Origin of the sequence: Pseudarthrobacter phenanthrenivorans, assembly GCF_000813845.1 — a bacterium.
GTDB classification, from domain to species: domain Bacteria; phylum Actinomycetota; class Actinomycetes; order Actinomycetales; family Micrococcaceae; genus Arthrobacter; species Arthrobacter phenanthrenivorans_B.
Map to the genome: position 1 here is coordinate 1 of NZ_JWTB01000008.1, position 53,528 is coordinate 53,528.

Consider the following 53,528-nt stretch of genomic DNA (forward strand, 5'->3'; position numbering starts at 1 on the left):
GAACTGCACAGTCGGCCCCACCTGAAGAAGGCCCAGCTGGCAGTCGTGGAGCGGGCTCACCGGGCAGATGCCGCAGAGGATTCTATGTCCCCCACAACGGCGGACGATCCGGCGGTCGCACTGCTCTCCGGCAAGCCCTGGGTCAGCACCGCCGAGGTGGGGCAGCTCCTGGGTGTGGCGCCGGCCGTCGTGAACGCCCACCACGCTGCAGGGAAGCTGCCTTTCACCCTGGAACCCGATCCGGAATCGAAGCGCGGAGGCCGCCGGGCACCATCCCTGGAGGTTGCACGCTACCTGGCTGCACAGCAGCCTTCCTGGCCAACGGCAGAAGAGTTCTCGGCAGTGCCCTCGCTGGGCCTGGGAGAGGTCAAACAGGCCTTGGGCGACGAGAGCCCGGCCGGCGCAAACGACGGCGTTACAGAGGCGTTCCTGGCCTCCAGGGAGACCATTTCCCTGGCCGACTATGCGCTCATGCTCGGCATCGCACCGGACACCCTCAAGCGCCGCGTCCAGCGAGGACAGGTCGAGACGGTTGAGGCTCCTGAAGCCACCGGGACGCAGCGGAAGCTCAAGCGGATCCGGTCCGACTACGCACGAGCCCAGCTGCACTCCGGCGGATAGGCACTGCACTGCCGGGCACGGTTTCCTCGTCCCCTCAAGCGCTTCGCCTGGAGTAGACACCAACACGTATATGTGGGAGAATTATTAATGTAAGCAAGGAACACAAATCGAGTTCTAGGCCAGCATTTCACTCGCCAGAGAGTGCGGGGCACCTGCCCTGATTGCCGCCCGACAGGCGTCCCGCATTCTCCCCAGCCAGCCAGTACGAACAACCGCAGGAGACCGGCATGAACCAGACATGGCACGAAAAGCCCAACTTCATACTGCAGCAGGCCCTGATCACTCCTGGCTCAGGCGTCACCGGAACGGTCCACTTCCGTAACGGGTCCAGCATGGACCTGAACCGGTTCGACCTGCGCGACGCGAACTTCAACGCACTTACGGATGAAGCCCGGGCGGCGTTCCGCGCGGAGAAGCTTCAGGAGGCGCTTGCCAGCGTGCCGGCCGACGACACCCGCCAGGTCACTGTCGGGCTTGACATCCACGACGATGACTTCCGAGAGCTTGAGACGATCAGCATCCAGGAGGCCGCGGCGCTGACCTACTTCCTGGAATACCACCGCGACTACGACTACGCCCGGGCCGCCGGCGTCCGGGTGGAGGACTTCGGCCCATTGAGCTTCGACCAGATGAACGAATGCGACATAAACACTGCGCCTCACGACGGGCTTTCTACCGCGGCAGCGGGGATCCTGGATGAACTGCGGTACTTCCTGGATTGCTACCGGGATAACGACAAGTGCTTCATCCAGTACCGCATCCACTGACCCCACCATCGTGAGAGTGCGGGATCCTGCCTTGATTGGAGCCTGGCAGGCGCCCGCACCCTCCTCCCCAGTGACCCAGAGAGAAGCACCATGATCCCGCCTCTCGGTGAGGCCGTTTCCGCGTCCCTCATACTCGCCCGCGCAGAAGCCGGCCGCCACGGCCACCCATCCGCCGCGACCGAACACCTGCTACTCGCCCTGGCCACTATTGCCGGGCCTGAACTTTCCGACATCCTGGGAGCCCTGGGAACCAGCTGTGAGGCTCTCCGAGCTGCGGTCCGGACCGTCATCACCCCGGGAAAGCCGTCACGCGAACCGGTGCAGCGCCTCACCCCCCGGACAAAAGTTGCACTGGACCTGGCCGTGAGCTTCGCCGACCGACGCAGGGCCCACCGAATCGGTGCTGAGCATCTGCTCTACGGACTTACCGCCGAACGTGAAGGCCTGGCCGCCCAGGTCCTGCTAAGCCTGGGCATCACCGCAGCGACGGTCGACCGGCTGCTTCCTGCATTGGAGCCCGCGGCGTAGGGCGCATGCCCCCTGGCAACAGCGCACCTGACACACTGGTTTTATGAGCACCAGCCCCTCAACGCCGAACCGGCAGGCCCTGTGTTTCACTGAGGCGCTCAGTTCCTTCAAGGACATTCTGGACACCGCCGACCGTGGCGGCCTGACCGTCGTGCAGCGGGGCACCGGGTCTGCCTCGATAGTGAACACCGAGCGGCTCCTGCAGCACCTGGTCCGCAACACCCCGGCCAATGTGCAGGTGGTGAACGAGGGCGGAGCCTGGGCCATGTTCATTCCCAGCCTGCCGATCGCCGGCGAGGGCACAACCCTGAGCGAAGCAACAGCCGACCTGCTCGAGGCCCTTCGTGAGTACGCAGAGGACTGGGAAGACCATCTTCACGCCGCCTCGAACCACGCAGGGAACTGGGCGTTGGTCCAGATCATCGACGCTTCCACTGACGAGCAGCTGACCCTCTGGCTGACTGAAGGACGCCCAACCACATATGAGTGTCCCCCTAGTCCGAGAATCTCCCAGGCATAGAAAGGGCCCAGTCCGCTAAGGCAGACCGGGCCCTTGGTGGTGGTGAGTCAGGCAGCAGACTCTGCGGGAGGAGGGTTCTTGCGCGGCCGGCCGACACTGCCTGCCGACGCTTCGACGGCGGGGCGCATCTTCTCGATGTCGCTCACCCGCCAAACGGGGCCGCCATGGAGATAGCCGACTGGGTCAGGCATCGCTGCAAGGATCCCCGTGGGGCTCTTGCCAGCGCGCAGTACGCCGAGAAGTTTTGCCAGCCAGGTGGAGAGCCGCTTACCAAGCAGCCGGTAGTCCGGCTCGCCATCCTCAGAGTCCTGCGCCTCGTTCGGCGGCACGCTCCTCAGGCCCAGCAGCTTTGCGGCGCCGGCGGTGTCCACCAGCCCGCCGACCGGGGCCGTTGAGTCCCGCAGGGCTTCGATTTTTGCAAGTCTGTCCATACCTAAATTGTAGCAGTTGGCTACTTAAGGAGCACAACGAATAGGTAGCCAAGTGTTACCTTACTGTTATCAATTGACGCCTCACAAGGTAGCGATCGGCTACCTTTATTGTTAGAATTAAGGGGTACCGCAGGAACAGCAGGAAGAGGATCGAACATGTCAGCAGTAACCGCCGCCAAGGCCACCCCCTCCTTCGCCGCCGTGGACGACCTGGGCTGGAACCGCCTCCACGACCTGGCCTTTGAGTCAAAGAACCGCCGACTCCTGGGCCACGTTGTCCTTGCTGAGAACGCCGACAGCCGCGTCGTCGCTGAGGTCGTGAGTCGGGCCATCTCCAACGGCTGGGACGACGTCCTGGAATCAGCCGTCACGTCGCGGCACACGATCCTGCGTGACCACGCGGCCATCCTGCGTTGCGGCAAGACCTTCACGGAAGAGGTCTACCAGGGCATCCTGCGCGCAACTGACAGCCCGGCGATCCTGGCCATGCTACGCGATGCTCCCTACGACTCCGTGAAGGAGGGCGTCGTGGCCAAGCGGATCGGCATCGTTAAAGACACCATCAAAGCTGCGGGTGACAACCCTGACGCCTACCCCTTTAATGACGGCGACGAGCACGAGGTCATCTCCCAGGCCGTCACCATCGCCCTCGCACTGGACCGCCACGACCTGCTGGCCGGACTGGTCGCCACCGGCTGCACCGGTGAACTCACCGCTGACCGCATCGCAATGAACAACATCACTCTCCCGCAGCCTGCCTGACCATCACCACCCGTGCTGCCCGGGATCGTCCCGGGCAGCATACAGACCCAGTGACACCGACTTCTAACAATCAGCAGGACAACAGAGAGCGAGACCCCCATGAACATCGTCACCGAAGCCCGCGTCGCCCAGGTCGTCGAGCAGATCGAGATCGTGTACACCCAGTCGGGCACAAACTGGGACTACCTTTGGGCTGCCGCCGAGCGCGAGCAGGACGCCTACGGCATCAACCGCGGAGCCGGCGACGATGAGGAAGGCACCTACGAGAAGCGCCAGGTGTGGGTCGACGCGCACGCTAATCTCGCAGAAGACATCGCACTGGCCATGGAGGTCTTTGGCATCGAGGCCGGCGGGTGCCGCGACTACGGCGTCTACTCCATCGGCAACGAAGACATCTACGCCGACAACGAGCACTCCGGAATCCGCAGCATGCGCTCAATCCTGGGTCAGTGCGAGTACGCAATCCGTGAAGCATTGGAGGCCGCCGCCGCAGAGTAGCCAACCCAAAACTTCCCCGCCCATGCAGGGTAAAGCCCGCCCAGGAAAGCCCGGGCGGGCTTTTCTATGTCCCTCACTCCAAGCGAGAACTTTCCATAAAAGGGTAGCGCTAAGCTACCTTTATTGATAGACTTACGGTGTACCGGAAGAACAAACGAAGGAGCACACCATGGCCGTAGTAGTCGAAATCCCCGCCCGGGCAGCAATCCGCCGGGCACAGGTCCTGCGGGTTCGCGCACAGGTTGCCGGCACCTCGATCCTGGCGCACACCGCGACGAATGACATCGCCGAAGCCATCGAAACCCTCGCCGGCAGCACTGACGAAATCAGCATCAAGGCAGCAGCAGACCAGCTCTGGGAAATGACCGAAGCAGAGCGCATCGAAGCGCTCAGCATGGAGGAAGACGACCCGAAGTCTTACCTGGCAGCCCTGTACAGCCCGGCTGCAGCCTAGCCGCAACGGAGGACGGTCGCTGCAGCCCCAAACGGAGTGCTGTGGCGGCCGTCTTTCATTTGCCGTCCGCGACAATGGGGATGTGAATTCGATGAGGGGACGGCCTTCTGAAATCCTCGCCGAGCACCGCCAAGAGGTCATTGAGACAGCTCGCCGCCACAGGGCGCACAACGTCCGTGTCTTCGGATCGGCCGCACGCGGCGAAGATACCGGGGATTCAGACCTGGACCTGCTTATTGACCTAGAACCCGGGGCGACCCTGTTCGACCTCTCGGAGCTCCGGCTCGACCTGGTTGAGCTCCTCGGGGTAGAGGTGGACGTCATCCCGGCAGGCGCCGAAGGGTCTGTCATGGCCCGCATCCTGAGCGAAGCAATCCCTCTCTAAGGGCCGGGACCTCCCAGGAACCGGGAGGCCCGTACCGGCGAGCGGTACGGGGCCTCCCGTTTTAGTGTCCCTCTAGTGCTCCTCACCCTTCCTGCCGCTGGCCGTCGCCAGGACGCCCAGTACGAAGGCCCGCATGTGCAGGTCTTTCTTGTGGCCATGAAGCCCGATCTGGCCGCCGAGGGCGCCACCGAAGAGCGACTGGACGCCGGTAGCGAGGACCTCGGTCGCACCGGTGACGTATGGATCGCGGCCCGTGTACGGGGAGGCAAAGTGGTCCGGACGCACCATGGATCCGGACCACTCAACGAGCTGTTCCCGAGTTCCATCGAAAAGCCGCGTCCGCGCCTCGAGGAACTCATTCTCCATGTCCGTAATGGATGCCACCTGCTCCTCGTACCGGTGGGCCAGCTCGTGGATCGCGACGTCATCCATCGCTCCCGCACCTTCGATCGCCGGCGGCCTGTAGTTACCGATCGCGATGCCGGAGGCGGCCTTGTACACCTTGCGTGCTACCAGCTCTGGCCGGCGCATGTGGCGCTCCCCGGTGACCGGGTGGATCCACTCCTGGTACTCCCCGGCAAGTGCCGGAGGGATCTGCGTCCCGGGCTGGGCAACTTCCCAGCGTTCTGACCGGTACCTGACAAGGCCGCCTTCCGTGACCTCACCTGTTGGCACCCACTCTCCATACGGGTTCGGCTCAGGGGTACGCTCCGGCGGCCAGTCCATCGTCATCACCTTGTGGGAGAGAACAGTCGTAACCCCTTCACCGAAGGCCCTGTACCGCCCCCGGCCCTCGACGACGTACGCGTAGATCTTCAGCCCTTCGTTGGAGGTCTGCGTCCACTCCGTGGGGTAGTACTGGGCTCCCCTCTGAACGGCCGCGGCGGCCTCCGGCCGGCTGTCCCCATCCAGTTCTAGCGTCCCTCCCATGGGTCGGATTTCTGCAAGGGCGGCCTGATAGCCGTCGCGGAGCTTGCGCAGATCGCTCCGGCTCGCAGCGTCGGTGCCGTTCCAGGCTGAGTTCAAGGTCTGACGGAGACGCTCGTGCTCGGCGTACTGTGCCTCCGGGCTCTCACCGAGCTTGATCCGCGCTACCAGGATCGCCGGGAATGCGTCGTATGCGGCCTGTGCCTGTTCAACGCGCTTCTCCCAGGCTTCACAAACCTCGGCCGCAGTAATACCGGCGAGCTCTTCGCTCCGCTCGGCAACGGCGTAGCCGGCTGCCACTGCAGCCAGCATGTCCGAGCCGTAGAGCTCCCGCAGGGTAGCCCTGGCCTGCTCCCTGCATTCCCTGCCCTTTTCGTACTCCACGACCGCCCAGGTGTCTTCCGGATCCGGTTGGGGAGCCCCCCAGTTGGCTGTGCGCAGGATGCCCCTGAGCTCGCTGTTGCTGGGCAGGGTTATTTCCTTGTCCCCCTCGGTCAGGTTCATCTCGACCTGGTCCACTTCGGGCGGGGAGTCGTGGCCAATGCCACGGGCTCGCCGGATGCCACCCCAGGCGCGCTGGGATCCGGAGCGGTGGACCGGATTGTTGCACTTGCCGTTGCAACGCCCCGGTTTCGGCTCTGACAATGAGTTACACATCGTGCACCTCCGGCTCCTCGGAACTCAGGCCCGACTCGGGGAACTGAAGTACCGCACGAACCCCGTCCGGCGCCTCGATCAGCTGCGTCCGCCCGGGATTCCCCTGGCACAGTGCCGCTGTCGCACCGACTGGCGTGCTGAGGTCGCACTTCACCCAGACGCCCATGAGGCAGTACTCCTGACCGCGCTCTGCAGCCGCATGCGCGTTCCTCGCTATGTGGGAATCAACAGGGCGGATCAGTCCGAAGCACCACGAACCAATTTCGCCGCTATCGAGGTCTCTGACGGTCACCACCGGACCGGTGGGGTGCTTGAGGGGTCTTGCCATGCAGGGGCTCTCCGTTCTGCGGGCCGTTTTCACTCCGGCCCGCGGCGGTGTCGGACGGTTTATCAAATGCGTTTCTAGTGTACCGTATATACATTTTGAGTAATAGCGTCCCTTGGGGCGCCCACCGAGAACGAGGGCCCCGTCGTCTACCCCAAGGACGCCGGCCAGATCGTCACCATGCCAGACATCTTTTCCGAAGGACGCGTGATGGAGGCCGGCCTCGACCTCGGTAGCCCCTCCATCTCCCCTGCTGCGCTGCCGACATCGCATGCGGAGCGTGAAGCCAACCCCTGCGCACCTGAAAAGGCTTTGGAGGGCAACTCCGTCGTGGTGTTCTTCGATGAAGGGACTCGCGTCCTTATAGGCAGGCGAGTAGCACTTGCTGCCCAGTGGTCCCGACAGGTGCTACCCAAACTGGCCAGGCGCACTCCTGAAAAACAGGCGTCGCGCAGACGTAGTGTCCCCTTCTCGGCAAGATGCCCGGCTCCCCTGGATTTGGTGGACATCTTGAGCGTGGACGCCCGGGAGTGCCCCATACCTGCCCACGTGCCCTTGACCACGGCCAAGACCACCATGGCGTGGACCAATCACCCCCGGAACACAGGGGATCGGACCACCCCGAGGTTACGAACTAGTCCACTTTTCGGGAGTCTCCATCCCTACCCGCCATCTTGGGTCTAACGTCGTAAGTAGAAGGTGGCCAGCAAAAAAAATGGCCCGCGGTGTTCGAGCACCGCGGGCCGTTGCACCTTCGAATCGATAACAGGGTGAACCGTCACGAGGAAGGGCTACAACACTATGACTGTACAACGGGCACAACCACCGAGCGCCACGGCTCGGAAAGAAATCCTGTACTACGTCATGACACTGGGGGCGATCTCGGCAGTCGGGATCGCCTCCGGGTTCCTGTTCACACCGATGGTGGGCGTGGCGGTGTTCGTCGCACTCGGCAATCTGCTGCTGCCTAAGCCGGCGCCGTTCTGGCGGCGGTACCGTCGTTGATCCACGACAGGAGGTAGCCCCGCCGACTGGTAGCCGGCGGGGCTACCTCCTTACCGAGCTCCGAGCGTACTGCACTTCCGCAGGAGTGGCGTCCCCTTGGGTCGTGTGTCCTGACTGCATGCAGGGCTTCGCGGGAAGCGCTCCGCCATCCACTTTGGGCAACAAAAAGGCCGCCAGGACAAGGCGGCCCTGGCGGCCTTTTGTGGGCACATCTTCTGCAAAAGAGCGGTGCCCGTTTCTACCAGCTCGCCAGGTTCAAACAGATGCCTGGCCTTTGTGGGCACATCTTTCGCGACAAGAGCGGTGCCCGGTTTGCCTTGCTCAATAACTCCTCAGAAGAAAGGACTCATTGTTTTGACGGCACGTAGACCGCCGTCGAAAGCATACGACACTTTTGGTGTCCCCTTGGGCCGCCCGGAACTGGCATGTTCAATGGGCTTAAACAGAGCTGGTGCCGCAGCCACCATCAGGCAGCCACAGCACCAGCATCGTGTTGTGCGAGATTGGTGTCCCCTTATGCCGCTAGGGCGACGTCCTTGAGGATCAGGGCAGCCATTTGGCCGGCCTTGTCCCTCTCGTAACCGCGGCTCCGGAAGCGCGCCTTCAGCTCCGCTTCGAAGGCATTCCGCTCACCGACCTGCATCGCCTTGCCCTGCATTGCGCCGGTGACGCCCCTCAGCCACGCGGTCTTTACTGCCGGGTCGTCGGTCGCCAGCGGCACGGTCTCGGCCGCACCGAGCAGCGGCCGGGCATTGGCCATAACCTTCTCGGCTACCAGGGTTATAGCGTCCCCCTGGTAGCTCCGCTTCTTGAGCCGCTTCTTGAGCTCGCGGGTCAGTGCATTCCGGCGGTCCTTTGTCATCGGCGGCACCTTGGCTATAGCGTTCGAGGCACCTGCGACCCACGTGTTCAACCGGTCCGCCGAGCTGCCCGCAGCCGGGATGGAAGCCACCTCACCGAAGAGCCGGTCCATCGCAGGCCCGGCATCAACACGCAGCTTGCGGACCCTGGCGATCTCGTCTGTACGGGCCTTGGCGTTGTCCTTGTAGGCGGCGCTGGCGGCGGCCGCAGCCTCATACGCCCCGGTCGCTTTTGCCCAGGTCTTCAAGACCTCGGCGAGCTGACCTGGGAGGTCACTTTCTGCAGCACTGGTGTCCCCTTGTGCTGACCCGATCAGACGGTCCAAACCAGCCTCGGCCATGAGCCGGTTCAGGGCCGGAATGGACCGCTTCGGGAGACCCAGCTGGACCGGGTCAACGCCGGCCGCCCGAGCCAGGGTCAAGAGCCAGGTTTTGGCCCCCAGGGGCGCCTCGCCGTAGGTCCACGCCGGGTGGTTCACGGACCGGGTCACAGCGGCCCCCAGGAGATCCCTTTGACTCGCTTCATTCTCCTGTTCGGCCAGGGCACCAATGGCCTCGTAGAGACCCGGTTCAACAACCCCCTCGCCATTGTCTTTGAGCCTCTGAACGAGAGCCCTCTGGTCAGGGTTCAAGTAGCCGCTGATCTTGAACCGGCGGGGCTGGCCCGGGCGCAGGCCGGCACTGGGTTCATGGATCCAGCCAAGCTCCAACAAATCGTTCAGCGCAGCCTTTGCCGTCGGCCATGAAGAACCGAGCCGGAGCGCGAGCCAAGGGTATGAAACGCGGATGGTGTTCCACCCCTTCTCACCGTTGATCGACTTGAGCTGCTCCACGCAGACAATCGCGAGTGCCGTCCGCGCCCGGATCTGCCGGGCCGGCGACAGGGCCACACCGTCAGCGCCGGCCACTACCGGAGCGAGGATCCGGCCCAGGGTGAGCCGTGCCGTTTTGCCGGCGTTTTTCCGCCGCCCCGCAGGGGAGGAAGAAAGAGCCGCACGGCGGCAGGAAGCGAGGAGCTGACGGAATGCGAGGCGGTCAGTAAGCACGGAGGAAAGACCGGGCCGCTTAGCAGTCTGCCTTTTCAGGAAGCCGATCAGTTCGCTGTCGCTCAGTCCAAGCGAGTAGGCACGCACGGCGATTCTCCGGGCGAAATCCCGAGGGCCGACGGTCGAGACGGGAAGAGACGCAGCAAGCATGCGCAGCTCTTCGATCGAGGCTGGAGTCATGGTAAGTATCGCAGGCATGACAATATCTTATACCCACTATGCGCTGGAGCGTAGCGACAAGCGCTATAGGTGAGGCTATAAAGATTGCGCATTGGAGATGCCGAGGCTTTTGCTTATCCAGGCGAGACGGCAAGCCGCAGAGGGAGAAGACGTTGCCAGGGCAAGGCGGGCAAGGATCTTCAACGGAGTCGAGGCCCGAAGGACCGAGGGTGCTTTTGAGCCAAGGGCAGCAGCAGGGCAGGGCAACGGATCGGTTGCATTCGTTTAGCAGTCTTTGCGTTTACTGGCCGGTGGCCTGGGTGTTGGCGTTACGGCGAACGCCGTCTCCGGGCTTCGCCCTACGAAGGCTTATCGGAACGCCGAGCAGGCTGGAAGTAGCCAGAGCGATGACCTATCCGTTGTGGAAGGCTGCTTGATGACCATTTAGCTTCTCTTCTTGTTGACCTCTTAGGTTCCCTGTTCGTTGACCTGTTCGTTTCTCTTCTTGGTTCCCGTTCTGTTCTCTTCCGCCGCCCCTCGATTTTTCGGCCACTCCCCCGCCTAGACTCATTCGGGTACCCACCGAGAGGACCATCCAATGCATCCCTGCGTCGCCGTCGTCCAGAAGAACGAGCAGCCCGAGGACGAAGCGCTCTACTCTCAGGAGCTCGTGATCCTCGAGGGCAAAGAGCTGCACGTCGTGAAGTACACCCCCGATTCCATTGCCTTCGATTTTCCTCAACTGACCGCCGTGGCCCGGTCCATCGGGTGGCAGGTCATCACCGACTGGGAGGTCTTGGACGGACGGGCATTCGCAGTCGTGGAGAGGGCCATTTCTGACCCTGCTGAACCGGCTCATTCTGAACCTGTCTAACCGGCTCATCCGGGCCGGTTCTGACCCTGCTCGGACCGGCTCACCGAAGCTCGATTGGACCGGCTCAGGTCGGCTCTTCTGGACCGTTCGCGAACCGGTCCAGAGCGGTTCTTTCTGACCCTGCTGGGACCGGCTCAGAACGGGGTCATCGGGACTGGCTCAAGCAGGCTCATACTGGCCTGACCGGGCATCCCTGGACCGGCTCAGAACGGGGCCCGAATAGGATCTAGGAGCGGGTCATCCCGGGCCGCGGAAAGGGGCAAAACGATGACCCGTACGTTCGTGATTCTCGACCTGGACGGCAGCGTCTTCCCGCTGCCACACCGCAAGGTCACTCCGACACCTGACCGGGTCACCACGACTGTGGCCGTTCCGCCGCGGGCCCCGGTGACTGTGACGTTCCGGCCGGCAGTGGTCGAGGCCATCACCCGGTGGGCTGCATCCGCCGACGTTCAGTGGCTGACCTCGTGGGGTCGTAAGACCCAGTGGCTCGACCAGGTCGGCCTGCCCACCCTGCCCGTCCTGTACGACCCTGAGCCAGGCGAGGTCTTCTTCTGGGGACGCTCACGTCTCTCCTGGAAGAAGCCGCAGGTGGCGGAGCTCATGGGGCGGCAGTCGGCGCCGTTCAGGGTGGTCTGGATCGACGATGACTCCTTCTCGCCGGCCTACGGGGACGAGCTGCGGGCGGCCCATCCCCTGCTGGAGGATCTCCTGCTGATTCAGCCGGATTGCTACGAAGGCCTTACTGATGAGGACCTTCTGCGGGTTGAGAAGTCCCTCGCAGGATAGTCATTACAGTTCCTGCGGCTCATCCGTCGTAGGACTCTTCCAGCAGTGCTTTTGCCGCTGCCGCTGTCTCCTGGAAACGGTCCTCACGGATGGCCTTGAGTGGCGAATCGTAGCCAAGGCGGGGGTTGATAGAGGTGGCCCAGGCCTGGGTCACCTTCGTTCCCATGGCGCTTTCAATTTCATGCAGGACGTCATGGGCAAAGCGAAGTCTCTGCTGGACTGCCTGGCTAGGGCCAGGCTCGAGTTCAGCGCGGGCCCACTTATGGACCTGTCCGGACTCCTTCAAACCGGCCAAGGATGCCACAAGCTTTGAGGTGAGGACATCGCAGAGTTCAGCGACCACCGCGGAGGTCTCCATGAAGACGGATAGGGCCTGCGGCCCGTCTGGTGCACTCGACACTTCCATCGCCCTCCTTCAAAGTCCCAGCATAGATCTCTGTGGAGATCGGCTCCTTGCTACCACACCGCCTCAAAAGTGATCCCGGCAGCGGCGAGCAGCTGGTCGGGGTCTTCGAGATGATCCATTGGACGGTCCTGGGCTGCGAACATGCTGCTGGCGCCGATCATCCAGTAGCAGACGTCCCAAGACGGAATCCCGTTGCGCCTCGCCAGTGCCAGGAGCGCGGGGATGGCCGCGGACGGCCGCCCCGTTGAACCGGTATCTGGGGAACTTGGTTATACCCTCGTGCTGCACTGCAAGCAGCTCTCCGGATTCGACCAGCTGCTCGACGTGTGCGGGGTCCGGGTGCTGCGGATCAAGGAGCTCTGCCACCTCTTGGAGTCCCAGTGTGTCCCTGGCGACTTCGGACCGCCAACGCTCCTGGGCAGCGACCGAGCGTTCATGGACAGCATCATGGTCAAACACCGCAGGATCCTTTCCGTCGTCGCTTCAGGTGCCACCCAGCCTACGACCAGCGAGGGCTGTGTGAGCCGCTCTAAGCCCCTTTCCCAGCCTCGGACGGCGGAGAGTGCCCGGGAGGCCCTGATAGGCGCTCAGCGGGGCATGCACCCCCTCTTGGAGGGAACTCCCTGAGATCTGGAGTGCTACCAACGCAGCATTTACCCTGCGAGAATTCCCCCTATGGCAACCTCTCCAGAGAGCGACGCGGTCGACCGCAGACGTGAGACCGCGGCGTTGCTTTCCGACCACGATCTCTTGGCGTCGGTCAAGGAGGGACTCGACCAGCTGAAGGGCGGCGAAGCCTTCTGGGCAGAAGAAGTTCGCCTTGCCATGCGAGAGGCCAGGACATGAGTGAAAATTCGGCGATCGTTCGGTCGTTTCAGGCCGCCGAGCGGGAATTTTGGGACAGGAATGCCGGAATCAAGGCCAACCAGTCGAGCATTTCCCAGGCCGCTGTGGGCGACAGGACAGCACGGGCTCTGATGGAAGACCAGGCGCTCGGGACCGAAGCGGTGGCAGAGCTTCTCGGGCGGCAGGAATCAAGCGTCCGCCAGGACATGACCGACCTAAAGCTTTATGCCTACGAGCAGGGCGGCAGAGCGCAGCTCCCGGCATGGCAATTCACCCAGGGCGGGGCGCCCATCCCCGGACTCGACAGGGTCCTTGCTGTCCTGCCCGCGGATCTGCATCCGCAGTCGGTTGCCGGATTCTTCCTAACCCCGCAGCCGGATCTCGTCCTGAAGGGCATACCCCGCTCAGCTAAAGAGTGGCTGGAAAGCGGTGGTCCAGTCGAACCAGTCCTGCAACTCGCCAGCGGACTCCGAGCTGGAATCTGATTAGCCGTGCGGGAATTCCGGGCAGTCGAGCACTCGACCCAATACACCCGCGCCCTGCAAGCCACCGAAAATGCCTGGCAGGAGATGGCGGCAGAGTTTGGGCTGCTCACAGACACCGAGGTCGCCGCAGCAGTTTCGGACGCGTCTGCCAGCGCCCACTTCGCTTCAGATGAGCGGGCCGCCGGCAGACTCCTGGCCGTCGAGCGACCCGAAGGCCTCCGGTACCCGGGCTTCCAGATAGACCGCAGCCGACGCATAATCCGCCCCGTCATCGAAGAGCTGCTGGCCATCGCAGGGGCTGCCGGCCGCAGTGAGGCCAGCCTCGCTCTGTGGTTGGCGGCAGCGGCAACTGGCTATCTGGATGGCGCCAGGCCAGTCGATCGGCTCGACAACCCGGTAGCTGTGGTGGAGGCAGCGTCCCAGGCATTCAACGTCGCGTGGTGAAGCGAGACGAGGTCGAGGGCCGCGTCAGTTGTCCTTCAGGCGGCGGCCGCCGGGCAAGTTCTCGCCCCAGGCGGGGTACATTTCGCCGCCATTGTGCTCTGCCTCGCGCCTGGCAGTTTCCGCCTCGATTGCCTTGGCGACGAAGTGGCTCCAGGTGTTGTCCCCCTCGGCGTAGCTCGTGGCACGGTATGCGGCACGGGCCCGGTTCCGAAGCTCCTCGGGCAGGGAGACAGTCATGCTCGCAAGCTTTGGCGACGCCTTGGGCTTGGCCTTCTTCGGCTCCTCGGGCCGCTTCCCTGGCAGCATACGAGCCAAGGGCGCTTCCTGGGCCGGTGCTGCAGCACGACGAGGGGGTAGACCGAGTGAGGGTCGGCCTGGTGTGGGTTCGGCGCTCACGCGTTGACCTCCTGAGATTCAGACAAAGCAATTCGGCGGGTAACTTCCATGGCGACGGCGTGCAGGTCCTCGGCGACACTCGAAGCGGACCTGGGGCCGACATGGCCGGCTTTCGCCTCTCCGCGGAGGACTTCCCACCACTTCGGGCCCTTGCTGAGCTCGCGCTCGAGTTCATGGGCGAGCAGACCACGCTCCCTGCAGGCCTGGGCGGTCGCCTCAGCGTGCCGCACGGTCATCGGGAAGAGCACTTCATCCGTGCCGAAATCGGCCGTCAGATGATCACGGGTGACCTTGTGGACCTGCTTGGAGTTCGTGCCGGTACCGACCAGGACGACACCGAGCAGCTCCAGCGTCGGGTTCAGCCCCACGACGCTGTCCATGCGAGCCGCGACGGCCGCGACACCCTTGCGGCTTGAGAGGTCGGTTTTCAGGGGAACCAGGGCGTAGCGGGCGGCGGCCACGGCGGCAGCCTGCAGCGGTTCGTTACCCGGCGGCGAATCGAGAAGTACTAGGTCGTACTCCCCCGCCACGCCTGCCAGCAGGTTTGCCAGGGCCAGATGGGCGGCGTCGCGATCCTTCTGCGCCTTAGCGCCCAGGAATGCCGCTGCATCGTCCAGATGGGCGCCGCCGGCGATGACGTCCAGGTTGGGACGGACGTCCTGCAGCCGGTCCGGTGTACCGCCGAAGCACAGCGAGGCGGCGAGGCTGCGGCCTGCGTCCCCCTGCTCGGCGTAGCCCAGGTCCTCGGCCAAGTTGCCCTGGGGGTCCAGGTCCACAAGCAGCACCCGCGATCCGCCCTCTGCCAGGAGTCCACCGACGTTGGCAACCAGCGAGGTCTTGAACACACCGCCCTTGCCGTTGATCACGGCGACGACCCGGCTAAGCGCACCGCGGTCGAGAGTTTCCTTCATTTGGGGTCCCTTTCACAAGTGCTTCCAGCGTAGCCAGCAACACCTGCGTTGCATTGGAAGCTGGCTTGCGTGTCTTCGCTGGTTTCACTTGTGAATACCGTGGAGACGGTAAAGCAACCTTTGCATTGTCCACATTCACCACATTTAGTCCTTGTGTTTACGGGGAATCATGTGAAGCCTTATTCACGGTCAACGCTTGCGAAGGTGGTTCGGCAAGTGACCGAAACGAAAACAGCTCCGCCGTCTTTACTTGTGAAACATGCGGACCAAGGCAAGCATGGAAAAACGTCTTCACATTGACCGCCGGGTTCACCGTCCTAAACTGCGAAAGCAGTAGAACAACTAAAGCCGGTGACGCCGTAAGCACTTTCTTCACTTGCAAGCGGAACCTCGCCGGCAGTGCTTAAACGCCCTGGGAGGAGGGGCGCGGGCGGGGTTGCACTCTAGTCGGTACGAGATCCAGGAACTCTCACCACAAACAGGAAAGGCCCCGGGGATTTCCGGGGCCTTTGTCGGGGATGTCCTAGCCGAGCAGTTTTGCCTTCTGTGCGGCGAATTCGTCCTCAGTGAGGACCCCTGCGTCACGGAGGCCGGCGAGTTTGGTCAGTTCGTCGGCGATTAGCCGGCTGTCGAGTGCCGCAGACGGTGGGGCCGCCGGAGTGGCCGCCAGCTCCACATTGGAACCGAAGTCGGGATGCGCCCGGAACCAGTCCTCGATCTTCTCCGCGACCCCATGGTTGACGCTGACGACGGCAGCTCGGTTCCGCGGCCAAGGATCCGCAGAGTCCGCTCCAGCGCCTTAGAACCCTTGCTGACGGAGAAGCCGGTTACATCGGCAATCCGGACCCGGAAGGCTTGCGTGAATTCGACAGGCTTCTTGTAGGACGCCGTGCCGTCACCGTTGTCGGTAATGGTGCCGTACCCGAAGCCGAGCTTGTGAGACGTTACTGCCATGATGCCCCTCTGTAGTTGTAGTTCTCACCGGATTTTGCCACGCTGCCGCGCCATAAGCCGCTCGCCACGGCGCTGCGTTCATCTCGGAAGTCGTCTCTTCCCTTGACCGGGAAAATCCGTCAAGTTAGCTTGACCGGATGGAAGATGATGCAAAGTCAGTGGAGCAGGCCCTTAGCCGCGGAGATGTCCACGAACTGCTCAGCGTGTGGGAGGACTTCAATCGCGGAGAGACGTGGCGGGAGGTCTCTGCCAACGGGGGAGACGAGGCACGGGCGGCCGCGTCACACTTCCTTACTGAGGTACGGGAAGTCGCCGCACTGGAGGCGCTACGCGCGAACGCAAAGGCCGTCGAACTGCTAACCGCCCGCCGCTGGTATGTCATCAAATCGGCACGCGAATCTGGCGCGACCTGGGCCCAGATCGGCGAAGCGCTAGGCGTTACGAAGCAAGCCGCACATGACTTCTACCGCCGCAAGATCGAAGAGCAGGAGAAGTACCTGCCCGACCTTCACGACGCGGCAGCTGCACGCGCCGTTCTGGACGACAACGGGGGAGAGTAGCTACTCTGCCTTGCTTTACCTTCTAAACATGCTTCGCAAGTGAAGAAAGCGAAAACGGCTGATGGGGTTCCCGCTCCAGTGAGATCGCCAGATTTACGCTGTAGCCCATGAACCTTCAGCAGGGAAACAGGCCGGTACTGACCCGACTTCGGGACCTGGTGCTAGACCCCGACCGGAACGTCAGATCCGAGCAGGAATTTGCCGCCTTCACGGCGCGCCCCGAGATCGCGGCCCTGCAGTGGCCGACCGAGGTACTCCGGCAGTGGCTTTGGGAGTTCGGCGACCGTCACGAACTGTTGGTCGACTATGACGCCGTCTCGCTGGACCGCGTGGACTGGTTCTTGGAAGAAGTTCCTGCCGCTGAATTCGACGCCATGCCCACCGGCGCCAGCGAAGCCGGCCTCATCGAAGGGTTCGCGGCCCAGCACCGCTACTGGCTGACTGCGAAATCTCGGTACAAGCCAAGCGTCAAGGCCGATTGGGAGGAACGCGGCACGTGGTCGGTTCCGCCTGTGCTGATCGACCGCTCCCTTCTCGACCCGCCAGGTGACGGCTTGCAGGTGATAGAGGGCAGGACAAGAGTCGCGATCCTGCGCGGACGCCAGCAAGACAGACTGACCACGGCAAACCGTCACCTGGCATGGGTCGGCAGGCCGATAGCCTAACGGTGACATGGGAACCGTGACGACGTCATTGCGCTGACCCTTACCCGGCCCTGCCGAACGCCATATCGGAGAGTGACCAGTCGTCGGGCGGTCCCTCGAACATTTCCCACGGATAGTCGTCGCCGGGGGAGAGGAGCTCGGCGACAGTGGTCACGTTCCTGGCGAGCCATTCCCGCCAGATGATGCGGTCGTTGCGGTACCGGTGAATCTGCGTCGCCACGGCCTCCAGGACTCCGAAATACTCGGCAAGCTGCGTCAGGGAAGTTCCTGCGACCACTGACCAGGAGCGGCCGGCGTCACGGGTGACCATGTTCCAGGCGGTGAGGATTTCCAGGGCTTCATGGACGGCGGAGCGGGAGAGCCTGGTCGCCCGGACGATCTCCATGGTGGACAGCCCGGGGGAGTGCTCGAGTGCTTCGTATACGAAGGCTGCCGGCAGTCCGAGTTCCCTGAAGACCGGGCGGAGAGCGTGGATCTTCCCTTTCTGCCAGGATGCGTCCTCGGCGGCGGTCTTCAGCTCTTCGGGGACGGTGAGCATGTACAGGTCACCCTTCGTTCCGCGGGCTTCTTCAACCAGGGTAACCAGGGGATCTTTCTCGCTACGCAGCTCGCGGAGATGAAGGCCAACGGTGGTGTGGTCGAGGCCGGTGGCAACGGCGATGGAGCGGACACCGAATTCGATGAAGCGTGATGCTGTCATGTGGGCTGCCTCCCCCAGGGCCCGCAACACCATCCTTCTGGCCATCCCTGTCCGAGATTGCTGATAGTTCACTTCCCTGATCCTCAGTGCATTGCGCCAGGTCCGGATGAACCGATGCTCTGCATCGGGATTCGAAATCTGGCTAGACACCTTTACCCCTGCCGCCTGTGTATTTGGCTGGCTTGTGGGGGATCTGCGGACATTGTTTTTTCCGTCCCCGTTGGCCGGGTTTTTGCTGAGGTACGAGAGTGCTTTCATCCAGTCCCTGCGCAGGGCCGGGAGCCGGTGCCGGGCGGCGTACCTTGCATAGAAGGAGGCCAAACCGGGCCAGGTTCCCTGGAGCATCCGGCGCTCAACATCAACCAGCTCGAGGCCGGCGGCCGCGGCGCCAACGATGACTGCCTGGCGGGCATCCGAGTCGGTGGCGTACCGGTTCGTGTCGTACATGCCTGTCTGCGCCAGCACCTGCATCGCACGGGACATCCGGCCAACAGGCTGGTCGATGACGGGTGCATCTGCGGCGGTCGGCGTGAAGGTTTCCTCCTGGCGGAGGGCGCGGACAGCCTTGATCTCGGCGGCCAGGTCAGCGGTCATGGCCGCCCAGACCGCGGCGCTGTTGGGCCGGCGGGCGATGTCGTAGGCCATGGAAAGGCTCATCGCCAGCTCCTGGTGACCGCCACGCTTGTGCGGTGAGCCGGGCGTGCGCATGCAGCCGTGGAGCAGGTTCTGGTGCGGGGTCTTGTCCAGGGTCCGGTACCGGGTGCCCAGCGCCTCGACAAGATCACGCGCTTCAGAGAAGGTGACCCGCTGCGCCAGCGGGACGTAGACGTGGCGGCCGCCGTTGGGGGAGTAGTCCTCGATCCAGCGGGCCCCGACCGAGTGCAGCCACGTCTGGACGGCTCTGACGTCGGCCTGGACCCAATCCTGCCCGGCTACCGAGGAGTCGAAGTCGAGGAAGATCGCGGCGCAGGTGCCGTCTTTGCCGAAGATCCGGACGGCCGCCGGCACGCTCGGAAGTACATCGGTGAGATTTCGTTCATGCTTCTGCGGATACGACTTACCGGCGTCCTTGGAAAGCCGCACACGCGGCTGACCTGCGAGAACAGGTGCGAGGGCAGCCCAGGCAGCCTGGGCAGTGGCATTTTTGACGTGCGGCACGCCGACAGCAAGGTCTGGCAGCCCGATCACGGGGTGCTGTACGATGAAGCTATTCCTTTCGGGAAGCCGATTTGGATGTGCGAATGGGACCTACCGCGGAGACGCGGAAGGTTTTGTTTGGTTAGATGTCTCGGTTGCCGGCAAGCTGTGGAGACATCAAGGCTTCGAAGGCCCGCCAAGTGCGGGCCTTCTTCTTTTAACCCGACATTTGCGCCGCCTTCTGCTGGTGGGCTTTGCCCAGGTCGGTCGAGTCGATGTATTCGGTCACAGTCATCGAGACCCAGTCACTCAAGTGCTCGAATCCCTCGGCCGTGGCTATTTCGCGTGCGAGGTCGGCTTTCTCGACCGGCAAGCGGAAACCAATAACCCGCCGTGCCCCTTTGGACTTACGGCCACGGCGCGTTGGAGTCGCTTCGTCAGCGGCCATGGGTCTCCTCCTGTGGGTCAGTAGTACGGGCAAGATGTTGTCGCGGTTCTGAAAGTGCTTGCGTTAGGACGCGAGCTGGATGGGCAGTTCGTTCTGCTGCTGCTGCCGGAACTCGGGTCTCTTCTTATCCCGTGCCAGCTGCTTGGCGAGAGCGTCTGAGACATAGTCGGTGACGGTAATGCCCTTGGATGCAGCTATGAAGGCAACCTCATCCGCCGTCTTCTCTTGGACGCGGAAACCGATGAAGCCGCGGAGGCCCTTACTTGGCCGGCCGCGGGCTGCTTTTGCTGCTGGCTTCGCCATCTGCCCGTCCTTTCAGTTGGCTGCAGCCCGAGGGCCGCAACTGCTTCAACTTCGATTTGGCGGTCTGACAGAGACACTTTTTGTTAAACCGCTAAGGGTGAAGCTATCACCGGGTTTCGTGGCATTTGAGGATTAAGCCGGGCGTGTTCAGCCGCGTGTTTAAAGGGCTGAACAAGGTATTCCGTAGTCCTAGGAGAAGAAACAGCAAGTGGATCCAGCCACGAATCGGACGTTCCGCCGCGAGATTCCGGGACACGTGCAGACATCAGGGAATGGGTTTTTTTGAAACGGCGCAGCCACGTTCCGGAGAGCGCCCAACTTGTGCGACTCAGGGTCAGTTACGATGCGGCAGTGGACCTGCACCAGATAACTGATGGCATGAGTGGCTGCTTCGCCGTACGAACCTCCAGCGGCACGTTGTACAGCATCGATCTCGATTCGACCCCGCGGAAGATCGTCCGCCTCGCAGAGGACCGGCCGCCTACAGAGGATTACGCCGACCTATCCGTTTCGAAGCTGCGGAAGGACGGGACCGAGATCCCGCTTCTTGCCATAGGGAGGCTGACCGTGGGCGAGCCGGCACAGCTGGTCCTGGACGTTCGAGGGGACGGAGTGGTGACCGTTCGGGAAACGACGCCCGTGCTGTCGATTCGCCAGCTCTCAGGCGACGCCTGACGGCTCCACTCAAACTGGGCACAGCGAAGCCCCTCCTCCTCAGGTTTCTGGGCAGGGGTGGACCTTCAGGACTTCGCCATAGCTCCTTCTTGACTGGCTTTGTCTTGGTTGGCAATAAACTTCGTCACTGCCCGCCGGTCCCAGAACCAGGCGCCGACAATCTTCTTGCGCGGGGCAGGAAAAGAGGGTGCACTGCGGCCTGCCGCCTTACGGCACATCCGCGTCCGCAGATTGATCTCCGTAACGCCCATCGCCTCGGCTACCTCTTTGAGGGTCATGTCCTGGGACAGTCGGTTTGCACTCATGCCCCGAGACTAGCAGTTAGCAACGGATCAGTTGCAGGTTGCGCTACGGATTTGTTACAGAGCCTCCGGGGCTGACCTGTCCAGCGTTCTCGTTCTTCTGGGCTTCGCGCTTGAGCCGGAAGGCCACGATGTCTGCCTCCTCCCACAGGGCGCCCCCAGACAGCCGGTCCGCCAGGGGTGCCGGGAAGTCTCTGTTGGCACCAGGTTCACCCGAAGCCCTTCGCTTCTCCCATGAGCGGATCGTGTTGCGGGGCACCCTGAGGTACTCGGACACCCTCTCGGCATCCATCAGCCCGCGCACGGCCCTGGTGTGGCGGGGGAGTTCCGTCGTCATGGGGCGGGATCCTTCACGTTCAGACTCGCGATGTTGGGGTTTCCGGCCTTGCGCTCGTGCGCGACGATCTCATCGCGGAGCTTTATGACGTCGGAGACGTCATAGACGAAGGCTCCATTGATCATGAAGGGCTCGCTGGGGTTCTCCGGATCCCTCACCGGCTCAGGCAGGAGCGTGTGCACTGCCCTGGATTTAGGCCGGCCCTTTTCGACCCACTCCTGCCGGCGCTTCCTCCAGACGCGAAAGGTCGGTTCCGGCACACCGAGGAATTCGGCCATGTCCCTGGGCTGGACCAGTCCTCGCAGGTTCCGCGGCCCCTTGTCTTCCATCTCCCAAGTTTTTCACGGTGACACTGGAATGTCAGGGAACCGTTTCAGTGTGTCGAGAAGGGGACGCTATTTCTCCTATGCATATACGGTACACTAAATGTGCACTCGACATTTCACGACCAACCTGGAGCACGCACGATGAATCCCCAACGCAAGGCCGCGCGCATTAGCCCGGAGAGCCGCCCGATCGCTTTCACCGCCGTCGGTGTTGCCACCCTCATCTACGCCGGCGCCTTCACCACCAGTTTCTTTGGGCAGGCCGCCCTGGCCGCCCACATGGCGATCCCCTCCGCGCTGCAGTACGTCGTTCCCGTGGTGGTCGACCTGGCCCTGGTCCTCTTCACCCTCGCAACCCTGTTGAGGAAGACCCGCGGCGAATCGACCCTCTGGACCAACCTCGCTACCGCCGCCTGGACTACCGTCTCGATTGCCGCGAATGTCTTGCATGTACTTGTGCCAGCCGGCGCCGCGGAGTCCTGGAATTTCGGCATTTACACCGGCGCTGCGCTCTCGGCCCTGATGCCACTTGGCGCCCTGGGAGCCTCCTTGGTCCTCGAGAACCTCCTGATCGAGCCTCCCGCGGCGGTGCACCCTGCGGCATCGGCAGTGGTGGCCGTACCGGTAGCCAAAGAGCCTGCTGTTGAAGCACCAGACGCCCCCAGCGAGCCCGCTCCGGCCGTGGAGGCTCCAGCTGCCCGCCCGACGGTTTTGACGGCCGCAGAGCGCCCCGCAGCCGCCCTGGCAAGCGTTCCCGCCCTGTCCGTTCGACCCACGCCTGCCCGTCCGCAGGCAGCCCGTCCGGTCGCTGCATCGAAGGTCACTAGTGACCCGCGCGTCATTGCTCAGGTCCTCGCCCACAAGGCTGAAGGCAAATCAATTCCGGCAATCGCCGACCTGGTCGGAAAGTCCGAATCCACCGTGAAGCGGTACATCAAGGACGCCAAAGCAGCGGCCGAGCAGGACTCGAAAAACCAGGCAGCCTAAGGACTAGCAATTTAAGGTAGCAGCGTGCTACCTTTAGGTTAACGAAACGCAGGCCTAACAAGTACAAAGGAAAGGGAACCTCATGAGCACCGTCGTCATCCACAACCGCCCCAGCATCCTCGGCCGACTGTTCTGGATGGCCGTCATCGGCGTCGGCGGCTACTTCCTTGCAGAGGCAGTCCACTGCGAGTCCGTATATGGAGCCCTGTGGGAGACGGTGAAAGAGACCATCCCGGCCCTGCTGGACGGTTTCCGCGTCACTCTGGACGCCATCCGCAACGCGGCCGGCAAGTAAGGAGCAGCCCATTCAGTAGCAGCCAGCACACCAGCAGACTAAACTAAGATATGCAACAGAGCCGTTGCAAAAAACCCTAATGCAGGCCCCGTTAAGAGAACGGTAAGAACCCACCTTGAGCCAGAACGAAACGCTCCACACGGCACCGGGGACGCCCCGGCCGGAGAGCAAGAAGAACAAGACCCGGACTAGGGTCATCGCAGGGGTTGCCGGCACCGTTGTTGCCGCTGCAGCTGTCACCATGGCCGTCGACCCGGCAAGCACCCTCAGCGCATGGGATAGCAAGCAGCAGGGTCCTCAGGGCGCCATCGTCGCCGGTGACATGTCGATCGACGTCGGCGTCGATCACGGCTGGTATGACGCCTCCGGCATCGCCTCGAACCAGCCCGCAATGCCCATCAACCCTGCCTCCTATGCCCTCACCCCGGGTGACCGGCTCGAGAAGGCACAGGAAATCACCATCAAACTGACCGGTGACAACATCTCCGCCCAGCTGCTCGCCAACATCAAGCATCTGGACGGCGACCTGGCCAGCCAGGGGCTCAGCGGCACGATCCGCCTGGTCAAGGGCTCTTACAGCCCCGACTCCGGCGTGCAGCCCGGTGCTGATGTCATCACGACCACACCGATCATCGACAACCCGGCGGCCCCGCAGTTTACGTTCACCAACGCCGTCACCCCGGCGGACGGCAAGTACACCGTTCTGACCGACCTGGTCTTCGACCAGGCATCGGTGTTGGGCCAGAGCGCCCAGGGCATCCTGAACGACACCGACTTCGTTCTGCACCAGGTACGCAAGGAAGCACCCAAGCCCTGGGTCATCCCGGACCCTTACCTCGGCTACGCCATCTCCCAGCAGCTGGGCATCCCGCAGGAGAAGCTGACGACGGCCGACGCACTGCAGCTCACTAGCCTGGATCTCGGGCCGAATGGCGGATTCTTCCCGAACCTCGCCTCCCTCGAGGGCCTGCAGTACGCCACGAACCTGACCAAGCTGGACATCTCGTGGACCAAGGTCGACAGCGTGGCACCCTTGGCCGGAGCTACGAAGCTGACGGACTTCACCGCCAACCACGCATCCAACCTCACCTCGATCGATCCGCTGGCCGGGCTGAAGCTGGTCAACTTCAACACCGAGTGGACGCAGATCGACTCCGTCGCCGCCCTTGCAGCGATGGACACCCTCCAGCGGGTTGACATGTTCGGAGACCTCGCTCTGACAGACATCAGCGCTTTGGCTGGGAAGCCGAACCTGGCCTACGTCTCAGTCGGCTACGCCCACTCGCTCAACAGCATCGAGGCGCTCCGGTTCGACAACGCACTGACGTACGTCAATGCACAGCAGACCGGCGTAACCGACTGGTCGCCTGTGAACAACGTCGCAACCGTCATCCAGTGATGATCTGACCAGCCCTCCGGGCGCTAAAAGAGAAGCCGGTTCTGGGATTCCAGGGCCGGCTTCTTCTTTACCCTCGAACCGGCGACCGTCCAGATGGCCTGCTGAAGGCAATCAGACGTCCGCTCTTCTCTTGGCAATACCACTCGCACGCCATGCGGTGAGGGAGTCTCCGGGCGCCGCACACATAAAGTCACATGAATAAGACTCAGACGGCGTCACGCCGCATCCAGCCCCCTATCAACCAGTTCTCCGACCAGGTGCGCTCCGAATTCCACGCAGTAACCGACATGGTTCTGCCCCCACGAGTTTGCGCCAACTGCTGGCTGAACATCTCCGTTCTACTGGCCAAATCCCTCCCACCGTCACTGGTGCTCAACTCCGAGCATGTGTGCTCCCACCGGCTAAGGCCGGACATGGCCCTGTACCACGCCAGCCTCAGGATGCCGATGGACAGCTTCTGGGGGACACCGGATCCATGGGGCAACCCTGAGGGCGCCGAGGGTGAGATGAACCTCCCTGGGCAACGGCCAACACGCGGTCAAGGCCCATACCTGCTCGCGCTCGGCGAGATCATCAGGTCGCTGGTGGAGCGGAGGGACGGGGAGTGCTACACCGTCGAGGAAGCGGATGAAGCTGGAGACTCGGAAGCCGGCCGAGAGGCATACGACCGGCTCGTGCAGCTCGACGAAGAGGTAATGACCGCCTGCTCTAACGTCCTGGGGGCCTTGGGCCTTTCTAAGGGCGCATCTTCAACCGCCATTGCCGCCTTGAAGCCGGCCCTCACGGCTTTGGCTAGGTAGAGACTGCTGTCTGCATCGCGACACCCAGTTTCGCAGACAGTCAGGCAGGCGCCGTGATCGCCCTGCCGGATTACCCCAGGCGCACACCCCTCTGTTGGTATGGCCGTCAAAGCCACCGGATATTTATTCGCAGCGAGGACATGAGGAGGGCGCCTGGGGCTTCTGTCATCATCGGTACGGTTGCTCTCCGTGCCCTCGAAATCTTGTGACCTTCTGGAAGCAGGAAGTCACAGGGCTGCTTGAAAAAGTCACAGGCTCTGGACAGCGCCGAGGGATCTGTGACTTTTACTGCCCTGGAGTGACCTCTGTGACTTTTGGTTTTGAAAAAGTCACAAGCTCAAAAAACCCGGAATCTAGGGGATAAATCGGCCTTCTCTCTCTTTTTGTGACTTTTGTGACTTTTTTAAGGGGGTAGAGCTGTACAGGGAAAAAGACTTGCAGATGGGCCCTAGAGCCCCTTTTCGTACCCCATTAGCCCTATAGGCGAGCAGACCCCAGAGAAAAAGTCACAAAAGTCACAAGTCACAACACCGCCTCTGCGGGGTCGCACCACCACCGCAGTATGCTCATCAGATGGCATCAGATCAGAAGTCCCATCCCTACTCGTTCGAGAACCTGATGGCCGAAGCCGTCTTCCAGGTCGTCGAAGAACGTGTTTCCGAGGAAGAGGCGTTGTCCGCTGAACACGATGAAGGCCGAGCGGTCTACACCCCTCGAACTATGCTCGACTACGTCGAAGCCGTCCAGCTGCTGCCAGCCGCGGTAGACGAGATTATGCTCAAGGTCGCACGTCAAGCCCACAGCGAGGGCTACACGTGGGGCGAGATCGCCAAGGCGGCTGGACTTAGTTCAGGACAGATCGCCCACCACCGCTGGGCTGAAGGCCGGGAACAGCGGCTGGATTCCCTGAAGAAGCGGGTCGGCGGCCGCCGGCCTTCAATGGCAACCCCCGGTGTTCCCGGACGTAGCGCTGCCGAAGCGGCACGGCTTCTCGGTTGCGATGTGCGAACACTGCCGACAAAGGTTGCGGCCGGTGAGATTCAGTCACGCCAGATCACCCTGAACTCAGGGGGCACCAGGACGCGGTACTTCCTTCCCGGCGACCAAACCCCGGACTAGGTCCATTCGGCCCTGAGGGTCAACGTTCCTTCACTTGCCTTCCAATGCCTAATGATGGCATCATATTACATATACGAAAGGGAGTGTTGAATGACACCAGTCGCCATCCAGGTCGCCGAGGCAAAGACCGGCACCAGCAAAGAAGACTTCATGCGGCACTACGAGCTTGTCTACGGTGTCCACGAAGACCACTACCGGGAGCAGGACCCGAACGCCCGCCTGGGCGTGTCCTGGAGCCAGCCGTACAGCTTCGACAAATGGGTCACCGACAAGAAGACCGGCGAGCGTGAGTACAAGCACCTCGAGGGATCAACGATGCGGACCGAGCACGTGTCCATGTTCGACCCCGAGCGGTTGTGGGAAGTCACCCAGCGGACCATCCGGAAGCACAGCATCGCCTACGTCGGTTACGTTCCCCGTAAGGGCAGCATCGTCGACGACGAGCACAACGGCAGCAAGACCCGCGGCAAGGAAAAGGACTTGCTGGACCTGCCCGAGATCATTGTCGACATCGACACCACGGACGGCAACCACAAGGAGACCAACCTCCCCACTAACGAGCAGGCCCTCGGCTTCCTGGCTGAATGCCCGCTCGGCCCGCCCACCTTCACGAACCGCAGCGGCGGAGGCTACCACGGCCACTTCTGCCTCACGGAGCCCGTCCCGCTGGAGGAGGCCAGGGCCCTCTGGGACCGAATGGCTGACTGGATCGAGAACCTCAGCGAACAGTACGGCGTCCACGCCGGCGACGAGAAGGTCACTCGCAACCCGGCCATCCTGTTCCGCATGGCCGGCACCCTTTATGGCAAGCCCGGTGCGAACACGAACCGCCGCGTTGAGATGGTCCAGGAAACCGGGCTTCGCTACAGCCCCGATGATTTCGACCGGCTGCCGGTGCGCATGAAGCGCGTCAAGGAGCAGATCGCACGCCAGGACCGGGAGCTCGCCCGCAGGACCCGCAGCGCATCGCTGAACCTCAGCGATGACGAGAGGAAGCTGACGCCGTGGTACCGCATGGACCGGGAGCTGCCCGTCTCGGAAATCCTGGAGCGGGTCTTCTTCATGCAGCACAACGGCACCACCATGACCTCCCCGGATGAATGGCTGGACCCCGACAGCGGGCATACCGGCACTGCCGCGCACGTCACCCTCTACAACGACTCCGACGGGGTGGAGCGGTTTACCGCCAACGGACAGCGCACCGCCGGCAAACTGTCCATCCCGGCCGGCTCTGATTCCTACGGATCCTTCAGCCTGCTGGTGGAACGCTTCTGTAATGGCTGCAGCAAGATGGCGGCCGCCGTCGCCAAGCGGTTCCTGGACGACGACATCGAAGGCCTGCTCACGTGGATGGAGGAAAACGTCAACGGGGTAAAGGCCGACCCCGAGCCGGAGCCCCAGCCGGTGGTCTCCGCTGAGCCGTTCGACCTTACCGACGAAGACCTGGCCCTGCTTGCCCGGGGCGTCGTGCCCATCGAGGCCAGGGACCGGGTGGTGAAGAACTGCACGGCCGCCGATGCGGCGCACATCATCCACGGCGAAATCCTGGCCGAGAACGATCCGCGGTCGTCCTGGGACATTGTCGTGGGAGCGATCGCCGGAGACGCCCAGCGCGCCGGGCGGCTCACCAAAGGGGTCCGCAGCAAGCAGGCCTGGATCGCCTACCTGGAACGCATAGCTGCCATCTCCCGGGCCGGCTAAAAAGGCACCACGGTAAGAGGACCTCCCGGGTTGCGCGGCGCTCTCGACAAGCGCCGCGCCAGCCCGGAGGTCCTCTTTGTTTTTGCCGAAGGCTAGTGCTACCGCCAGAAAAACCCCGCGCAAAGTGCCTAAACTTGCCATCATGTGCTGTATGATGGAATCAGATAGCAACAAAGCAACTCGTTTACGAGTCGCCGGATCCCCCAGGAAGAGTAGTCATGAAGCGTGATGAGGTAACCGAGACGCCGCGGGACACTACCGATGACGACAACGTCGAGGAAATGGTGCCGGCCGGCGCTCCGGTGGCGGAACTGATCCCCGAGGACAACCAGCCCGTACAGGCCGATCGCGCCGTGGGCGGAGGCCCTTCGCTTGATCTGACCTTCAAGGTTCCCTCCGAAGATGTCTGCCTCGAGACCTGGCAGCACGACGCCAGCCCCAACGGCCTAATCCGGCGGCTGGTCGCCCACTACGGCAAGGAGTTCAACTACCGGCCGTCGGAAGATGCGTGGCTCCGGTGGAACGGCAAGGTCTACGCTGCGGACCACAAGAACCTGGACATCATGGACGCCGCCCGGTGCGTCGCAGAATCGATCGTCCACGTTGAAGCCCCATTGCTGGCCGCAAACCACCCGGACGTGCTGACGCTCCAGGAGGAGGTCAAGACCGCCAGGGCCGCAGGCAGCGAAGAACTCAAAGACCTCGCCGCCCAGCTGATGTCTCTCAAGCGGAAGCTTGCAAACGACCACAGGGCCTACGGCATGCGTTGCCAGCTGGACGCCTCGGTCCGAGCCGCCGTGACGGGAGCCCAAAAACACCTCTCGGTCCCCGAGGCGGAGTGGGACGGTCCGAAGCACCTGCTCAACGTGCAAAACGGTGTAGTGGACCTGCGCACCGGTGAGCTACTGCCGCACCGCCGAACCTGGCGGTTCACCCAGATCACACAGTGCGACTACAACCCGGATGCCACAATCGAACAGCTGGGCAACGTTCTGAACCACCTCTCCGACGGACGGCTCGAGGTCCAGGAATACATCCAGCGCTGGATCGGCCAGGGGCTCACCGGTGAGGTCTCGGCTGCCTCGATCCTTTACGTCTTCGGTGCCCCCCAGGTCGGCAAGAGCACCCTCTTCAACGCGGTGCTGTACACGATGGGCGAGGGCGCCGATCCCGCCCTCTCCTTCGCCTCCACCGCTAAGCCCGAAGCCTTCATGAAGAAGACGGCCAGCCACGACGAAGGATTCCACCACCTCCGCCGCTGCCGGCTGGTGGTCATCACCGAGGTACAGGGTGGAATGCTCGACAACACGAAGCTGAAGACCATCTCCGGCGGTGACGGATACGACAGCCGGAAGGCAGGCGGTACTACCGAGAAGTACTTCCCGCGGATGTCCATCATGATGACTTCCAACAAGCTCACGGTCATCGCCCCCGAAGACAAGGGCCTGATGGAACGCTTCCAGCCCTACGAGGTCACCCGTCCGCTCCCCAAGGAGAAGCGGTCCAGCGCTGTAAAGGATGCGCTTCAGAGCAAGCAGGGAATGGAGTCGATCCTCGCCTGGGCCGTAAAAGGCGCCATCAAGTGGTATGCCGACGGTGCAAACAACGATGCGCTGAAGGCCCCGGCGTACTTCGCTGATGAACTGGCCGATTACACGCGCGACATGGACACACTCCAGGGGTGGCTGGGCGACAATATCGTCCTCGTCGAAAAGGACCATGTCGCTGGCTACCCGGCCAAGGGCGTTGAGCTCTGGAAGAACTACGACGAATACGTCAAGGGAAAGGGCATGAAGAAGACGTCGTTCTACCGCGAGCTCGCCGAGCTCGGCTACACACGTACGCCCAAGCAGCGGTGGACCCTGCGCGGCGGCAAGAACAAGGGACAGACCCAGCCGCCGGCATACTGGGTCCCCGGGCTGTACATCGCCAGCGGCTGGGGCACCTACGGATACGGTGACAACACCGAGGACCTGGGCGGCAACGTGCCCCTGGATCCGCACGACGTTTACGACAACGGGTGCCAGGGCGGCTGCAACGGCTGCGGAAGCGCGGACTGCAAAGCCGTAACCAGCGGCCGGGGCGTCATCGCGTTCCCCATCGCCGACGATCAACCCCACGCAGCCTAACGGATGCCCCTGGAACCTCCAGGGTCACCCCCCTTTACTAAAAACGCACAACTGCTTACACATGCCTATAACTGCTGTATGATGGAAACATATAGCACCACTACCGGAGGAAAGACCGTGAACGCTGAAGAGCTTCTGAACTCGCGAGTTCTCGTCACACTTGGAGAATTCGCCCAGATCACCGGGCAGTCACCCGAGGGCGTCCGGAACCGGGCCGATGAAGGGACCCTCGGCATGCCTGTCGTCTTCGCCGCACTTGACCTTGATACTGCCGAGACAGACCTGGACGGCACCCAGGAAGACGCGGTAAAGCCCAAGCGGCGCCGGCGGTACATCCGAGTCTCCGACGTCCGGCGAATGCTGGAGGCGCCCGAACTGGCTGCGGCCGCACCCTAAACCACCATGCAGACCGACCAAGGGACCAGGGCGGTCAGGCCGCCGCGGTACCAGGCTCCCCGCTTCCGCCTTGATGCAGAGCAGGGTTGGTTCGTCGAAGGGCCCAGGTGCATCATGCAGCTGGGCCCGGTGAAGGTCTACCGGAAGAACGGAACTGCGAAAACCGTCACGATCAAACGGCTCGGAGAGCCGGTCGAGCGGCGGGGTGGATTCGTCTACGTGGCCGGCTACTTGCGGGAATAGCAAGAAGTAACCGTGGCGTGATGGCCATGCGCTTTGGCCTGACTGACGGGCAGCCGAAGACTTTAGACGAAATCGGCAAGGTCTACGACGTCAGCCGCGAACGGATCCGCCAAATCGAATCAAAGACCATGTCCAAGCTCCGCCACCCTTCCAGGTCATAAAGTCTTCCACCGCGCCCATCGAGCGCGGTGTTTCGTGTGCGTGCCGGATACCTGCGCGAGCTGCAGAAAGTGACAGGCGTCGGGACCCGGGCCGCATAGAAGCAGTGCAGGGGACACCACAACGGATAGTGCCCCGACCGTGGATTTCGAATCCGTCACCGGTCAGCCCGCAGGAGCTGCAGAAAGTGACAGGCGTCGGGACCCGGGCCGCATAGAAGCAGTGCAGGGGACACCACAACGGACGGTGCCCCGACCAAACCGCGCAGGAATTGCGCAGAGAGACAGGTTACTCGTGATCGCACAGCAGACCGAAGCAATCGAACGCACCATCCCCGCCGAGGCGTGGAAGCACCTCGTCCCCGCCACGTTCCGGGACGGGCGCCTCTACCCCTACCTCCCGGACCTCCAGGAGCTCTTCCAGGACATCAACCCCGACGAGTTCTACGTGGAAAGCGGAGATCAGGAGGCCATCCACTGGCTCTCGTACTTCACACTGGAAAACTACGCGGAATGGGCAGGAGCCGCGATCGTGGGCCTGCGGGCTCTGTCCCTCGAAGACACCCTGTTCGAATTCGACGACGTCGAAAAGTTCGTCGACAACGGCTACCGCCACCCCCTCCGGAAGTCTGGCGAGCCCGACTGGTACCACGCCCTCTGCGTCTGCAACCACACGGAGGAGGATCTGAAAGCCTGGGCCAGGTCCGTGGGCATCATCCCTCAGACGGACCTGCCGGAGTGCGGGACCGGCTACGGCCACGTCAACGGACTCCACACACTGCCCGCCGTCAAGAAGGGCCTGCTCCACGCGCTGAAGAGGTTCAGGAAGCCCCAGCCGCAGATGATGCACATGAGGCTGGTCAGGAAGACCGCATAGCTCCTGCCGGAGGCCTCCCCATTCCCGCGACGGAGGCCCGCCCAAGCTCGAATCGACGGCGAGAAGGCTTCACCTAACCCCACCCGATTCGAGTCACAACACTTCTGTTGCGACTTCTCATGCACATACGGTACACTAAAAGTGCATAGTAAGATCCCCTAGGTCTCCTCCGCTTGGTACCCGGAGGATGGCGCATCAGGCGCTCCTGGGAGGCGGGGAGTTTACCTCTTTCAGCCCCGCCTCCTGGAAGCTTTTGAAGCCCAGCAGTACCCCACCAACACCACAGAAAGAGAACCGAAGTGACGACCATCGCCCTTGAGCGCACCGCGGCTTACGCCTCGTTTGCTGACTCCCTCGCAAAGAAGGCTCCACTCAACGGCCTGGCCCTCGTGACGGCGTTCACGCAGCTGGACTCTACGGAGCAGTTCGACGCACTCGTCCTGGCCTTCGAGACCCTGGTGCTCGACCTCCGGGACGCTGAGATCAGCGCTGACGATAAAGAGGCCAAAGCTGCCAAGACCGCCTGGGCGTCCGCGCTCGTGGCGGCTCTCGACGGGATGGCCGTCCATTTCCTGGATGAAGGTTTTATGGACGAGGACCAGCGCGAGATCGGCACCTTCATCGAAGATGCTGCTTTCGCGGGACTCCGCGGCACAACCCATGCCCGCGGCCGCCATCTCCCTTACAGCCGCAAAGAGCTGCTGCCTGTCCTCCTCGCAGCATTCGACAAGGGCCACCCCAACCTCACCCTGAGCACCAGCCGGCTCTTCGCCCAGACAGCCTTCGGCCCGGATTACGCCGGCTTCCGCTCCGCCCTTGCCGCACCCATCGCCGCTGCACCCGCGCTTGGCGACCTGACCTTGTACTAACCGTTCACACCACAGAAAGAGGGATCGAATGAAGAACGTCATTCAGCTGCGGACCAAGCGCTCCGGTGCGGCGCCCTGCACTTACCACGAGCTCATGCACAGGATCGCTGAAGAAGGCGGCCAGGTCATCGAGATGTTCCCTTCTGATAAGGCGCTGGCGCCGGACTCCACCCAGGCAGACCTGATGATCCGCCCGGCCCAGGAAGGTGGCGCCCTGGGGATCGCTCTGGCTGACTTGCCGGCCGGCGTGTTCGTCGACAAAATCCGCGCGTAACCGGCCGAACGGTCAAACCCACGATCCTGAAGAGAAAGAAGACCCATGTCCGCTGCAGTCCTTGAAGCCCCCGCCAACACCTCCTCCGGCTCCGACTTCACCCTGGAGATCTACTCGAAGCCCTCATGCGTCCAGTGCGGCGCCACCCATCGTAAGGCCAAGAAGAACGGCATCGTCTTCGTCGACGCCCGTCTGCACGAAGACATCGAGATCAACCAGAACGCCGTGCGCGAGCTCGGTATCACCCTCGGCGTCGCCTCAGCGCCCCTGTGTATCGTCCGCGCCGCCGACGGCACCGTTGCCGACTCCTGGGGCGGGTTCAACCCGGACAAGATGGAGGAATGGGCCGACCGCCTACCGATGACCGTGGAGGCAGCCGCGAAGAAGGCAGCCGAAATCGCAGGCGAATCCCCGGAGTTTGAAGCAGCCTAGCTCAACAAACAAACAGGGGTTTCCCGTCCTGCCAGCCGCCGTGCCATCCGGCCCGTCAGCTTGGAGGGGAACCCCTGTCGCCAGCCGCCTGCCATCCGGCAGCAACGGCCTCAACCAGTCTCGATCAGCCAGCCCCCACGCTATCCAGCGAGGGAGCTTGTCGGGACCACTCCAATATATACAGAGTCTCAGAGAGGACCCACTGTGAATGCCCACCTTCTTGCCCTCTCGGCATACCGCCCTGGGCGCGTCATCACCAACGCGGAGGCCGGCGCCCAGGCAGGCGTTACGGATCAGTGGGTCGCCCAGAGGACGGGCATCAGTACCCGCCGCCATACCGAAAAGAGCGTCCTGGACCTTGCGACCACAGCTGCAACGAATGCGGTCGCTGCTGCCGGGATCCGTGCCGCCGAGGTCGACCAGCTGATCATGGTCACGGAGTCCCACCCCGTCCAGTCCCCGCCGCATGCTCCGTCGATCGCAGACAACATCGGCGCGGTCGCGGCCGGTGCCTTCGACCTGGTGGCGGCCTGCGCCGGCTTCTCCTACGCTCTGGGGGTCGCTGCCGACCTTGTTAACGGCGGCAGCGCCGGCACCATCCTGGTAGTGTCCGCCGAACGGATGTCCGCCTGGCTGGACTGGCAGGATTCCGGGACGGCGGCCATCTTCGGCGACGGCGCCGGCGCGGCCATTGTCACTGCCTCGACGGAACGGACCATCTGGCCCTACGCCAAGCGCTCCGACGGCAGCATGCGCGACCTGATCCGGATGGAGCCGGCCAGCTGGCACCTCGCCATGGAAGCGACACCCCCGGTTTGGCCGGTGGTGCGGATGCACGGACCAAGGGTGTACCGCTGGGTGATCGAAAACGGTCCGCAGATCATCGACGATGCCCTCGCAAAGGCAGGCGTCACCCGAGACGACATCGACGTCTTCGTTCCTCACCAGGCCAACCGACGGATCACTTCAGAGCTGGTTAAGAGGGCGAACCTGGGGCACGCCGTGATCGCTGACGACATTGTCCACATGGGCAACACGTCCTCCGCTTCGATCCCGCTTGCCGCGACCGCCTTGCTTGCCTCCGGTCAGGCAGCACCCGGGCAGAAGGCACTCTTCTTCGGGTTCGGTGCCGGCATGACCGCGGCCGCCCAGGTGGTCCTGCTTCCCAGCGCGTTCAGTGACCACGCCGAGACGTCACCAGAAGTGGGCGGCTTCGCCGAGCAGTCCGGCAGCCTCGCGAGGGTTGCTTAGACACAGAAGACCCCACGGGATTGGATCTCGTGGGGTCTTCTCCTGCAGCTCTTCTGCCCTAATAGCGCCTCCCCAGTCGTGGTGACGGTCTGTTCTGGCACCAGTCGCACTCCTCCTTCGGGTCCCCGTGAATGCGGCAACGCGTGCGCGTAGCGGGCGCCGCGGCCGCACGCTTTGGGACAACCACGGCCGGCGGCGGCCACACAGGCTTTTGGACGACCGGAGTCAGCGGCTGGGGCGCTACAGCCGGGCTACCAAGGAGCGACCATTTCTCCGGTCGGATGCATGAGATGAAGAACTGCCCCATCGTCCTGTCGCAGGACGGGCAGACGAACGCGCTGTAGTACCTGCCGCTGGCCTTGGTGCGCCGATTCTCGATGACTGCTTTCTTGACGTCGGCCCTGACAGCTTTGATCCAGTGGTCGACGGCGCGGTGCACCTCGGGGTGGTTCTCGAACCGCTTCCGGTCGACCTCGGACTTCACCTTCAGATTCGGCATCCCACCACCCCAGGCCCACGTCCGCGCGTCCCAGACCAGCATCGGCTCATCGCAGTCCCAACAGCAGGTGAGGCTACCCCAGATGTACGTGTCTGCCTGGGTGCGCACGGTGTGTTGGCCGAAGGCGGATGCGGGTGATGCGGAAAGGTCGTTCATCACCACGATCGCCTGTTTGATGGCTTCCTGATTCCTTCGCTCAGCCTCGGCAGCGGCGGCCGCAGCCTCTGCAGCTGCTTTCCGAGCCTCTGCCTGGGCATGAGGGGTGCCATGTTGCCAGGACGGCCCCTTCAGCAGCAGGGCCTCGACGAAGGCGCCCACGTTGTCGCCAGCCATGACGAAGTTTTGACCAGCGGGCAGGGCAAGCAGCTCGGAAGGATCCTCCGGCACGTCGGCCGTTTTGCCGAAGCCCGTCACTACTACCGGGACCTTGGTCTCGTGGTACTCCAGCTGCCGGGGGATAAGCCAGACAGGAAACGCTCTGCTGTCGAAGTAGCGCTGGGAGCGCGTGAAGTATTTTTCCGGCGTCTGGGATGACAGCTGCACCTCGAATGCGACCGCCTTGGTGAGGTCGTCGGACTCGGCCAGAACGTCGATGATCCACTCTCGGGATGGGTGAGGATGCTCGAGGATCGCATGCCAGCCAGGTACCCGGTCGATGCAGAGCTTCAGAGCCTCTTTGAGGGCCAGGTGCTGCGGTGACTCGCCGCCATGGTCCACCTTGCAGCCGGCCCTTTTATGGTGGGCGAAGTAACGGGTTACCGGTCCCCGGGTTTTGGCTACCGCACGAACGCCACACACCGGCATGACCATCCGCTTGCGGTCCTCGGATTTCTGAAGCTCCGCCCAAGTATCAGCGGTGTACGTCGTGGCATCGACTCGGCTCCCATCGAGCACGGCTGTCAGCAGCATGGTCCCCCGTTTCACCCGCCAGCAGCAGCAGCAGCAGCTCTGGCCCTGCAGGTGATTTCATCACACGCCCCCACCTGTACGGCAACAGGCAGTTTGTCTTAATGCGCGCTTGGCAGTGGGAGCGGTGGGACTAGCCTCAGTGCTGCTTGGCCCGACGTAGATCCCACAGCCGCCAGGCTTCGCTGGTCATCAACGTCGCCGCCCCCACTGCTATGCCCAGCTCTTCAGCGGACGTAGTGAGCCTGCGTATCTCACCGTCTTCGGTCTTGAACTTCTCGGTCCGCCGGACGAACACCGGCCACGTCCTGCCGTGCGTTGATGCGCTGGCCACCCGCCATTCGTAGGCCAACGCGAACCGCGTCCATTCGTCCCCGGGAGTGCTGGCCTTTGTCAGATGCTCAGCTGCTTCCCGCATCATCGTGGTCGCGTCCGAGGCGATCTTCGGATGCTCTTTCTGCAGCTCCCTGAGGCGGGCAATCTCGACGGTCAGCTTGGTCACGAGGTCGCCCATTTCGCCCATGAACTCCTGGTTGAAGTTGGCCTTGGCGTAATCGTCGGCGATGTAGTCCCGTAGGAACTTGCGATGCTGGGACCGCTCATCTTCGGATTGCCAATGCCCGGGCACGCCGGGTGGGACGGTCTCCGGTCAGCACCCAAACCGCCTGGGAGGCGCCCAGGAGAGCTGCGCGCGTCGGCGTGAACAGCGACGTGGGGCGCATATTGAGCTCGTCCTTTGCCAGGTCCGCCATGAGTGCCAGGTGGTCGACAGCCGAAACCAAGCCAGCCCAGGCCGCGCCCCGCACGGGAGCCGTAGCGAGCCCTTTGTCGTCACTGGCCAGGGAGCTGCCCGCCTCGACTTCATCCGGCGTCGTTATGCGCGTTTCCCAGGTACGGGCAGCATCGAAACACTTCAGCAGCCTGCCATGCCACAGCTGTTCGTTCTCGTCCATGCCATTGAACCTACAATGGCCGGCACCTAGCCCCTTGTAGGGTCTATGCCGCATCGAGGCCGAAAGTAGTACCATATCTTGTACCACTAGGAGGGAATCATGGCAATCACGACAAGCGAAGCCCGCCGGGACCTCTTTGGCCTCATCGAGCGCGTCAACCTGGACCACACCGAGGTTGAAATCACGTCCAAACGCGGGTCCGCCGTGCTCATGTCCAAGGATGAATACGACGCCCTGGTGGAAACGAGCTACCTGCTGCGCAGCCCGAAGAACGCCCAGCGCCTGCTGTCCGCTTTCAATGCAGCCCGTGAAGGTAAGGTTGTCGAACGCAACCTCGCACAGGACGCGCAGGAGGACTCCGTGGATGTCGAGTGGTCTCCGGTGGACTACGTTGACGGACCCAAATCCGACGTGGTCAATTCCGATGATCTCTGGCGCCGCGAGTGAGCGAACGCAAGCTCGCCTGGACAGCTGAAGGGTGGGAGGACTACCTGCACTGGCAGACCCAGGACCGGAAGACCCTCAAGCGCATCAACACCCTCATCGAAGACATCCTCCGGGACGATCCCTTCGAGGGCATCGGAAAGCCCGAGGCCCTCAAGCACGCTCTGGCCGGAGCTTGGTCGCGGCGTATCGACGAAGCTAACCGACTCGTCTACGTCGCCGATGACCGGCACGTCACCATCCTGCAGGCCCGGTACCACTACTAGAGCAGCCCACGGGTCATGCCCGCCAGAGTTGCTTGTCTTTGGACTGGACCACGGCCTACTTCTCCGCGCCTGTCCCTGCCCCGGCCTTTGCCTTCTTTCGGTCGGCATCCGTGACGATGTACCGATAAAGGGTCGCCTCGCTCACTCCAAATGCGCCGGCGATTTCCTTGACCGTCATTTCCTTGGCGTCGTAGAGCGCCTGGGCACGCTGCTGCGCCCTGGGGGAGAGGGCTTTGGGCCGGCCGCCTTTCCGGCCCCGCGGGCGCGCGGCGAGGGCATTGCGTGTTCTTTCCGAGACCAGTGCGGCCTCAAATTCACTGACTATTGCTAGGGCTTGAAACATGAATCTGCCGTGGCTGGTTGATGTGTCGATGCTCTGGTCCAGCACCTTCAACGCAACTCCCTTCCGGTCGAGCTCATCGGAGATGTCGATAAGGTGGCGCAGCGAACGGCCGGCCCTGTCGAGGCGGGTGATGACCAGTGCATCCCCCTCCCTCAGACTCTTCCGACAGGCGTCCCATTCCGGCCGGGAAGCAGCCCTCCCCGTCATGACGTCGGAGTATATGACATCGCATCCTGCGGCCTTGAGCTGGGCCTCCTGGGCTTCCAAGGATTGCCCGGCAGTACTGACTCGTGCGTAACCAATGGCCGCCATTAGAAGTCATCCTCAATCTCGAAATCACGACTTAATGCATATTGTCTATCCGGTACACCATAAAACTATCAAAACTCAACCTTAATTGATAGTTAGTTTCTGAGACTCTTTTGAGAGTCTAAATGGCCGAAAAACAGGACCTCGGAACAACACGCGCAAATGATCGTGTTCTGAGAGAGAAGGAGAACCCTCTAAAGGTGAGCTAGATCACTAGAGCAGTGGACCGCGTTGCATCATATTGCGATGGTGGTGTCTCGTTACGATCTTCGAATGGCTACACGCACCGTGATTGAACTTATTGATGACCTCGACGGATCCGAGGCGACCGAGACCGTTCGTTTTGCACTGGACGGCAGTGAATACGAAATTGACCTGGCCGAGGAGAACGCCGAAGCATTCCGAGGGGAGTTGACCCGCTTTGTGGAGGCCGCTCGTAAAGCGGTCACCAGGAAAGAGCCAGCTGTCCGCCGCCTCGCGCCGGCCGCTGACACCAAAGCAGTCCGGGCCTGGGCAGGGGCAAACGGCATCGAGGTGAATCCGCGCGGCCGCATCAGGGAGGATGTCGTGCAGCAATATCTCGCTTCCCTGAGCTAGCCCCTCTGCGTAAAGGATCATGAACGATGCCTGCTGCGCCGAATCTGAAGGTCGAGCGGTTCTGGCCCGCGATCCCACAGCACATCTGGGACCGCATCCGGGACGAATTCACTCTCCCGACTGCAGCAGACCTGCAGGGTCACTTCCAGGCGCTAGGGGACCCCGACGCAATGCAACGAGCCGTCCGGGTCTTTGTCGATGAGGAAACGCTGTGTCCGGGCTTCCAGATCAAAGACGGGCTTCTTCGAGAGCCCGTGCTACTCCTCTTTGAACATGCCATGGCGTTGAAGGTTCCCCACAACGTATTTGCTGCCTGGATGGTTACGCCGTTGCCAACGCAGCCCGAAACGCGGCCCGTAGACGCGCTCGACGATATAGGTCCGCTGTTCGCCGCTCTGGCCGATTTCGCGAACATCTACCGGCCCAGCGAGCAACGTCGCTGACGCACCAGGTTCCCTCGAAGCACCGTGGGGGGGGGGCTAAGAACCGGCAGTCAAGCCGAGTTCCGGCAGACCGTCCACGATCCGGTTTGTCTCAAGACTAAGCCGGACAACGCGTCCGATCAGGTCGATGATGTACCTGGGCTGCTTGTGCTCTCGCGACCAGTCGTTTGGGTTGTTCACGATCCCAGACGCCTTGTCCGTCTTGACCTGATAACGCTCCAAGATCCAGTCCAGGGCTGACCGGGATCCGAGCATGTACCGGTGCACGTCCTCCGGAATGCCCTCCAGCGAGATGTGCGGGTTGTAGATGATGCGGCTCTTGTCCCACTCACCGGCCTTGCCGGCGTACTTCATCTTGGTCACGGCGTACCGGGCAAACTCGTCCTGCTCCGCTGCCAGACCTGTCGACACCTCGTCGAGGGTGTACGGCTCCAGCGACTCGTAGCCGATGTGGAGATCGGAGAGAACCTTGCCAGCTTCAACGAAGGCCTGGAAGCGGTCAGTACCCGGGACCTGTGGAATGCGAGGAAGCATCTTCTTGAGGTCAGCAGCGAACGTCGTCCTGTATTCCGGGGAGTGGAGGATCCCGTAGACATAGTAGAAAATGTCGTCCTTGCTTACCTTCGAGCCGTAGGCTGCTCGGTAATCGGCAAGAGCTGCATCTGCGATGTTGTCGAGCCGCTGCGGCGCCCCGTCAGACGAATCGAACAAAGTTCCCGTGGCGGGCGTTGAGTAGGTGTACCGCGGGAAGAACTGCCCGGCATCCATGAAATAGCCCACGTCAGGGACGGCGTCGACTGCTACGAGGGAAAAGGGCGTACGCGGTGTCCCGGCTACAAGGTAGATGCCATGGTTCTCGGAAGCTCGGTCTGGGTAGATTGTTTGCAGCTGGTAGACCATGTCGTTGAGCTGGCGGCTGAAGTGGACGTGCTGCTTGTTGAATGGCCTGTACGAGGCAATCCTGTACCCCTCTGTGGCAACCGAGTAGGTGATACCCCGCCGGAGCATTACCTTGTCAGCGCGGTTCCAGCTCAACTTGCTCGGGTCGACGTTGATAAAGCTATCTATCTCTTGCTCACCACCCGCTTTGGCAAAACGCGCGACTTCGCTGTTATAGAAGGCCACCATTGACTCAACGTTTTGGTGCAAAGTTGACTCAGATGAGTTGTAAACCCAGGCATCTCTGTTGGTTTTCAGGCCGCCCGAGTACGTGTTGAAGAGTCCTTGGCTCCTTTCATCCTTCGCACCTAGCGGCGCGAATGTGGCGAATGCGGGGCTGCGCCTATTGATCCAGTCACCCTCTTGACTAGGAACCACCGTGACCCAGGGAATGTCAGCAACGTGGCCAGCGTCAATGATTGACAGCTTCTGTTTCCGGCTCAGATAGTCCCCGATGTCCCGATAATGCAGGGTGCAAGTGGTGACTGGAGCAGGACGCCTTACGAGCAGGAGAATTGCAGCGGTGGTCTTGCTTCCCTCTCCGAAAACATTGTCTTTTTCTTTTTTCCGGGGCTCTCCTGACAGGCCTGCGTTGCCGCGCAGGTTGTAAACGTAGATGTCGTGAAACTCTGTGACCAGCGTCTTGCGGAGCCCATCAGCGGTGTTGCCGTCGATATACCCCCCGTTTGTGACGTAGCAAAGGATGCCGCCGTCGGGAGAGTTCAGGATGCGGTTAGACCCCCAGCGGATCGCGCGGATGTATGAATCGTAAAGCGAGTTCTTGTTGGTGGCCGTGGAGAGCTCTGCGTAGGTTCGGCGGATGGACTCGTCAAGGGTCGGGTATTTGAGGTTGGCGTTGTTGTCGTTGCCGCTGGATTGACCCACCGAGTAGGGCGGATTTCCGATGATGACGCGGATGTCCAGAGCATTCTGGGCAACCACACGGGCGTTGTTTGAGGTGAATACGAAGTCATCCAGTGTGTCCCCGTCTTCGGTCATCTGAAACGTGTCGGTCAGGACGACACCATCGAATGGCAGGTACGGAACCTCCCCGGCGTCTTTGCCTTCGGCTGCTGCCTGTTCTTCCAAGAGCCCGTGGACTGTGGCTTCGATGTTGATCGCGGCAATGTAGTACGCCATGAGGAGCATCTCGTTAGCGTGGAGCTCCTGAGTGTACTTGCGGAGCAGGTCCTCCGGCTTGATCCGCCCCGACTGGAGCAGGCGGACGATGAAGGTTCCGGTGCCGGTGAAGGGGTCCAGGACGTGAACGCCTTCGTCACTGATGGAGGCGCCGAAGTGCTTTGCAAGTACATCGTCGACGGCGCGGATGATGAAGTCCACTACCTCCACTGGGGTGTATACGATGCCGAGGGATTCCGCGGTACGGGGGAAGGCAAGCTTGAAGAACTTCTCATAGAGCTCCGTGACGATCTTCTGCTTGCCCTCAGCGTTGGTGATACCTTCAGCACGGACCCGCACGGACCGGTAGAAGGATTCGAGGCTGGCGACCTCCGAGTCCAGGTTGTACTTCTCCAGGATGTCCACCATGGAGTCCATCACTTGGGAGACCGGGTTGTTGGCGGCAAACGAATACCCCTCAAAGAGGGCCTCGAAGACGGGCTTGGTGATCAAGTGCTGGGAGAGCATGTCGATAGCGTCGGACTCGGAGATAGAGTCGTTCAGGTTCCCGCGCAGGCCCTGCAGGAAGACGCTGAACTCCTCCCGCGGCCTCTGATCCTCACCGTCCAGGATGCTGCGGATCCGGAGCACGTGCCGGTCAGCGATCTCCTTGACGTCCTTCGCCCAGGACTCCCAATAACGGCGGTCGCCGACCTTCTTGACCATCCGGGCGAAGATGGCATTCCGCCACTGGTCGGCGTTAGCCATATGGAACAGTGCCTCCGGCTGTGCCGTCGGCGAGTTCGGGTTGGGGTTGTCACTGTCTCCGAAAGGGTCGGAGACAGTGATGATGTCGATCTTGTTGTTGGCATTGCGGTTCAACTCGAGCTTATTGATCATCGCTTCGAACCGGTCATCGTGGGCGCGTAGGGCCTGCAAGACATCCCAGACAACCTTGTACTTCTTGTTGTCGTTCAGGGCTGTTTCCGGGTCCTGGCTGGCCGGTACAGCAATCGGCAGGATGATGTAGCCCAGTTCCTTGTTGGTCTCGGTTGAGGTCCGCATAACCCGGCCCACGGACTGGACAACGTCGACCTGCGAATTGCGTGGGTTCAGGAACAGGACCGCGTCCAAGGATGGAACGTCCACTCCTTCAGAGAGGCAACGGGCATTGGTGAGAATACGGCAGCTATTGGCTCCAGCGTCCTCGGCCTTGAGCCAATCAAGCTTCGCGGAGCGCTCCAGCACGTTGAATGTGCCGTCCACGTGTTCGGCCTCCAGCTTGAGGCCCGGTACCGCGTCCACGTCGCTCTGATTGATCAGTAGTTGCCGGCCCACAAGCTCGAAGTCGGCGGCCAGTTTCTTGGATTCCTTGATGTTCCGGGCGAACGCGACCGCACGGCGCATCGGGCTTCCGTCGGAGATCTCCAGCCGCTCTCCGTTGACTCCACGCTTGGAGAGTCCGTTCCAGCAGCCGACGATGCGGGCCGCGTCGTCCAGATTGAGGTCGCCGTTAGATTCGAAAAGGCCTTGGAAGGACTTGCTGACGGCTTCCTCGTCAACGGCCAATACGAGGACCTTGTAGTCGGCGAGGTGCCCCATCTCCACAGCCTTCCCGAAGCCAAGGTGGTGGAATTCCGGGCCGTAGACGGCTTCGTCGTCCATGGAGTACATCTTGACGTCGTCCTGGCCGGCTTTGGCCTTGGCCTCCTGAACGTAGATCCGCGGCGTGGCGGTCATGTAGAGCCGCTTGCCGGATTCGATATAGGTATTGTCGTGCACCTTCACGAACGCCGAGTCGTTATGGTCTGCCTCGGTGATGCCGGTGGTCCGGTGAGCTTCGTCGCAGACGATGAGATCGAATTCAGGCAGCCCTGCTTTCTGGGCCTGGTGGATCACATCGATCGACTGGTACGTGGAGAACACCACCGTGATGGCTTCCTGGCCGGTGCTGATCTTTGCACGATGTAGGAGCTTTGCTGGGTCGGTGGTGGCCGGGAAGGCGAGGTCGTGGACACTGACGTCCTCGTGCTCCTTGCGTCCGACCTTCGAATCCGAGCAGACGGCCAAGGGCCGCAGCGGGACGGTGGCCTGGGCGGTCCATTCGTTCAGGGTCTGCTGCAGCAGCGCGATGGAGGGGACCAGAAACAACACGGAGCCGCCGATGGGAACGATCTCCTCCACCATCTTCAGCGACGTGTAGGTCTTGCCGGTGCCGCAGGCCATGATGAGCCGGCCACGGTCGCTGAGGGTAAATCCTTTCTTCACATCTTCGATGGCTTCCCGCTGGTACTTGCGGGGCTCCTTGCCGCCCAGTTGCTTCATCTGCTCGGGGGCGTCGATGCTGAACTCGGCCCAGTCGATGGTGGAGTCTGCCAGATCCGCGAAGCGCAGCCGGGTCATCGGCTTCGACTGACCCTCCAACGCGTCTTCCGCGTGCTTGGACCACCTGTCCGTGGTGGACACGACCATGCCGTATGAGAAGTCACTCTTGCCGACGGCTGTGAAGAACGAGTCGATCTGCTTCTTGTCCAGCGTCCGGGCTGGGTCGTAGAACTTGCACTGGATCCCTGTCAGCTCACCCGTGTAGCGGTCCTTGGCGACCAGATCGATGCCGGTATCGACGTGCCCGTCCCGGCCGGGCCACTCACTCCACAGCCAGACATCGGAGAACTGGTCCGCATACTTCGGCTCCAGTTCCAGGTAGCGCTTCATCAGGTGCTCGAACTTTGTGCCCTTGTCATGCTGATCAGTGGCCGAAAAGTACAGCCGGTCGAGGACGTCTTCGAAGCTTGCGGAACCCATGGGAAGTATCTTGCCCTACAGCGACTAGGCGGCCGCAATTGGACCGCTTAGCTGGCCGAAATCTGCCCGTCAGCTCACAGTTGAGCAACGAGAGTGGGTAGTCGAAAAAGCAACTCGCGGTCTGGCGGATGGCCAGTCGGAGAGTTAGTCGGAGGGGTAGTTTGGGTGTCATTTTGGTGTTATCGTGGGGTCATGAGCATCTCAACGACGATCATCGCGGGGCACAACGAAACCGCCCGTATGGATATTCACGAGCTCGTGAGGCGCCTCAACAGCCACCTCGGGCCACTGTTGGTAGCGGCGCTGGCCGGTGCCAAAGACCGAAAGCTACCCCATAAGTGGGCTAAGCCTGGCGGCACCGTGCCCGGGCCGGCGTTCCAGAAGCGTCTGCAGCTGGCGCACCGTGTCTGGATCTCCATTGCAGACGCGGAGACCGAGGCCATCGCGCGCGCTTGGTTCATTGGCGGAAACCCCTTCCTGGCCGAAGACACCCCAGTCACCGCGATCCGCGAAGACCGGCATAAGGAAGTCCTCCAGGCGCTGACAGCATTCCTTGAGGACAGGCAGGACGTTTGAGCGAGCAGCGCTGTTCAAAGACTGGTCTCTGGATTCTGGATGATTTCCGTTCCGGCCGCCGGGTCGCCACCACAGACCACCAAGCTCTGGACCCCCGTGAGCGGCTGAGTGGTGATGACCCGGCAGGCTGGAGCCGTTACGACACTCCCGGCTCGACGGTCTATATTTCCGATACCGACGAGATCGCCTTCGCCGAAGTGCTGGCCGGCTACGCCCTGAAGCTTGGTACCAAACACCCGATGCAGAAGGACGCCGACTTCATGGGGATGTCGCTGGACGACTACATCAAGGGCATTGACGACGATTGGGGAAACAACGTCAAAAGGGGCTGCCTGGCCCGTCACTGGCGTGACCGACGCCGCGCTTACCATCTCACTCTGAACGGTGCCGGTTGGTGGGTCGACGTCGAACACCCGGACTCTATCGCCGCCATCAGCGCCGGGATCGGAGCAAAGCTCAACGCCGAATTCGACATCCCCCAGCTGACGCTGGGCATCCTTCACGGTGAGAACCGTGCCGCAACAACCATGATCGCCACTTGGATCCGCGAGCAGGTCCTGGAGGACGGAAGCCGGCCCCTGGGCATCCACTTCGCCAGCAAGCATGGCGGCGGGTACTGCTGGGCATACTGGCTGCGCCGCCGGGACGACGGCCTCGACGGAGACGACATGACCTCCGATTCGGGCACGGAGATCCGCGATAACGATCCGGCGCTGCTCACCGTGACGAAACGCTTCGGGATCAAAGTCTGGTGAGCGGCGGAGCGATGGAGGAGTCATTCCTTGCTGCGCTCCAAGGCGCGTATGCGCCTCCTCCATTGCCCGACCGGGTCACGGTAAAAACGGTTCGGGCAGCTGTAGCGGATGCTCTGGCCGGCGCCAAGGCCTATGAGGTCGCAGATGAATGTGTGCGATTCGGTATGGCGCCGCCCGAGGAGGGCGAGGACCCTTGGAACAGTAAATCCCGCTACGTCGAGCAGAAACTCCGGGGCTACTCCCTGGAGCAGCTCGTGGCCCTGGGCCACCGCGTAAACGAGGACTACCCGACTCCGGCTTTGGAGCACCTGCTTGCCCTTTCCGGCGCAGGCGGGGTCGCGGGGGAGTTAAAAAACCTCATCTTTGCCGCCAAGGGACCAAAACCGAAGATCGTCCTGCTGGACGCAATAAACAACGACATCCGGATCACGGAGAATGCCAAGGACTGCCTGGTCTACGATCGGGCACTCCCGCCCGAAGGGCTCAGCTGGCGGGCGTTAGTGGCGTGGTGGGTGAAGTCGGACACCATTCCTGCCGATGCCGAGAAAGACGCGGCCGCGGCACTGTACCGGCGCCTCCTGGCATCAATGGCCGGCAATGGAGCCGAGCAGTTCCTCTTTCGTAAATACTGCAGCCTCTACGGGTCGCACGGCTTCGACCTCCCCGCGCTGATTCCCCAGGTGTATCTGCACCTCGATCCGTACACCAGGCAGAAGGGAGGGACCCTCGTCCGTCAGCGCATGGACTTCCTCCTGCTGCTGCCGAACCGGAAGCGGGTCGTTCTCGAGCTGGATGGAATCCAGCACTACGCTGACCCAGCGACCCGCCAGGCGAAGCCGGAGCTGTACGCCGAGATGGTTGCCGAAGACCGCAGGCTCCGCCTTGCCGGCTACGAGGTGTATCGATTCGGTGGCTCCGAATTCGTTGACCGGGAAAGCGCAGACCGTATGCTGGCCGCCTTTTTTCGCGAACTACTGCAGCTGTAACCAGCCGTCGGCCCTCCCCTCCCACACCCAGCCCGGGTGAAGCATCATCTGCGTGATGCAACGCATGTATTTCATTTGGCCGGCTCTTTTGTCCGGACTCACGGGTACACTCGGTAGTCGAAGGTATGTTCGAATAAAAGGTGTGTTGTGGGCGTGATCATTGGCCCCCGTGTGATAGAGGCGGGGCTGTCTCTGCTGTCGGTACCGGTGGCTCCGGTGCCGGTCGCAGCGGGTTACCCCTCTCCGGCCCAGGACTACTTCGATGGCCGGATCGACCTCAACGAGCACCTGATCAAGGACATCACGAGCACTTATATCGTGCGTGTGTCCGGTGCATCCATGGAGGGTGCAGGCATCAGCGACGGGGACGAACTGATCGTCAATCGCGCTCTCGAGCCGCACGACGGGTGTGTTGTCGTGGCGGTCCTGGACGGAGAGCTGACCATCAAGCGGCTGCGGATCACGGCGGCCGGCGTCGTGCTGCGGGCGGAGAACCCGGCATATCCGGACATCGAGGTCCCGGCCCTGGCCGACCTCACAATCTGGGGCGTTGCAACCCGGTGCCTGCACCATGTGTAGCGCGCTTTTTTCCTTCAAGCGGGAAGTGCCATGTCCAAGCCAGCAGTGATGCGGAGAATGCCGCAGATCGCACACGTGGACGTGAACTGCTTCTACGCCTCGGCTGAGCGGGCCTTCGATCCCTCGCTCGAGGGCAAGCCCGTGATCGTGCTGTCGAACAATGACGGCTGCGCGGTTACCCGCTCCCCGGAGGCCAAGAAGCTGGGCATCGCGATGGGCGACCCGTGGTTCAAGCTGGCACCCAGGGCCAAGGAATGGGGTCTCGTTGCGCTATCCAGCAACTACGAACTCTATGGCGACATTAGTGCCAGGGTGATGGAGCTCCTGGGCCGGTACTCGGCCTGGCTTGAGGTGTACAGCATCGACGAGGCTTTCCTGGGGGTCAAAGGTGAACCAGAGCAGCTGCTGGATCTCGGCCGGTCCATGAAGGCTTCTGTGCGGCGGCACGTGGGCGTCCCGGTCTGCGTCGGGATCGCCCCTACGAAGACGCTGGCGAAGCTGTGCAACAAGTGGGCCAAGAACAATCCGGCGTTTGGGGGAGTGTGCCATTGGGAGAGCGTGCCAGCAGCGATGCGGGAAACACTGCTGGGAAGGCTGTCCGTTGAAGAGGTCTGGGGCATCGCCGGCCGGCTGACCAGGCGCCTCAACGGCATGGGCATCTTCACCATCCTGGACCTGGTCCATGCGGACCCGGTCATGATCCGTGACCGCTTCTCGATCGTCATGATGCGGACCGTCCTGGAGCTGCAGGGCACCCCATGTATCCCGATGGAAGAAGAACGGATCGGGCGCGATCAGCTGATCTTTTCGCGCTCTTTCGCCAAGCCCATCACCACGGCCGCCGGAATCCGCCAGGTCATGAGTGTGTACGGACAGCAGGCCTCGGCTCGACTGGCCAAGCACGGGCTGCAGGCCAAGGTCCTCACCGCCTTTGCCGGCACCTCACACTTCAACCCCAAGGACACGTCCTACCCCTCGGTGTGCATCCCCTTGCCGATGCCCACTGCTGACCCGGTGATCATCACGAAGGCTGCCCATGCACTCCTGCCCCGGATCGTCGAGGGTATTCGCTACGCCAGTGCGGGCATCATGGTCACCGACCTGCGTCCCACCGGTAACCAGGCCCCGCTCTCCCTCTTTGAGAATCCGCATGAAGAGCGCCACATCGGCTCGCTACTGGAGGACGTCACGCGCCGGTACGGCCGCGGCTCCATTGGGCTCGGCCACGGCGGGATTCGGGGAGGGCCTGACTGGACGATGAAGCGCGAAATGCTCTCGCCCCGGTACACCACGCATTGGGACGAGCTCCCGGTCGTCAAAGCCGCCTGAACTTAAGCACCTGCACTACGAAAGAACCGTCATGACCATCAGCCCTGAAGCACCCGCTCCGAACGTCCCTGTCGATGTCCGTTTCACCACCGCCGGCACGCCGCTGGCGGTCCGGTACGACGGAAAGCTTTGGCCGGTGGCAGCAGAGCCCCTCCACTGGTTCACCAGGGATTCCTGGTGGGTGACCCGCAAGAGCGTCCCGGTCGGCATAGGGAACGTCGTCGACATCGAGCACTGGCGGCTCCAGGTACGCGCCGATTCTATGTCCCCGCTCCGGACCTTTGAGCTACGCCGGGAGCCGCTGTCGGAACAGTGGTTGCTGGAGTCAATCAGCGACGACTGAATCAACGACACCAGGCCCCTCCTGCTCTTCCGGGGTGTCGACCAACAACCGCCGCTTGATCTCCCCAGGCAGGAACAGGCCGCCCATCATTCTTTCCCCGCCAGGGACCCGGTTGAGCAGGAAGTCCGGCGGGACAGCCTTCACCATGCGTTCCTCCAGTTGGAGACCACGGGTGGTCTTCGCGGCGAAGATCCGCGAGGTGTCCAGGGGGCGGAACGAGTCAATTGACAACACTGAAGACTCCTTGGTTCCGAAGATCAGTCGGTCGAACTGCTTCACGCCGCTCCAATGCTTCTTGATCCGCGCCCGAATGTCCCATGCCTGGCCGATATAGGCCTGCTTGTAGCGGTCGAGAACCATGACGTAGACACCCTCCACGCCGTCCCACCGAGCCAGGTCGGTGACTGGTTTCAAGTTCTTGTGCTTCTCCAGTAACCCATTGATGGCGTCCAGAAAGTCCTTGCCGGACAGCCGCAGAAAGAAGGCCATGTTGGCGTCGAAGTTCTCCAGCGCCGCCTCCCGCTGCAGCTGGCAGAACTCATCCGAGTAGACCCGGTGGTCCTCGTCCTCGTACATCCAGTCCGCAGCCGCCCACTGCTCATCGGTGTACCAGGTACGGGCAACCCAAGTCGTATTTCTCTTGTTCGGCTGGGCATACTCATCCCGGTCGATTCGGTGGCTGTACTTGCGGTTCAGCAGTGTCTCACCGAAGTGCTTGATGGGGGCGCGGCGCCGGCGGAACGCGTCATAGCCTTCATCGACGTACATGTCCGCAATCCTAATGGCCGATTCGGCTCCCAACTCCCGGAGCAGCGGCTGGTGGAGTCCACTGGCGACGACTGAGTAGCGTTACGGCATGAGAGAGGACATCCCCGCGGCACTGCGTCCGCCAGTATCACTGGCGCTGGCTAAGGGTGCCGACTTGGTCCCGGCGGTTGGGGGCCTGCCAGGCGGCTGCATGTATGAGCCCAAGTGGGATGGATTCCGTTCAGTAATCCTGGCAGGAGCTGATGGGGTGTCCCTCTGGTCCCGGCAGGGCCGGGATTTGTCGAAGTACTTCCCTGATCTCGTTGAGGCCGCGGCCGCCCAACTCCCTCCGGGGTGCGTCTTGGACGGCGAAGCGGTGATCTGGACGGACGACCAACTGGACTTTGACGTGCTGCAGCGGCGCCTGGTGACATCACGGGCCGCGCTGCCCGGACTCATCCAGGAACACCCAGCCTCCTTCGCCGCGTTCGACCTACTGGCCGTCGCAGGACACGACATCAGAGGGCTGCCCCTCGCTGAGCGGCGCGAGCTGTTGGAGCAGCTGGCTGCCGACTGGGAGCCTCCGCTGAACCTCTCGCCCGTTACCACGGACCGCGACGAAGCCCTGAAGTGGTTCGAGGAGCTGTACCATGCAGGGCTGGAAGGTTTAGTCGTCAAGGGCGCCGGGCAGCCTTATCAGGGGGCAGTTCGCCAGTGGATTAAGGTCAAGCGCAGGGAATCCGTGGACGTGGTGTGTGCAGCCGTCATCGGGCCGATCGCCAGGCCGCAGTACATTGTGGTCGGCCTGCCCGTGGAGGGACGCCTGCGGATCGTCGGGCGTTCCGCGCCCCTGGCAGCCAAGGCATCAAGGAAACTGGCAGCCTACCTCCAGCCGCCGGTTGGGGCTCATCCATGGCCTGAAGTCATCACGGAAACCATGCTCAACAGGTTCAGCAAGGACAAGGGGCCAATAGCTCTGACGCTGGTTGAGCCCCTGGTAGTCGAAATATCAGCGGACACCGCCTGGACAGGGAATGCCTTCCGGCATTCGGTCCGATACCAGCGGCCGCGGCCCGAGCTGGCGACGACGGACGTGCAGCTGCCGGACCGGTAACCCGGCAGCTGCCCCCCCCTAAAGGCTCAAGACTGGTCCCAGTCCTGAGCCAGGAGCACGATGAGTCGCGTGAGGTTCACGAGGAAACTCATAAACTCCCAGGGCGCGAGTCGTCGTTTTGACTGTGTCATGTGCGGCCTTCCTTTCCGTTGTGGAAAGAGCCGACCTCCCCAAACTGGCAGCAGCCAGCGTCAGGGCATACCCTAGGTGTGTATTCCTCAATACAACGCCTGCGTGTAGACGGCTCTTTGATCCGGCTGGCTCAGGATTGCTGAAGCCCGCGCCAACGGGCTTCACGCATTTAAGCCAACTGCCTGAGACCTACCGCTTCATACGGTTCGAGCACGATCCGCTGGGAATCAATTTCGGCACGAATGTCGCGGTCTCTCATCAGCACAGCTCCAAATTACCGTATCGGTTATCCACAGGCGCATTTTCCCGTTGTTGCTGTGCACCAGTGGGGCTAAAGTTGCCAACGCTCTGAGGGCTGGCAAGGCTCACCTTGGCGTCCGTCAATTAGCATCCGGCTCGACCAACTCGGGGCCGTTGTTCCGGACACTGTTGACCCTGGTGCTGACGATCCGCGGGACCAGGGTTGGTTCCGGCAAAGAGTCAAGGAGGTGCTGGATGTCGGCCTTATCGGTCAGGCCCGGGTCCAGCCACTCGGCGAACCGGTCGCGCGGGATGATGACGGGGCTCCGGTCGTGCACGTGCCCCAGGGCGTCCTGAGCCGTCGTGGTGAGCACCGTGCAGCTGAGCAGCCAGCGGCCGGGATCGTCCTCCGGCGGGGACGGATCAGCCCACCACTCGTACAGACCGGCGAACCCCAGCAACGGCTCCTTCTCCGAGTACAGGTAGTTCGGGATCTTCTTGCCGCCCTCGGTCTTCTGCCATTCGTAGTAGCCGTCAGCAGGAACAATGGCCCGGCGTTTCACCGCGGCCTTCCGGAACGAGGGCTTCTCCAGGATCGATTCGCTGCGTGCGTTGATCATCTTGGAGCCGATCTTGATGTCCTTGGCCCAGGACGGGACCAGGCCCCAGTGCGCGACCAGCAGGTGCCGCTCGATACTGCCTTCATCCAGCCGCTCGGCAACAATGGGCACCGCCTGGGTGGGCGCCACGTTCCAGCTCGGAGGTGGCGGCGTGCCCTCAACCTCCTTGGCCTCAAAGTGGCTTAGCAGGTCACCGGTGGCCTTGGACATCACGTATCTGCCGCACATGGGCCCATTCTGCCCCAATGATGGCTTGGTCAGCCCTTCAAACCCCTGCTCCACCATTGCGTCCGGAGTTTCCCTGGCGTGCTTGGGCAATGATCTTGGCCTCGTCGGAACCTGCCACGGCCTCCCGGCTCAGGACGTCAAGAGCAGCACGGCCTGCACTCCGCTTCTGCGGGTTTGCGTCCACGCTTGCTTCAATTGCCCACACCACTCGGTCCCACTGGTCGTTGCGACTTACGGCCCTAGTCTCCCGGCGGAGAGCCAGCCGCCACCACATGACGCCGAGGACGGAGGCGGCCAAGAGCACAACCCACGGTCCCACTGCCGCCAGGACCTGCCACCACTCGGGCGGTCCGTACTGTACGTAGATCGGGGTTGGCGTCATGAAGTCAGCCTAGGACCTGCCTGTGACCCTGGCTATCTGCCGCGCTAGTAGTTATCGGTGCGGATGACGATGAGCTGCTGCCCCTCCTGCAGGAGGTCGTCGAGCTTGATGCGCGCCTCCTCGTAGGTGACTCCTTCGACATCGAGGTGGCTGTGGCTGCCGTCGGAATTCAGGAGAGTGCCAGTGATCATCACCCAGAGAGTTTAGTTCCGCCCTTGGGCTGTAGCTCGGCGTGGCGCTTTGAAGCATAGACAGGGGTGCGGTTACCGTGAGGTAAGTTTCTTCCGCCTATCCCCCCATTGGGCGGAGTTACTACTCAGGAAGGCCCCGCTATGCGACTCGTACCGCGGGGCTTTTCGCTACCCGCGAGCAACAGGCGGGCTCCATAGATCCGTACCGACAAAGGGAGAGCGCAGTGGCACAGGGCGACATCGAGACTTACTGGGAAGACGGCTCCTGGAAGAACCGCCGCGAAGGCTCTGAGCGCGCATTCGGGGTCGGCTACGGCACCAAGGATGAGGCTATAGCCGCTGGCCGTGCCGCCGCGCAGACAGACAAAGTCGAGCACGTCATCAAGAACCAGGACGGCACGATCTCGGAGAAGAACAGCTACGGCCACGATCCCCGGAACGTACCGGGCTAACCGCCGTCTCAGCGCGCTCAAGCGTCAGCGGTGCCGCCTAGGATTTTCAGATGACCTTCCGCGCCGCCGTCATGGGCGATTTCCACGGCCATATCCACCATTTCCGCGCCGTGACACGAACCTTGAAGCGCGCCGAGATCGATCTGCTGCTCGGCGTCGGCGATGTGGGGTTCGATTTCCCCGGGGCTTTCCGCGGAAAGACCGAGAAGCGGATGCGCCTCCTCCTGGAGGAGAACGGCGTCGAGTTCATCTGGGCAGTGGGCAACCACGACAATCATGAGTCTTTAAGTTCAAAGCCCTTCAATCCTGATGGCACGCGCCGGATCTCTGACCGCAACAGCAACCTGCCCAACGGCAGGGTTATTGAGCGTGACGGGGTCCGTATCGGCGCCCTGGGCGGTGCCTACAGCGTCGATAAGAAGTGGAGGACCGAGGGCAAGGATTGGTGGCCGCAGGAAGAGCCCACGGCCGAAGAGGCCGAGAAGCTCATCTCCGCGTGCGCGCAAGGGCCGCGGCTCGACATCCTGCTCACTCACGACGTGCCGATGGAGGTGACCGGGCTGAAGGGGCTCCCCGGGCTGCCAAAGCAGGTGATAGAGGAGGCCAATCGAACCCGCGTCCTGCTGCAAGAGACCGCCGCCCAGATCCGGCCGAAGGTGCTGTTCGCCGGCCACTGGCACCAGCGGTTGTGCTCCGAGCTCGTCTGGGATGACGGCAGCAGCACGAGGGTCGAAGTCCTGGCAGCCGAGCAGTCGTGGGCCGGCAATCTTGTCGAGGTGACCGTTAGCGATACCGGTG

At 62.5% G+C, this 53,528-nt stretch carries 67 protein-coding genes and 2 pseudogenes (1 of these 69 running past the window's edge); 46 read left to right on the forward strand and 23 right to left on the reverse strand.

The genetic code is table 11. The features are described 5' to 3' along the window. The 4 genes from RM50_RS04175 to RM50_RS04190 all read left to right on the forward strand — a co-directional run. Positions 1 to 621, forward strand: a 621-nt coding sequence (locus RM50_RS04175; protein WP_043450362.1) for a hypothetical protein, incomplete at its 5' end; no start/stop codon positions are given. 227 nt (positions 622 to 848) lie between these two features. Continuing rightward, positions 849 to 1,388 (forward strand): hypothetical protein, encoded by a 540-nt coding sequence (locus RM50_RS04180; protein WP_043450363.1) that lies wholly within the window; start codon positions 849 to 851, stop codon positions 1,386 to 1,388. Positions 1,389 to 1,478: 90 nt separating this feature from the next. Then, on the forward strand, positions 1,479 to 1,916 hold the full coding sequence (locus RM50_RS04185) for a Clp protease N-terminal domain-containing protein (RefSeq protein ID WP_043450365.1): 438 nt from the start codon (positions 1,479 to 1,481) through the stop codon (positions 1,914 to 1,916). 43 nt (positions 1,917 to 1,959) lie between these two features. Further along, positions 1,960 to 2,436, forward strand: a complete 477-nt coding sequence (locus tag RM50_RS04190) for a hypothetical protein (protein WP_052259949.1) — start codon at positions 1,960 to 1,962, stop codon at positions 2,434 to 2,436. 47 nt (positions 2,437 to 2,483) lie between these two features. Here the strand turns inward: RM50_RS04190 and RM50_RS04195 are convergent, their stop codons facing one another. Beyond that, the gene (locus RM50_RS04195; RefSeq protein ID WP_043450366.1) at positions 2,484 to 2,867 is read right to left on the reverse strand and encodes a hypothetical protein; all 384 of its coding nucleotides are present in this window, start codon (positions 2,865 to 2,867) and stop codon (positions 2,484 to 2,486) included. Between the two features lie 156 nt (positions 2,868 to 3,023). Here RM50_RS04195 and RM50_RS04200 point away from each other — a divergent pair, with 156 nt between their 5' ends. The 4 genes from RM50_RS04200 (at position 3,024) to RM50_RS04215 (ending at position 4,966) form a co-directional block, all read left to right on the forward strand. Next, on the forward strand, positions 3,024 to 3,629 hold the full coding sequence (locus RM50_RS04200) for a hypothetical protein (RefSeq protein ID WP_043450368.1): 606 nt from the start codon (positions 3,024 to 3,026) through the stop codon (positions 3,627 to 3,629). A gap of 99 nt (positions 3,630 to 3,728) precedes the next feature. Continuing rightward, entirely contained in the window at positions 3,729 to 4,127 is a 399-nt protein-coding gene (locus tag RM50_RS04205; RefSeq protein WP_043450369.1) for a hypothetical protein, read from the forward strand. A gap of 169 nt (positions 4,128 to 4,296) precedes the next feature. After that, a complete protein-coding gene (locus RM50_RS04210; RefSeq protein WP_043450370.1) occupies positions 4,297 to 4,581 on the forward strand; it encodes a hypothetical protein in 285 nt (94 codons plus the stop codon). Between the two features lie 91 nt (positions 4,582 to 4,672). After that, a complete protein-coding gene (locus tag RM50_RS04215) occupies positions 4,673 to 4,966 on the forward strand; it encodes a nucleotidyltransferase family protein (protein WP_043450371.1) in 294 nt (97 codons plus the stop codon). A 72-nt stretch (positions 4,967 to 5,038) separates the two neighbouring features. Here RM50_RS04215 and RM50_RS04220 read toward each other — a convergent pair whose 3' ends face one another. Continuing rightward, on the reverse strand, positions 5,039 to 6,538 hold the full coding sequence (locus tag RM50_RS04220) for a hypothetical protein (RefSeq protein WP_167562154.1): 1,500 nt from the start codon (positions 6,536 to 6,538) through the stop codon (positions 5,039 to 5,041). A 4-nt stretch (positions 6,539 to 6,542) separates the two neighbouring features. Then, positions 6,543 to 6,878 carry a hypothetical protein gene (locus tag RM50_RS04225; RefSeq protein ID WP_043450375.1) on the reverse strand — a complete coding sequence of 112 codons (336 nt, stop codon included), beginning with the start codon at positions 6,876 to 6,878 and terminating at the stop codon, positions 6,543 to 6,545. Positions 6,879 to 7,019: 141 nt separating this feature from the next. Between RM50_RS04225 and RM50_RS21040 the strand changes: the two are divergent. Beyond that, positions 7,020 to 7,124, forward strand: a pseudogene (locus RM50_RS21040) (tRNA (adenine-N1)-methyltransferase); the annotation flags it as partial. Between the two features lie 552 nt (positions 7,125 to 7,676). Continuing rightward, on the forward strand, positions 7,677 to 7,880 hold the full coding sequence (locus tag RM50_RS20595; protein ID WP_156133824.1) for a hypothetical protein: 204 nt from the start codon (positions 7,677 to 7,679) through the stop codon (positions 7,878 to 7,880). A gap of 514 nt (positions 7,881 to 8,394) precedes the next feature. Here RM50_RS20595 and RM50_RS04230 read toward each other — a convergent pair. Then, positions 8,395 to 9,984, reverse strand: coding sequence for a hypothetical protein (locus tag RM50_RS04230; protein WP_043450377.1), 1,590 nt, complete (start codon positions 9,982 to 9,984; stop codon positions 8,395 to 8,397). Positions 9,985 to 10,543: 559 nt separating this feature from the next. On the opposite strand from RM50_RS04230, the gene RM50_RS04235 reads away from it, so the two are divergent. Both RM50_RS04235 and RM50_RS04240 read left to right on the forward strand, forming a co-directional pair. Beyond that, positions 10,544 to 10,819, forward strand: coding sequence for a hypothetical protein (locus tag RM50_RS04235; RefSeq protein ID WP_052259950.1), 276 nt, complete (start codon positions 10,544 to 10,546; stop codon positions 10,817 to 10,819). A gap of 267 nt (positions 10,820 to 11,086) precedes the next feature. After that, entirely contained in the window at positions 11,087 to 11,608 is a 522-nt protein-coding gene (locus RM50_RS04240) for a hypothetical protein (protein ID WP_043450380.1), read from the forward strand. A 19-nt stretch (positions 11,609 to 11,627) separates the two neighbouring features. On the opposite strand, the gene RM50_RS04245 is transcribed toward RM50_RS04240, so the two are convergent. Beyond that, positions 11,628 to 12,008, reverse strand: coding sequence for a hypothetical protein (locus tag RM50_RS04245; RefSeq protein WP_156133825.1), 381 nt, complete (start codon positions 12,006 to 12,008; stop codon positions 11,628 to 11,630). Positions 12,009 to 12,689: 681 nt separating this feature from the next. Here RM50_RS04245 and RM50_RS20600 point away from each other — a divergent pair. From RM50_RS20600 to RM50_RS04260, 3 genes are read left to right on the forward strand one after another with little or no spacing between them, the layout of a single operon-like run. Beyond that, complete coding sequence (locus RM50_RS20600; RefSeq protein ID WP_156133826.1) at positions 12,690 to 12,860, forward strand: hypothetical protein; 171 nt, start codon at positions 12,690 to 12,692, stop codon at positions 12,858 to 12,860. Further along, positions 12,857 to 13,345 carry a hypothetical protein gene (locus RM50_RS04255; RefSeq protein ID WP_052259952.1) on the forward strand — a complete coding sequence of 163 codons (489 nt, stop codon included), beginning with the start codon at positions 12,857 to 12,859 and terminating at the stop codon, positions 13,343 to 13,345. Before RM50_RS20600 ends, RM50_RS04255 begins: the two co-directional genes overlap by 4 nt. A 6-nt stretch (positions 13,346 to 13,351) precedes the next feature. After that, positions 13,352 to 13,789, forward strand: a complete 438-nt coding sequence (locus RM50_RS04260) for a hypothetical protein (protein ID WP_043450383.1) — start codon at positions 13,352 to 13,354, stop codon at positions 13,787 to 13,789. 24 nt (positions 13,790 to 13,813) lie between these two features. On the opposite strand, the gene RM50_RS20970 is transcribed toward RM50_RS04260, so the two are convergent. The 3 genes from RM50_RS20970 to RM50_RS20310 form a co-directional block, all read right to left on the reverse strand. Further along, positions 13,814 to 14,026, reverse strand: coding sequence for a ParB family protein (locus RM50_RS20970; protein WP_205622222.1), 213 nt, complete (start codon positions 14,024 to 14,026; stop codon positions 13,814 to 13,816). Positions 14,027 to 14,181: 155 nt separating this feature from the next. Beyond that, on the reverse strand, positions 14,182 to 15,096 hold the full coding sequence (locus RM50_RS04270; protein ID WP_082006966.1) for a ParA family protein: 915 nt from the start codon (positions 15,094 to 15,096) through the stop codon (positions 14,182 to 14,184). A gap of 523 nt (positions 15,097 to 15,619) precedes the next feature. Next, positions 15,620 to 15,772, reverse strand: a complete 153-nt coding sequence (locus RM50_RS20310) for an SHOCT domain-containing protein (protein ID WP_240471861.1) — start codon at positions 15,770 to 15,772, stop codon at positions 15,620 to 15,622. A gap of 415 nt (positions 15,773 to 16,187) precedes the next feature. Between RM50_RS20310 and RM50_RS04275 the strand changes: the two genes are divergently transcribed. Both RM50_RS04275 and RM50_RS04280 read left to right on the forward strand, forming a co-directional pair. Beyond that, positions 16,188 to 16,610, forward strand: a complete 423-nt coding sequence (locus tag RM50_RS04275; protein ID WP_156133827.1) for a hypothetical protein — start codon at positions 16,188 to 16,190, stop codon at positions 16,608 to 16,610. A 107-nt stretch (positions 16,611 to 16,717) separates the two neighbouring features. Next, a complete protein-coding gene (locus RM50_RS04280) occupies positions 16,718 to 17,275 on the forward strand; it encodes a hypothetical protein (protein ID WP_052259954.1) in 558 nt (185 codons plus the stop codon). A 40-nt stretch (positions 17,276 to 17,315) separates the two neighbouring features. Here the strand turns inward: RM50_RS04280 and RM50_RS04285 are convergent, their stop codons facing one another. The 3 genes from RM50_RS04285 to RM50_RS04295 all read right to left on the reverse strand — a co-directional run bounded on the left by RM50_RS04285 (position 17,316) and on the right by RM50_RS04295 (position 19,863). Next, complete coding sequence (locus RM50_RS04285; protein WP_240471863.1) at positions 17,316 to 19,160, reverse strand: MarR family transcriptional regulator; 1,845 nt, start codon at positions 19,158 to 19,160, stop codon at positions 17,316 to 17,318. A 169-nt stretch (positions 19,161 to 19,329) separates the two neighbouring features. Further along, positions 19,330 to 19,560 carry a hypothetical protein gene (locus tag RM50_RS04290; protein WP_043450386.1) on the reverse strand — a complete coding sequence of 77 codons (231 nt, stop codon included), beginning with the start codon at positions 19,558 to 19,560 and terminating at the stop codon, positions 19,330 to 19,332. Positions 19,561 to 19,623: 63 nt separating this feature from the next. Continuing rightward, positions 19,624 to 19,863 (reverse strand): hypothetical protein, encoded by a 240-nt coding sequence (locus tag RM50_RS04295; protein ID WP_043450387.1) that lies wholly within the window; start codon positions 19,861 to 19,863, stop codon positions 19,624 to 19,626. Positions 19,864 to 20,214: 351 nt separating this feature from the next. On the opposite strand from RM50_RS04295, the gene RM50_RS04300 reads away from it, so the two are divergent. Further along, a complete protein-coding gene (locus RM50_RS04300; RefSeq protein ID WP_156133828.1) occupies positions 20,215 to 20,538 on the forward strand; it encodes a hypothetical protein in 324 nt (107 codons plus the stop codon). Positions 20,539 to 20,603: 65 nt separating this feature from the next. On the opposite strand, the gene RM50_RS04305 is transcribed toward RM50_RS04300, so the two are convergent. Genes RM50_RS04305 through RM50_RS04315 form a run of 3 tightly spaced genes read right to left on the reverse strand, consistent with a single transcriptional unit; the run spans position 20,604 to position 21,506 of the window. Then, positions 20,604 to 20,843 (reverse strand): hypothetical protein, encoded by a 240-nt coding sequence (locus RM50_RS04305; RefSeq protein WP_156133829.1) that lies wholly within the window; start codon positions 20,841 to 20,843, stop codon positions 20,604 to 20,606. A 43-nt stretch (positions 20,844 to 20,886) separates the two neighbouring features. Beyond that, a complete protein-coding gene (locus RM50_RS04310; protein ID WP_043450390.1) occupies positions 20,887 to 21,177 on the reverse strand; it encodes a hypothetical protein in 291 nt (96 codons plus the stop codon). Further along, a complete protein-coding gene (locus RM50_RS04315; RefSeq protein WP_043450391.1) occupies positions 21,174 to 21,506 on the reverse strand; it encodes a hypothetical protein in 333 nt (110 codons plus the stop codon). Before RM50_RS04315 ends, RM50_RS04310 begins: the two co-directional genes overlap by 4 nt. A 138-nt stretch (positions 21,507 to 21,644) precedes the next feature. Between RM50_RS04315 and RM50_RS04320 the strand changes: the two genes are divergently transcribed. The 15 genes and pseudogenes from RM50_RS04320 (at position 21,645) to RM50_RS04385 (ending at position 34,433) form a co-directional block, all read left to right on the forward strand. Beyond that, complete coding sequence (locus RM50_RS04320; RefSeq protein WP_043450392.1) at positions 21,645 to 22,490, forward strand: DUF2637 domain-containing protein; 846 nt, start codon at positions 21,645 to 21,647, stop codon at positions 22,488 to 22,490. Between the two features lie 82 nt (positions 22,491 to 22,572). Further along, positions 22,573 to 22,785 (forward strand): hypothetical protein, encoded by a 213-nt coding sequence (locus RM50_RS04325; RefSeq protein ID WP_043450393.1) that lies wholly within the window; start codon positions 22,573 to 22,575, stop codon positions 22,783 to 22,785. A 115-nt stretch (positions 22,786 to 22,900) separates the two neighbouring features. Continuing rightward, a complete protein-coding gene (locus tag RM50_RS04330; protein WP_043450394.1) occupies positions 22,901 to 24,184 on the forward strand; it encodes a hypothetical protein in 1,284 nt (427 codons plus the stop codon). A gap of 413 nt (positions 24,185 to 24,597) precedes the next feature. Continuing rightward, complete coding sequence (locus RM50_RS20605; protein ID WP_156133830.1) at positions 24,598 to 24,984, forward strand: hypothetical protein; 387 nt, start codon at positions 24,598 to 24,600, stop codon at positions 24,982 to 24,984. A 573-nt stretch (positions 24,985 to 25,557) separates the two neighbouring features. After that, a complete protein-coding gene (locus RM50_RS04340; RefSeq protein ID WP_043450397.1) occupies positions 25,558 to 26,103 on the forward strand; it encodes a hypothetical protein in 546 nt (181 codons plus the stop codon). A 90-nt stretch (positions 26,104 to 26,193) separates the two neighbouring features. Further along, entirely contained in the window at positions 26,194 to 27,804 is a 1,611-nt protein-coding gene (locus RM50_RS04345; RefSeq protein WP_043450399.1) for a hypothetical protein, read from the forward strand. Between the two features lie 218 nt (positions 27,805 to 28,022). Continuing rightward, positions 28,023 to 29,933, forward strand: a complete 1,911-nt coding sequence (locus RM50_RS04350) for a DNA primase family protein (RefSeq protein WP_043450401.1) — start codon at positions 28,023 to 28,025, stop codon at positions 29,931 to 29,933. A 117-nt stretch (positions 29,934 to 30,050) separates the two neighbouring features. After that, positions 30,051 to 30,329, forward strand: coding sequence for a hypothetical protein (locus RM50_RS04355; RefSeq protein ID WP_043450402.1), 279 nt, complete (start codon positions 30,051 to 30,053; stop codon positions 30,327 to 30,329). 6 nt (positions 30,330 to 30,335) lie between these two features. Next, positions 30,336 to 30,572, forward strand: a complete 237-nt coding sequence (locus RM50_RS20835; protein WP_043450404.1) for a hypothetical protein — start codon at positions 30,336 to 30,338, stop codon at positions 30,570 to 30,572. Positions 30,573 to 30,586: 14 nt separating this feature from the next. After that, positions 30,587 to 30,733: pseudogene (locus RM50_RS20315) on the forward strand (sigma factor-like helix-turn-helix DNA-binding protein); the annotation flags it as partial. Between the two features lie 292 nt (positions 30,734 to 31,025). After that, the gene (locus tag RM50_RS04365) at positions 31,026 to 31,607 is read left to right on the forward strand and encodes a hypothetical protein (protein WP_043450406.1); all 582 of its coding nucleotides are present in this window, start codon (positions 31,026 to 31,028) and stop codon (positions 31,605 to 31,607) included. Positions 31,608 to 31,906: 299 nt separating this feature from the next. Beyond that, on the forward strand, positions 31,907 to 32,476 hold the full coding sequence (locus RM50_RS04370) for a hypothetical protein (RefSeq protein ID WP_043450408.1): 570 nt from the start codon (positions 31,907 to 31,909) through the stop codon (positions 32,474 to 32,476). A 28-nt stretch (positions 32,477 to 32,504) separates the two neighbouring features. Continuing rightward, a complete protein-coding gene (locus tag RM50_RS04375; protein ID WP_043450410.1) occupies positions 32,505 to 32,750 on the forward strand; it encodes a hypothetical protein in 246 nt (81 codons plus the stop codon). Between the two features lie 45 nt (positions 32,751 to 32,795). Beyond that, on the forward strand, positions 32,796 to 33,182 hold the full coding sequence (locus RM50_RS20155; RefSeq protein WP_052259956.1) for a glutaredoxin family protein: 387 nt from the start codon (positions 32,796 to 32,798) through the stop codon (positions 33,180 to 33,182). 204 nt (positions 33,183 to 33,386) lie between these two features. Next, positions 33,387 to 34,433, forward strand: coding sequence for a beta-ketoacyl-ACP synthase 3 (locus RM50_RS04385; protein ID WP_052259957.1), 1,047 nt, complete (start codon positions 33,387 to 33,389; stop codon positions 34,431 to 34,433). A gap of 58 nt (positions 34,434 to 34,491) precedes the next feature. Here RM50_RS04385 and RM50_RS04390 read toward each other — a convergent pair whose 3' ends face one another. The 3 genes from RM50_RS04390 to RM50_RS04400 all read right to left on the reverse strand — a co-directional run bounded on the left by RM50_RS04390 (position 34,492) and on the right by RM50_RS04400 (position 36,791). Continuing rightward, on the reverse strand, positions 34,492 to 35,841 hold the full coding sequence (locus RM50_RS04390; RefSeq protein WP_043450412.1) for a competence protein CoiA family protein: 1,350 nt from the start codon (positions 35,839 to 35,841) through the stop codon (positions 34,492 to 34,494). Positions 35,842 to 35,977: 136 nt separating this feature from the next. Continuing rightward, entirely contained in the window at positions 35,978 to 36,466 is a 489-nt protein-coding gene (locus tag RM50_RS04395) for a hypothetical protein (RefSeq protein ID WP_043450414.1), read from the reverse strand. Further along, positions 36,438 to 36,791 carry a hypothetical protein gene (locus tag RM50_RS04400; RefSeq protein WP_043450415.1) on the reverse strand — a complete coding sequence of 118 codons (354 nt, stop codon included), beginning with the start codon at positions 36,789 to 36,791 and terminating at the stop codon, positions 36,438 to 36,440. The genes RM50_RS04395 and RM50_RS04400 overlap by 29 nt, the downstream gene beginning before the upstream one ends. Before the next feature lie 99 nt (positions 36,792 to 36,890). On the opposite strand from RM50_RS04400, the gene RM50_RS21215 reads away from it, so the two are divergent. Beyond that, complete coding sequence (locus tag RM50_RS21215; RefSeq protein ID WP_082006970.1) at positions 36,891 to 37,238, forward strand: type II toxin-antitoxin system prevent-host-death family antitoxin; 348 nt, start codon at positions 36,891 to 36,893, stop codon at positions 37,236 to 37,238. Continuing rightward, positions 37,235 to 37,501, forward strand: a complete 267-nt coding sequence (locus RM50_RS04410) for a Txe/YoeB family addiction module toxin (protein WP_043450417.1) — start codon at positions 37,235 to 37,237, stop codon at positions 37,499 to 37,501. The genes RM50_RS21215 and RM50_RS04410 overlap by 4 nt, the downstream gene beginning before the upstream one ends. A gap of 55 nt (positions 37,502 to 37,556) precedes the next feature. Here RM50_RS04410 and RM50_RS04415 read toward each other — a convergent pair whose 3' ends face one another. Further along, positions 37,557 to 38,156, reverse strand: coding sequence for a recombinase family protein (locus tag RM50_RS04415; RefSeq protein WP_043450419.1), 600 nt, complete (start codon positions 38,154 to 38,156; stop codon positions 37,557 to 37,559). Positions 38,157 to 38,426: 270 nt separating this feature from the next. On the opposite strand from RM50_RS04415, the gene RM50_RS04420 reads away from it, so the two are divergent. Together RM50_RS04420 and RM50_RS04425 are read left to right on the forward strand one after the other, a co-directional pair. Beyond that, positions 38,427 to 38,750 (forward strand): histone-like nucleoid-structuring protein Lsr2, encoded by a 324-nt coding sequence (locus tag RM50_RS04420; protein ID WP_043450420.1) that lies wholly within the window; start codon positions 38,427 to 38,429, stop codon positions 38,748 to 38,750. Positions 38,751 to 38,776: 26 nt separating this feature from the next. Then, positions 38,777 to 39,193 carry a hypothetical protein gene (locus RM50_RS04425; RefSeq protein ID WP_052259958.1) on the forward strand — a complete coding sequence of 139 codons (417 nt, stop codon included), beginning with the start codon at positions 38,777 to 38,779 and terminating at the stop codon, positions 39,191 to 39,193. 36 nt (positions 39,194 to 39,229) lie between these two features. Here RM50_RS04425 and RM50_RS04430 read toward each other — a convergent pair whose 3' ends face one another. Continuing rightward, positions 39,230 to 44,056 carry a DEAD/DEAH box helicase gene (locus RM50_RS04430; protein WP_043450422.1) on the reverse strand — a complete coding sequence of 1,609 codons (4,827 nt, stop codon included), beginning with the start codon at positions 44,054 to 44,056 and terminating at the stop codon, positions 39,230 to 39,232. Positions 44,057 to 44,248: 192 nt separating this feature from the next. Between RM50_RS04430 and RM50_RS04435 the strand changes: the two genes are divergently transcribed. The 6 genes from RM50_RS04435 (at position 44,249) to RM50_RS04460 (ending at position 48,624) form a co-directional block, all read left to right on the forward strand. Further along, a complete protein-coding gene (locus tag RM50_RS04435; protein ID WP_043450423.1) occupies positions 44,249 to 44,632 on the forward strand; it encodes a hypothetical protein in 384 nt (127 codons plus the stop codon). After that, positions 44,629 to 45,387 (forward strand): hypothetical protein, encoded by a 759-nt coding sequence (locus RM50_RS04440; protein ID WP_052259959.1) that lies wholly within the window; start codon positions 44,629 to 44,631, stop codon positions 45,385 to 45,387. Before RM50_RS04435 ends, RM50_RS04440 begins: the two co-directional genes overlap by 4 nt. After that, on the forward strand, positions 45,384 to 46,373 hold the full coding sequence (locus RM50_RS04445) for a hypothetical protein (protein WP_156133831.1): 990 nt from the start codon (positions 45,384 to 45,386) through the stop codon (positions 46,371 to 46,373). The genes RM50_RS04440 and RM50_RS04445 overlap by 4 nt, the downstream gene beginning before the upstream one ends. Before the next feature lie 147 nt (positions 46,374 to 46,520). Further along, on the forward strand, positions 46,521 to 46,952 hold the full coding sequence (locus RM50_RS04450) for a LexA family protein (RefSeq protein ID WP_043450425.1): 432 nt from the start codon (positions 46,521 to 46,523) through the stop codon (positions 46,950 to 46,952). A 30-nt stretch (positions 46,953 to 46,982) separates the two neighbouring features. Continuing rightward, on the forward strand, positions 46,983 to 48,281 hold the full coding sequence (locus RM50_RS04455) for a Y-family DNA polymerase (protein WP_205622223.1): 1,299 nt from the start codon (positions 46,983 to 46,985) through the stop codon (positions 48,279 to 48,281). 31 nt (positions 48,282 to 48,312) lie between these two features. Continuing rightward, positions 48,313 to 48,624 (forward strand): hypothetical protein, encoded by a 312-nt coding sequence (locus RM50_RS04460; RefSeq protein ID WP_043450428.1) that lies wholly within the window; start codon positions 48,313 to 48,315, stop codon positions 48,622 to 48,624. Here RM50_RS04460 and RM50_RS04465 read toward each other — a convergent pair. Continuing rightward, entirely contained in the window at positions 48,607 to 49,392 is a 786-nt protein-coding gene (locus tag RM50_RS04465) for a GIY-YIG nuclease family protein (RefSeq protein ID WP_043450429.1), read from the reverse strand. The genes RM50_RS04460 and RM50_RS04465 overlap by 18 nt on opposite strands. Before the next feature lie 88 nt (positions 49,393 to 49,480). Between RM50_RS04465 and RM50_RS04470 the strand changes: the two genes are divergently transcribed. Next, the gene (locus RM50_RS04470) at positions 49,481 to 50,485 is read left to right on the forward strand and encodes an ATP-dependent DNA ligase (protein ID WP_043450430.1); all 1,005 of its coding nucleotides are present in this window, start codon (positions 49,481 to 49,483) and stop codon (positions 50,483 to 50,485) included. Positions 50,486 to 50,997: 512 nt separating this feature from the next. On the opposite strand, the gene RM50_RS04475 is transcribed toward RM50_RS04470, so the two are convergent. The 3 genes from RM50_RS04475 to RM50_RS20840 are packed head-to-tail and all read right to left on the reverse strand — an operon-like array spanning position 50,998 to position 52,281. Next, entirely contained in the window at positions 50,998 to 51,705 is a 708-nt protein-coding gene (locus tag RM50_RS04475) for an SOS response-associated peptidase (protein WP_082006971.1), read from the reverse strand. Between the two features lie 37 nt (positions 51,706 to 51,742). Continuing rightward, positions 51,743 to 52,087, reverse strand: a complete 345-nt coding sequence (locus RM50_RS20610) for a hypothetical protein (RefSeq protein ID WP_156133832.1) — start codon at positions 52,085 to 52,087, stop codon at positions 51,743 to 51,745. Between the two features lie 44 nt (positions 52,088 to 52,131). Next, the gene (locus RM50_RS20840) at positions 52,132 to 52,281 is read right to left on the reverse strand and encodes a hypothetical protein (protein ID WP_167562153.1); all 150 of its coding nucleotides are present in this window, start codon (positions 52,279 to 52,281) and stop codon (positions 52,132 to 52,134) included. A gap of 221 nt (positions 52,282 to 52,502) precedes the next feature. Here RM50_RS20840 and RM50_RS04480 point away from each other — a divergent pair, with 221 nt between their 5' ends. Together RM50_RS04480 and RM50_RS20160 are read left to right on the forward strand one after the other, a co-directional pair. Beyond that, positions 52,503 to 52,730 carry a DUF2188 domain-containing protein gene (locus tag RM50_RS04480; RefSeq protein ID WP_043450432.1) on the forward strand — a complete coding sequence of 76 codons (228 nt, stop codon included), beginning with the start codon at positions 52,503 to 52,505 and terminating at the stop codon, positions 52,728 to 52,730. A gap of 50 nt (positions 52,731 to 52,780) precedes the next feature. Beyond that, on the forward strand, positions 52,781 to 53,528 hold the 5' portion of the coding sequence (locus RM50_RS20160) for a metallophosphoesterase family protein (RefSeq protein WP_052259961.1). Its footprint extends 38 nt past the window's final position; 748 of the gene's 786 nt are visible here — the first part of the coding sequence; its start codon is at positions 52,781 to 52,783; its stop codon lies off the right edge, out of view.

Bases quoted from the DNA above. Each gene is read 5' to 3' on its own strand.
- RM50_RS04390 (WP_043450412.1), bottom strand. From the start codon at position 35,841: ATGCTGCTGACAGCCGTGCTCGATGGGAGCCGAGTCGATGCCACGACG.
- RM50_RS20595 (WP_156133824.1), top strand. From the start codon at position 7,677: ATGACTGTACAACGGGCACAACCACCGAGCGCCACGGCTCGGAAAGAA.
- RM50_RS04400 (WP_043450415.1), bottom strand. From the start codon at position 36,791: ATGGACGAGAACGAACAGCTGTGGCATGGCAGGCTGCTGAAGTGTTTC.
- RM50_RS20610 (WP_156133832.1), bottom strand. From the start codon at position 52,087: ATGACGCCAACCCCGATCTACGTACAGTACGGACCGCCCGAGTGGTGG.
- RM50_RS04475 (WP_082006971.1), bottom strand. From the start codon at position 51,705: ATGTGCGGCAGATACGTGATGTCCAAGGCCACCGGTGACCTGCTAAGC.
- RM50_RS04200 (WP_043450368.1), top strand. From the start codon at position 3,024: ATGTCAGCAGTAACCGCCGCCAAGGCCACCCCCTCCTTCGCCGCCGTG.
- RM50_RS04435 (WP_043450423.1), top strand. From the start codon at position 44,249: ATGAGCATCTCAACGACGATCATCGCGGGGCACAACGAAACCGCCCGT.
- RM50_RS04415 (WP_043450419.1), bottom strand. From the start codon at position 38,156: ATGGCGGCCATTGGTTACGCACGAGTCAGTACTGCCGGGCAATCCTTG.
- RM50_RS04255 (WP_052259952.1), top strand. From the start codon at position 12,857: ATGAGTGAAAATTCGGCGATCGTTCGGTCGTTTCAGGCCGCCGAGCGG.
- RM50_RS04295 (WP_043450387.1), bottom strand. From the start codon at position 19,863: ATGGCGAAGCCAGCAGCAAAAGCAGCCCGCGGCCGGCCAAGTAAGGGC.
- RM50_RS04305 (WP_156133829.1), bottom strand. From the start codon at position 20,843: ATGAGTGCAAACCGACTGTCCCAGGACATGACCCTCAAAGAGGTAGCC.
- RM50_RS04270 (WP_082006966.1), bottom strand. From the start codon at position 15,096: ATGAAGGAAACTCTCGACCGCGGTGCGCTTAGCCGGGTCGTCGCCGTG.
- RM50_RS04185 (WP_043450365.1), top strand. From the start codon at position 1,479: ATGATCCCGCCTCTCGGTGAGGCCGTTTCCGCGTCCCTCATACTCGCC.
- RM50_RS04210 (WP_043450370.1), top strand. From the start codon at position 4,297: ATGGCCGTAGTAGTCGAAATCCCCGCCCGGGCAGCAATCCGCCGGGCA.
- RM50_RS20835 (WP_043450404.1), top strand. From the start codon at position 30,336: ATGCAGACCGACCAAGGGACCAGGGCGGTCAGGCCGCCGCGGTACCAG.
- RM50_RS21215 (WP_082006970.1), top strand. From the start codon at position 36,891: ATGGCAATCACGACAAGCGAAGCCCGCCGGGACCTCTTTGGCCTCATC.
- RM50_RS04340 (WP_043450397.1), top strand. From the start codon at position 25,558: ATGGCATCAGATCAGAAGTCCCATCCCTACTCGTTCGAGAACCTGATG.
- RM50_RS04460 (WP_043450428.1), top strand. From the start codon at position 48,313: ATGACCATCAGCCCTGAAGCACCCGCTCCGAACGTCCCTGTCGATGTC.
- RM50_RS04230 (WP_043450377.1), bottom strand. From the start codon at position 9,984: ATGCCTGCGATACTTACCATGACTCCAGCCTCGATCGAAGAGCTGCGC.
- RM50_RS04215 (WP_043450371.1), top strand. From the start codon at position 4,673: ATGAGGGGACGGCCTTCTGAAATCCTCGCCGAGCACCGCCAAGAGGTC.
- RM50_RS04345 (WP_043450399.1), top strand. From the start codon at position 26,194: ATGACACCAGTCGCCATCCAGGTCGCCGAGGCAAAGACCGGCACCAGC.
- RM50_RS04455 (WP_205622223.1), top strand. From the start codon at position 46,983: ATGTCCAAGCCAGCAGTGATGCGGAGAATGCCGCAGATCGCACACGTG.
- RM50_RS04465 (WP_043450429.1), bottom strand. From the start codon at position 49,392: ATGTACGTCGATGAAGGCTATGACGCGTTCCGCCGGCGCCGCGCCCCC.
- RM50_RS20970 (WP_205622222.1), bottom strand. From the start codon at position 14,026: ATGACTGTCTCCCTGCCCGAGGAGCTTCGGAACCGGGCCCGTGCCGCA.
- RM50_RS04310 (WP_043450390.1), bottom strand. From the start codon at position 21,177: ATGACGACGGAACTCCCCCGCCACACCAGGGCCGTGCGCGGGCTGATG.
- RM50_RS04275 (WP_156133827.1), top strand. From the start codon at position 16,188: ATGGAAGATGATGCAAAGTCAGTGGAGCAGGCCCTTAGCCGCGGAGAT.
- RM50_RS04235 (WP_052259950.1), top strand. From the start codon at position 10,544: ATGCATCCCTGCGTCGCCGTCGTCCAGAAGAACGAGCAGCCCGAGGAC.
- RM50_RS04320 (WP_043450392.1), top strand. From the start codon at position 21,645: ATGAATCCCCAACGCAAGGCCGCGCGCATTAGCCCGGAGAGCCGCCCG.
- RM50_RS20605 (WP_156133830.1), top strand. From the start codon at position 24,598: ATGGCCCTGTACCACGCCAGCCTCAGGATGCCGATGGACAGCTTCTGG.
- RM50_RS20155 (WP_052259956.1), top strand. From the start codon at position 32,796: ATGTCCGCTGCAGTCCTTGAAGCCCCCGCCAACACCTCCTCCGGCTCC.
- RM50_RS04315 (WP_043450391.1), bottom strand. From the start codon at position 21,506: ATGGAAGACAAGGGGCCGCGGAACCTGCGAGGACTGGTCCAGCCCAGG.
- RM50_RS04195 (WP_043450366.1), bottom strand. From the start codon at position 2,867: ATGGACAGACTTGCAAAAATCGAAGCCCTGCGGGACTCAACGGCCCCG.
- RM50_RS04425 (WP_052259958.1), top strand. From the start codon at position 38,777: ATGCCTGCTGCGCCGAATCTGAAGGTCGAGCGGTTCTGGCCCGCGATC.
- RM50_RS04420 (WP_043450420.1), top strand. From the start codon at position 38,427: ATGGCTACACGCACCGTGATTGAACTTATTGATGACCTCGACGGATCC.
- RM50_RS04375 (WP_043450410.1), top strand. From the start codon at position 32,505: ATGAAGAACGTCATTCAGCTGCGGACCAAGCGCTCCGGTGCGGCGCCC.
- RM50_RS04190 (WP_052259949.1), top strand. From the start codon at position 1,960: ATGAGCACCAGCCCCTCAACGCCGAACCGGCAGGCCCTGTGTTTCACT.
- RM50_RS04240 (WP_043450380.1), top strand. From the start codon at position 11,087: ATGACCCGTACGTTCGTGATTCTCGACCTGGACGGCAGCGTCTTCCCG.
- RM50_RS04290 (WP_043450386.1), bottom strand. From the start codon at position 19,560: ATGGCCGCTGACGAAGCGACTCCAACGCGCCGTGGCCGTAAGTCCAAA.
- RM50_RS04180 (WP_043450363.1), top strand. From the start codon at position 849: ATGAACCAGACATGGCACGAAAAGCCCAACTTCATACTGCAGCAGGCC.
- RM50_RS04225 (WP_043450375.1), bottom strand. From the start codon at position 6,878: ATGGCAAGACCCCTCAAGCACCCCACCGGTCCGGTGGTGACCGTCAGA.
- RM50_RS04205 (WP_043450369.1), top strand. From the start codon at position 3,729: ATGAACATCGTCACCGAAGCCCGCGTCGCCCAGGTCGTCGAGCAGATC.
- RM50_RS04280 (WP_052259954.1), top strand. From the start codon at position 16,718: ATGAACCTTCAGCAGGGAAACAGGCCGGTACTGACCCGACTTCGGGAC.
- RM50_RS04325 (WP_043450393.1), top strand. From the start codon at position 22,573: ATGAGCACCGTCGTCATCCACAACCGCCCCAGCATCCTCGGCCGACTG.
- RM50_RS04350 (WP_043450401.1), top strand. From the start codon at position 28,023: ATGAAGCGTGATGAGGTAACCGAGACGCCGCGGGACACTACCGATGAC.
- RM50_RS04470 (WP_043450430.1), top strand. From the start codon at position 49,481: ATGAGAGAGGACATCCCCGCGGCACTGCGTCCGCCAGTATCACTGGCG.
- RM50_RS20600 (WP_156133826.1), top strand. From the start codon at position 12,690: ATGGCAACCTCTCCAGAGAGCGACGCGGTCGACCGCAGACGTGAGACC.
- RM50_RS04430 (WP_043450422.1), bottom strand. From the start codon at position 44,056: ATGGGTTCCGCAAGCTTCGAAGACGTCCTCGACCGGCTGTACTTTTCG.